The sequence below is a fragment of the Pseudoalteromonas sp. SM9913 genome (assembly GCF_000184065.1).
In the GTDB taxonomy this organism is placed as follows: Bacteria; Pseudomonadota; Gammaproteobacteria; order Enterobacterales; family Alteromonadaceae; genus Pseudoalteromonas; species Pseudoalteromonas tetraodonis.
Genome location: NC_014803.1, coordinates 1268873 through 1326543, shown reverse-complemented (window position 1 = coordinate 1326543; position 57671 = coordinate 1268873). Strand labels below are relative to the sequence as shown.

Sequence of the window (57671 nt, the reverse complement as noted above, 5' to 3'; positions counted from 1 at the left end):
TTTTGATATTTTAGGCTAACAACATGCTCGCCTAAACGTTCATGTTCAATCGAAAAATTATTTTGTAAGCTCTCTAACAGCCCTGCCACATCACCCGCTTTAAAAACACCGGCCACTTTTATACGGGCTAACTCATCAGATGATAGTTCAAACCGCGTAGCGGTATAACGGCTAACTTCGTTTAAGGCATCAACCAGTTGCTCACCATTAAATATCAACATGCCATTTTGCCAAGCTAAGTCACGCTGCACATCATCAACCGATAACTGTGTGATTGGTTTGGTAACGCTTTGTTCAATAATTGCTTTTTCACCGGAAATCACGATATTGGCATTAATTTGACGAATTTCATGATTGTTATTATCAGCTTGTTGATACGCTTTAAAATCATCAGCATTAACAGCAACGCTAGGATCGGTGATCATCACTTTACCCTCAGTAACAACCAGCTCGAGATCTGACGAAGTATTGCGCTGCACATTAAATACAGTACCGAGAGCGGTAAAGCTTTTATCACCGGCCATCACGCTGAATGGGCGTGATGCATCTTTAGCAACATTAAAACGGCCCTCGCCACGACTTAGTAACAATTGCCTACGGCCTTGGCTATAAGCGACTTCCAATGAGCTATTGGTATTAAGTTGTACAATTGTGCCATCTGGTAAAACATAGGTTGCTTGCTCACCAACTTTTGTTTTATAAATTTTTGTATAATTTACCTTGGCTAAATTTTTGTTGAAATTGCTATCTATATTTAGCAATAAATAGCTGCACATCATTAATGCAGCAACAATACTTGCTGCCATGCCAAATACATACGCAGGCTTTGTTTTGCTATTAGCCGATTGTTTATTTGGAAATAATACGCTGAGTTCGTTAAGTACACTCAGGTCATCCCAAAGCTGAGCTAATTCATACACCGCATTTTGATGAGCAGTACTTTGTAGCATCCACAGTTTAAATTGTTCCTGCTCTTCTTTTGTAAGGCCACGGTCAATAGCACTGATCCATTGCGATGCTTTTTCTAATATTAATTCTTTTGAGGTAAATTGATGGATGTTATTCATTTTGCTGCCCTCATTATGTCCGCACTTTGTTGGCAATGGTCGCTCTCATCGTGTGACTGTTCGCGCATATATAGCATGGTATTTAATAACCCTTTGGCAATGTGTTTTTCTACCGTACTTTGACTTAGCTGCATTTGCTGTGCGATCTCTTTTTGGCTCATTCCATAGACTTTTTTTAAAATAAAGCACTTTCTTACAACAGGACTTAATTGCTCAGTCGCCCGACAAAATAATAAAAAACGTTCTTTAGAGGTGTATTCGTCTTCTAATTGCATTGATTTAAGCAATTTGGGAAGTTCAGTTTCGTGGTTTAAAGGGGTACTAAATTTATTATCCCATTTAGCTATATGATTAAGTGCTAGGTGTTTAGCTGTTTTTAACATGTAGCTACGGGTGTATTGAATATCTTGCTTTAATTCAGCTTCATAACTTTTAACAAAGGTTTCTTGAACAATATCATCAACATCGTCAGGCAACACAATTTTAGACACGAAGCGCCGCAGTTGCGTGGATATGTCTGAGAATGTACTGGCTAATTTAAGTCCTCGAGCCACGTGGGTAGTCCCTTGTTATTATTATTACCGTAAGATTACGAGTTTTAGGGCTAATTACAAGGAGTTTTGTTAATTATTGGTTATTTATTAGTTGCTAACATACATAGTGCAATGTAAACGTATTACCTTTTAAAACTTTTTTAATCATTATGCCTGTTTGGTAAATATTGAAAGTTAGCGCAATTTTAGTTGATTTGGCTTTTTATAATGAGGGCAAACAGATATTTAGCTTAATTTTATTGGCGTGTTGTGTAGTAATTTAGTAGTCGCAACGCTACTATTAACGGATAGGAGTTACATATGAATAATCAAAAATTATCAGATTTTGAGCTTTATTTTCAAATTGAGGAAAGTAATCGCGTCAATCTGTTTGCCGTGGATGATTCGGCTGTGCCAAAAAGCTTAGCTGAACTTGACGCTGATATTCCGCCTTTATTTAAACTTGCTAACGAAGTAAGCAGTTTAGAGCAAAGCGCCTTAGGCCCTTTGCGTAATTTAGGTGATATTGCCCAAGAACTAACTACTTTTTTACAAGCTCAGTCGCGCAAAATAGATTTGATCATGAGTCATATTTTAGCCTCTGAACAACCAGAAGATAACTCTATCTATTGCGACAGTTACGGCGGTGGCGGCATTAAGTTTACCAGTGAACATTTGTATACATTAGGGCAAAAGTTTCGTACTAAACTTTTTTTACAACACGAGGCCTCTGCGGTGTATTGTTATAGCGAAGTGGTTGCCATTGAAAAACAAGATAATGAGCACTACCAATATACTCTGTTATTTGTATCAATAAGAGACAGCGACCAAGAGCTGGTTGTAAGAGCCAGCTTACATGCGCAAACTCGCCAGCTTAAAAAGCGCCAGCAACTTGAAAAAGCCAAAGAGAGTACAAACGATAAAAGCTAGCGTTTATTTACTTCTCAAATCGCTTTAAAATTGTGAGCCAAACGCTCATTTAGAAGTGACTTAGCAGTAATTGAACTGCTAAACTAGCCCCATCTTTATTTGTATTAAAAATCCATGAACTTTAGACTTTTACCTGAATGGGCCGAGCAAGACGCTGTTATGCTTACATGGCCGCATAAAGACACAGATTGGGCTGATAATTTAGCCCGTGTAGAACCTGTATATATTGAGCTTGCTAAGCATATAACAACGCAGCAAAAGCTTGTGATTGTGGCGCATAATAGCGCCTTAAAAATGCATATTACAGCATTGCTAAATAGCGCTAACATCCCTTTGAATCGTGTTCATTTTGTAGTAACCCCTACCAATGATACGTGGGCTCGCGATCATGGCCCGCTTACTTGTAGCGCTATTGACTCACCCGAGCAACTAAAAGTATATGATTGTACTTTCAATGGTTGGGGCAATAAATTTGAAAGCGCATTAGATAATCAAATTAATCGTACTTTGGTAAAAGAGTTAAGTAGCAAAAACAACCACTATCAAGCGCTCGATATGGTACTTGAAGGAGGCGGTATTGAAATAAACGAGCATGGTGTGTTGCTAACAACCAGCGAATGTTTGCTTAATAAAAACCGTAACCCAAATTTAAACCCAAGTGACATAGAAGCGCTTTTAAAAGCGCACTTGGGCGCAACAGACTTTTTATGGGTTGATCATGGCTATTTAGCAGGTGACGACACCGACAGCCACATTGATACCTTAGTGCGTTTTGCACCAAATAATACCCTTGTGTATGTGCAATGTGACGATAAAAGCGATGAGCACTTCAGCGCGCTTAATGCCATGCAAAAGCAACTACAAAGCTTTAAAACTGCCGATCGCACCCCATATAAGCTAATTGAGTTGCCATGGCCAAAAGCCGTGTACGATGATGAAAACACGCGTTTACCCGCCACCTATGCAAATTACTTAATTATTAACAATGCGGTATTAGTGCCTACTTATAACGATGTAAACGACCAACGCGCGTTAGCACAGGTTCAAAAAGCATACCCAGATCACACAATTATTGGGGTAAATTGTTTACCTATTATTGAGCAATTTGGCAGTCTTCACTGCATTACAATGCAATTACCTCGTGGATTTTTAGCTGGAGCAGCACAATGACAAGCCCTGCAAATTTATCAGTTGCCTTAGTGCAACAAAGCAACAGTGACAACGCTGAACACAATATTGAAAAATCAATTGCTGGCATTCGCGATGCAGCCAGTCAAGGTGCACAACTTGTTGTGCTACAAGAGTTACACCGTAGTTTATACTTTTGCCAAACCGAAGATGTCGACGTCTTTGATTTAGCCGAAACAATACCTGGGCCGAGTAGTAATACGTTAGGTGAACTTGCTAAAGAGCTTGGTATCGTGATTGTCGCGTCTTTATTTGAAAAGCGCGCTACAGGCCTTTATCACAATACCGCAGTGGTGCTCGAAAAAGACGGCAGTATTGCCGGTAAATACCGTAAAATGCATATACCGGATGACCCTGGCTTTTATGAAAAGTTTTACTTTACTCCAGGCGACTTAGGCTTTGAGCCTATTCAAACCTCAGTGGGCAAACTTGGCGTACTGGTGTGTTGGGATCAGTGGTTTCCTGAAGCGGCGCGTTTAATGGCGATGGCAGGTGCCGAGCTTTTAATTTATCCAACGGCCATAGGCTGGGATCCACGCGATGATAAAGACGAGCAAACCCGTCAAAAAGATGCTTGGGTTATTAGCCAACGAGCCCATGCGGTAGCCAATGGCGTTCCGGTGATTAGCTGTAATCGTGTTGGTCTTGAGCGCGACCCGAGTGGACAAAGTGACGGCATTCAATTTTGGGGTAACTCGTTTATTGCAGGTCCCCAAGGCGAAATATTGGCAGAGGCCGATAATCAAAGTGAACAAATATTAATGGTTGAACTTGATCAAAAACGCAGCGAGAACGTAAGACGTATCTGGCCGTATTTACGCGACCGCAGAATTGATCATTATCAAGATTTAACAAAAATCTATCGCGACTAAATAATAGTATGGCTCTTAGCAGCTAAGAGCCTAATTTAATGGAGTAATTAATGGCGTTTGAGCAATGGGCAGCCTTGCCTTGGGTAAAATCTCAAAAAGATAAAATTCAATGGGGCGAGCTTTTAGGCAGTGGCTTGAGCATTGCCATTGCACAAGGTGTAAAACAACAAGATAACTTAGTGTTAATAGTTACGCCAGATACACCAAGTGCTTTGCGCCTTGAAACCGAATTAGAGTATTTGCTTCCGGATAACCCGGTAATGATATTTCCGGATTGGGAGACATTGCCTTATGATCATTTCTCTCCCCATCAAGATATTATTTCAGCGCGCTTAGCAACGCTTAATACCCTGAAAAACGAGCAACAAAGCGTGCTCATTATGCCTGTATCAACGCTGATGCTGCGCACGGCCCCAGCTTCGTTTATATACGGTTCAACGCTTAATTTTAAAGTGGGCGATAGATTAGACACCCACGCTTTGCGTGAAAACTTAGAGCAAGCGGGTTACATGCACGTGCAACAAGTTATGGAGCATGGCGAATATGCAATACGTGGCTCTATTGTTGATTTATACCCGATGGGCAGTAAACACCCATTTAGGCTCGATTTTTTTGATGACGAGCTTGATACCATTCGCTTATTTGATGTGGAAACACAACGCTCAGATGAAAAAGTAGAAAAAATTGAGTTACTTCCTGCCCATGAATTCCCCACTAACGACACGGATATTGAACGCTTTAGAATAAACTATCGTGAAAAGTTTGGCGCAAGCGCAGAGCAAGACTCTGTCTATATGCAAGTTAGTAAAGGTAATTGGCCTGGAGGTATTGAATACTACATGCCATTATTTTTTGATGGCTTGGCGACTATTTTTGACTATTTGCCTGAATCAACGACCGTGATGCAATTAGGCGATTTAGAACATGCGGCGGATAACTTTTGGCACGATGTTAATGTACGCTATGAAAACCGCCGTGTGGACCCCTTGCGCCCACTTTTACCACCGGATGAATTGTACCAGCCAATCAATGAGCTATTTTCAAACTTAGGTAATTATGGCCGCATTCGTTTATCGCAAGCAAAATTGGGCACTAAAGCGGGCAATAAAAACCTTGCCGTTAATGAATTACCCAATGTCCGCATTGATCATAAACAACATGAACCTTACAACGCATTCATTAGCTATGTGGCAGAGCAAAAAAAGAAAAAAGGCCGAGTTGTCATTAGTGTTGAGTCGGATGGTCGACGTGAATCATTACTGAGTATATTAAAACCCAGCGGCTTAAAATTTAAAGAGTTTGATACTTTTGAGCAATTTACCAACAGCAGTAGTGACGTTGGTTTAATTGTAAGCCCACTTGAACAAAGTGTCGTGCTTAGCACAAAACCTAGCCTGAGCATTATTACTGAGCAAGAATTGCTTGGAATTAAAGTATCACAACGCAGACGCCGTAAGCACAAGTATGAAGCAAGCCAAGATGCGCTAATTCGTAACTTAGCAGAGTTAAAAGAAGGCCAACCGGTTGTGCACCTTGACCATGGTGTTGGCCGTTATCAAGGACTGCAAACAATTGATGCTGCCGGTGTGGTTACTGAATTTGTAACCATTATTTATGCCGGTGAAGCAAAGCTCTATGTGCCGGTATCAGCGCTTCATATGCTTAGCCGTTACTCTGGCGGTGAAGAAGCCAGTGCCCCACTGCATAAGCTCGGCTCTGATGCGTGGGATAAGGCAAAAAAACGCGCCGCTGAAAAAGTACGCGATGTCGCTGCTGAATTGCTCGATATCTACGCTCAGCGCCAAGCAAAGCCGGGTAATAAATTTACGCTGGATGGCCAAGCTTATCGTCAATTTAGTGATAGCTTCCCGTTTGAAGAAACGGATGATCAACGTAACGCTATTGAAGCTGTACTGGGTGATATGCAATCAAAACAAGCCATGGATCGCTTAGTCTGTGGTGATGTAGGCTTTGGTAAAACCGAAGTAGCCATGCGTGCAGCGTTTGTTGCGGTTAACGATAATAAGCAGGTGGCTATTTTAGTCCCTACCACCCTACTTGCTCAACAACACTACGATAACTTTAAAGACCGCTTTGCTGATTTTCCAATTGAAGTGGGTGTATTGTCTCGGTTTAACTCGACCAAAGAGCAAAAAGAAACCCTTGAAAAGATGAGTAATGGCAAGCTTGATGTTGTCATTGGCACGCATAAACTAATTCAACAAGACATCAATTTTAAAGACTTAGGCCTGTTAATTGTTGATGAAGAACACCGATTTGGGGTGCGCCAAAAAGAAAAAATTAAAGCCCTGAGAGCTGATGTTGACATACTCACCCTGACCGCAACCCCTATCCCCCGTACTTTAAATATGGCCATGAGTGGTATGCGCGATTTATCTATTATTGCTACCCCACCGGCTAAACGCTTAGCTGTTAAAACTTTTGTGCGCCAACGCGACGAAGAGCTTATTCGCGAAGCGGTACTGCGTGAGATTAAACGCGGCGGCCAGGTGTACTTTTTACACAACAATGTAGAAACCATTGAGCGTGTTGCTCAAGAAATTAGCGAATGGGTGCCTGAGGCAACAGTTACCTCAGCCCACGGGCAAATGCGAGAGCAAGAGCTTGAGCAGATCATGACCGATTTTTATCACCAAAAATACAATGTACTGGTATGTACTACGATTATTGAAACCGGCATTGATGTACCCACAGCAAATACTATTATTATGGACAGAGCCGATAAACTCGGTCTTGCTCAGCTGCATCAATTACGCGGACGTGTTGGTAGAAGTCATCACCAAGCCTATGCTTATTTACTCACAGGTAACCCTAAAGCGCTCTCTAAAGATGCGAAAAAGCGTTTAGATGCCATTGCCTCATTAGAAGATTTAGGCGCAGGCTTTGCCTTAGCAACCCACGATTTAGAAATTCGTGGTGCCGGTGAGCTATTAGGAGACGATCAATCTGGACAAATGCAAACCATTGGCTTTAATTTATACATGGAAATGCTTGAACAGGCTGTTAACGCGCTTAAAAATGGTCAAGAGCCAACCCTTGAAAATTTATTACAAAAACAAACCGAAGTTGATTTAAAGCTACCTGCCTTGTTACCTGATGATTATATTCATGATGTTAACGCGCGTTTAGGTATGTACAAGCGTGTAGCAAGTTGTGCTAACCTTGCTGATATTGATGAACTGCAAGTAGAATTGATAGATCGATTTGGTTTATTACCTGATGCAGCTAAAAACCTATTTAGTTTACAACAACTAAAAATGCAGGCGAGCAATTTGGGCATAACCAAAATAGAAGCTAACCCGAAAGGAGGCTACTTTGAGTTCAGTCAAAATACCAAGGTTAATCCTAGCTTCATTATTGGTTTGATACAAAGTGCGCCACACATTTATAAAATGGATGGCGCAAATAAATTACGCTTTGCCATTAGCGAGGCGAATGCCCGTGAACGCTTAAAAATGATCACTGCTATGATTGCAGATTTCGAAAAAAAGGTTAGCCATTAATGTTGCTGAAAAAATCGCTGGTTATTTTATGCTGCTTATTTAGCAGTACTGCATTTGCAGAGCGCTGGTTTGAAGTAGAGGTGTTAATATTTAAACAGCGCCCTGCTCCTTACTTACAAGAAGACTTTAGCTTAAAGCATGACGCCATTGAAGATAAAAACACCTTAGATTTATTGGCCTCTGCTTATAAAGACCAAGCAATGGACGCGTGTATAAACGGTGACCCACGCTTTCAAACACGTACATTTGCTGACACTTTGGTTAATTCAAACCCACAGTCTGCAGCGTGTAACGACAGCATTGATTATGTAAAAAGTTACGATGTGCTGCCAGTAACCCCTCAAGCACCAGTACAAGATACGATGGAGCAAACTTACCTGCTCGCTCCTGAACAACTGCAGTTTGAACAACAACGCCAAGCTTTAGACAGCAAAGGACTCACCCCTATATTACATACCGGCTGGCGGTTTGAAGGCGCAAGTAAATCACGCTCCCCTAGTATGCACTTATTTGCAGGCAACCAATTAAAAAACAATATGAACACCGGTTTTAGTTACGCCAATTCCAACTTTATTAGCTTACTTGATACTCCTGAGCCATTGTTTAATGAAGCACAGTCTCCGACCATGAAATGGGAGTTAGATGGCTTATTGAAAATACATTTACGCCATTATTTATACATTAATGCGGATTTCGATATTAGTGAAAAGCAAGATAATGGTGAGCTAGAATCAGCCCGTTTTTCACAATTTAGACGCGTTTTCAGCGAAGATATTCATTACTTTGATCATCCTCGTATGGGTATGATTGTACAAATTCGAAAATTTAACCATTAACAGTAGGAAAATAATAATGAAGAAGCTCCTAATAATTGCTGCAGCACTGAGTCTTGCTGCTTGTTCAAAAGTAAGCATGGAAAATTACGAAAAAATTAAAATTGGTATGGACAAAACAGAAGTTGAAGCACTTTTAGGCAGTGCTGATAACTGTGTAGAAAAAACATTACATACTAGCTGTACTTGGGGTGATGACGCTAAAAACATCGAAATTACCCTGGTATCAGACAAAGTAACGCTTTACAGCAAAAAAGGGCTAACGGATAAATAAGGACAAAAGGAATAACGTATGTTATTCCTCTTTTTTTGCATCGCTGGTGTAAATAAGCTCTATGTTGACTATTTTACTGCGGTTTAAAGTGATTTTGTAACGCTGATAGAGCGTTTTATCCGGTTCGGTTAGAACCAATACCATGTTTAACTGATAGCGCCTTTCTACTCCCTGTTTAGAAATTTTATTGTTTTCTAAATGATAGAGCTTCCCTTCCCCTTTTTTTAAATAACGTGCAAACGGCGCAAGATTAAATTGCAGCGTTTGCTGCAAGCTATCGTAGCCTGGCAAAAATTCTTTAGCACTTACCCGGGTTTCACTAGCAAAATGCAGCCATTGCGCCGCCTGTTTGTTTTGCTGACGACGCTTAGAAAAAATTTTCCTCACTTCTTTGGGGATTTTTTTAAACCGGGTGTACTCTAACCAAATAAACTGACTCGCCACTTTATCTTTTGTGATACTGTTTTTAAAAATAAAGCGCCATTTTGGCCGCCCTCGCACAATAGCACGCCAAATAATACGGGTAATATCTTCTTTAAATATTTCTCTCAGCCCGTAAATAACCCCTAAAATTAGAATTAATGAAGCGGTTATTTCAGTAAAGGTAGAACGCGCATTTAAAATAACCACCATCACAAAAGCCATTATAACAGCTGTTACAGAGCCTTTTACCAACCGCTTTAAATAGCTATTAAGATAGCGTGTTTGGCGCTGTAAAATCACTCCATGCTCTATTAAACGCTGGAGTAAACGCATCTTATTAGTAATTCTGTTGGCGTCTTTAAGTGTTGAGTCAGAATTATATTGCTGCTCTGCTCGATACTCACTCTCTGACTTACAAAAGTTTAATAAGTCGTTTCGTTCTTTAGCGTGATCGCTACTACGCGGGCCTTCATCAAGTAGCTTTAAAAAAGTTTGTTCAATTTGCCAGCTTAGGTAGTTATCAGCATTAGTATAAAACGGGATCAGCTTTTCGTTATCTGGGGTGTAACGTCTGAGTTTTCTAAGTAGGCTTTGGCTTTGTTCACAGAGCTCCATGGCTCGTTGATAAAACTCATCGCTTTCTTGAATTTTTAACGCATCTTTAATATCGGCATCAATTGCTAGACGCACTTGATAACAATATAAATTTAAATTTTGTCGGTAATCTTGCTGCTCACCTTTGTTTTTACTCACAAAGCGGCTTCGTACCAATGGAAGATGAATGTTATTCGCGTTATAGGCTACAAAAGATTTAAATTGGTTATTAAAGTAAGACTCTTCGCTGAGTGTTTGCGCGTTAATACCCATTTCGTTTGGGATAGAAAAATAAAGATCGAGACGCTGCTCTGCACGCGGTGATAGTTGCGGTTCAATAACAAACGATAAATTTTCGTCTTGCTTTAACAATGATGCCTCCTTTGGTTATCTACCTGAGTTTACGTGCCTCTTTAATTTTGTTCAACAAAAAAGGCCTAGTAAAAACTAGGCCTTTTAGTAGTTCTAATGAATTAAAATTAGAACTTAACGTTTACGCCAGCGAATAAACGACGACCTAACGTATCAAACGTGTACGGGTCAGTGTTTGAATCGTTATTACCTGAGTAATACGGTGGCTCTTTATCAAATAAGTTATTAACACCTGCAGACAATGTCACTGTATCATTAATTAAGTAAGATCCACTAATGTCATGGTACACAACTGAAGGCGTTGAAGGTGCATAACATGTCTCACCATCAATACATGCGAAGCTATCTAGGCCAGCAATGTAGCGTGCTTCATAAGTTGCATCCCAGTTATCTCCTTTAACTGTTAAGTTAAAGTTTGATTTGATATCTGCGTAACTACCAGCTCCACCCGTAATGTAACCAGCGTAATCTACAACAGCACCCGTATCAACAACGTATTCATCTAAATATGTTGTATCAAGGCCAGCTCTCCAGCTTAAGCCTAATGCATCAAATGAATACTTCAGATTTAAGTCAATGCCAGATGTTTTTTCAGAACCAATATTACGAAGCTGATTATTGAAAACAATGCGACCATCAGCTTGTAAAATTGCACCTGTGCTTGCACAAAGTTCGTTTGAACTGCTGTTTGAATTACCAATACATTGATCAACAACGAATTGGTTGTTGTATGTTGAAATAGCATTTTCGATTTCAATGTCGTAGTAATCTACGGTCATTGAGAAACCTTCAAACCATTGTGGTTCGTACACCACACCAAACGTTAAAGTATCAGCTTCTTCTGGTGTTAGATTTTGATTACCGCCCACAGTTACTTCTGCCTGGCTATCAGCACCTGGGTATTTTACTTGCTCATAAGATGGCGCATTACCTGAGTAAAGCTCATCTACCGTTGGAGCACGGAATGCGGTTGAACGTACGCCACGGAACATCAATTCATCATTTGCTTTCCAAGTAAAACCAAGTTTCCATGTTTCATCAGAACCAAAAGTGCTGTAATCAAACGCGCGGATTGCCGCACTTAATTCAACATATTCTGCAAATGGAAGCTCAGATAGTAAGGGTAATGCAAACTCAACATAAGCCTCATTCACATCAAACCCACCACTTGTTGGATCTACACGTGGATCGTTACCTAGACCTTGAGCAGCAATTGAATCAGGATTATACCATGCCTTTTCTTGGCGACGCTCTACACCCGCTGCAAATGCAGCATAACCTGCAGGTAGCTCAAACATTTCACCAGATAATGAAGCTGCCAAAATAAATAACTGGCTTCCACCTGAGTTTTGCTCTGTGTATATATAATCTTGAATGTTTTCTTGTGACCAAGATGCCTCATTTAAAGGCTTAAATGTACCTGCAGCTAAGTCTTCTGTGATTGCAGAAACGTTGTGCAGATTACTCATTTTATCAACAGAATCATTGCGACCAAAGTTTGCTGATGCATCCCATGAATAATCACCAATAATACCTTCAGCACCCACAACAACACGAACAGTATCAACTGTTTGCGATAAGTCACGAGTACCACTTTCAGCCATACGACGACGGTAGCTTATTTCATCACCATAGGCGTAATTAGTCGGTGTTGTAACGTAATTATCATTAGCATCTTTTACAAATGCACCGTTAACGACTTGTCGCTTATCATAAGTTTGTGACAGTAAGCTGTCACCCATATCTTCGGTATATTTAAAGCCAAAGTTGATAGGCTGTGGTGCTAACTTTTGCTCTGACCAGCGCTTAGTATAGGTAAACTCGCTGAAAAGCATTGTGTCATCATTTAGTTCATAATTACCTAAACCTGTGATGTTTAAGCGTTCCATAGGTGTGTATAGGTAGCTTTTAGACGCATAGTTGTATGCATCGTTTTCATCGGTATAGCGGTGTAAGTTACCGCCAAGGCCACTTAAACCAGCATCGTCAGCAACACCCTGCTTCTCGATTTCACCTTTATCGTTGATGATATTAGCTGTATTAACATTGTAAATATGGCCGCCTTCGCTGAATGAAGAACCGCCACAGAAAAGTCCATTTTCGCCTTCAAATAAAGGACATGATGAGAAACCACGATCACCTTGACTTGCTTCACCACGATCAGTGTATTGAATACCAAAAACCATATTACCTTTGTCAAATGTTGTACCTAAGGTAAAGTCGATTGATGTTTCTGACGCATCATGTTTTGAAGTCATGGCTGTGTTGACGTTTAAATCTAAACCTTCAAAGTCATTTTTAAGGATAATATTTACAACACCCGCTACAGCATCTGTGCCGTATACAGCAGAAGCACCGTCTTTAAGTACTTCAATTTGTTTGATCATTGATACTGGAATAGTATTTAAATCAACCGTTGAAGCCGCACCAGTACCTGAATTGATCATACGACGACCATTAACAAGTACTAAAGTACGCTGTGAACCTAAACCACGTAAATCTATAGATGCACCACCGCCAGAGCCATTATTAACGCCAGGGTTTGTCATTGCACCACCCGTAGCCGTCATTTGTTGTAATACGCTATCTACAGATGTTGCACCTGATGCTTTAATTTCATCGGCACCGATAAGTGTAACTGGGCTAGCAGTTTCCATATCTGAACGCTTAATACGAGAACCCGTTACTTGAATTTTTTCAATTGACTTTGCTGCTTCGTCTGCAGCTAAAACCTGAACACTTGAGAACATTGGGATCGCTGCAATTACAGCTAAACCAAGAGTTGATTTTTTCATGGATGAACCCTACTTGTTGAAAATTTACCTAAATTGGTAATGCTCACTTTTATGAGAATTTTGAGTGAGCGGGAGCAACTTAGGCGCCTTTAACTGAATGAAAACTTAACGAGCGATCACTATGCAATCAATGAAAATTAAGACGTCCCACGAAAGGAACAAAGGTTACAGTATGTTTCATTGTTAATTAATAAAAACAGTTAAAAATCATAAACTAAAGACCAAGCAATCACATAAAAAACACAGCTGAAATCAAATGAGTAGAGTTTGTAATCAAATGTAATTATTACAATAATGTGCCCTAAACAGGAAAATTAACATGTTAATCACAGCTCGTTATTAAAACGGTAAAACTAGGTGTTAATTCCTAACCATATTTATGCAAGTAGATTGTTTATTTAGTCTGAATTTTTTTGTTATAAGTTTTAATCATGCAAATTTTATGTGTATTGAAGGTTTAAGACGGGCTGCCAATTAAACTAAAAACGGCTATCAAAGTGGGTCCATTAGATAAATCTACATATAAATGATATAGGTGCTTTATTGCACGTATGAGCACAATTGAATAAGTAAGCCAAGCAGAGCTTAAGTTATAAACTTGGAAGGTAAATGGGTATATAAAAGCTTTATTAAGAATGGTTATTTTATCAGATGTACTTTAATTACAAATAACTATTAAATGTGAGGCATTTGGCTTTGCCGCTATAATTTTACGGGAATGGCGCAGTTAAAAACCACGCCTGAGTAGAAAGCCTTTAATAGGTAACGTTAAAAAAATATTCAACATTTTCACTTATGCCAGTGTTTGTATCGACAGTAGTAAGAATAAGCTTCCACACCATGTTTTTTTCTGAGCAAATCCCTACCATAGTATTAGCTACCCAAACGCTGCCCTGATTTTTAAATTGTACGGGAATGTAACCCATATACATGCTAACGCCTTCTAATTTAGCTGCAGTTATTGTTACACCAGTCGGTAACTGAGTGTAAATTGAAAACGGTGTCTCTGGTGATAGGGTTTCTTCGCTTAGCCAAACTTTAACTTGATTTGGAAAAATACACGGGTTGTTATTTTTACACTCTGTTTGTGATTGATTTACTTTTGGTGTTGATGTTGATCCAGAAAAGTCACAACCTAGTAAGAATAGTAGAAAAGAAAGTAAACATACTCTATATATATACATGCAGGTTCTCAAAGTATCTAATGTATTAGCCCAACATTTGGGCACGTTGGTTGATTATCGGCTTTAATGGGCAAGTAAGGTACAAATCACCTCAAAAAATAGACAGCAAGTTAATAAAGTTTGATTGATGTCATATTATTACGCAATTGACCTATCTTTTTAAGGCCAAAAAATTTATCATTTCAACCGCAAAAAAACAAGTATTTCTTGAGATTATTATCTTTAACAACCACATATTGTGGGTTTTAGATAGTATACTTTGGAATAATAGTAGGTCCTACTTTTACAAGTAGGTAATTCATTTCTAAACGCATTTATTGCAGCGGAAGCCAGAAAATGAGCCAAACAGTAGCATCACAAACTGAGTACAATTATAAAGTTGTACGCCAATTCGCTATTATGACAGTGATTTGGGGCATCGTTGGCATGGGTATTGGGGTTCTGATAGCTGCCCAATTAGCTTGGCCAGCTCTTAACTTTGACACACCATGGTTAACTTACTCTCGACTTCGTCCGTTACACACGAACGCAGTAATTTTCGCATTTGGTACAAGTGCACTTTTTGCGACGTCTTACTACGTCGTACAACGTACATGTCAAACGCGCCTTCTTTCAGACAAATTAGCCGCCTTTACCTTTTGGGGTTGGCAGTTAGTTATTGTTCTAGCAGCAATTACTCTACCTATGGGTATTTCAAGTTCTAAAGAGTATGCAGAACTTGAGTGGCCAATCGATATCTTAATTGCTGTTGTTTGGGTAACTTACGCTATTGTATTTATGGGCACTATTGCAAAACGCAAAGTAGCGCATATTTATGTAGCTAACTGGTTCTATGCTGGTTTCATTATTACCGTTGCTGTTCTACATATTGTTAACAGCATGGCAGTCCCAGTCTCATTGACTAAATCATATTCAATCTATGCAGGTGCCGTAGATGCAATGGTTCAGTGGTGGTATGGCCACAACGCAGTAGGCTTCCTTCTAACTGCGGGTTTCTTGGGTATGATGTATTACTTTGTACCAAAGCAAGCGGGTCGCCCTGTTTATTCATACCGTTTGTCGGTTGTTCACTTTTGGGCACTTATCTCTCTTTACATTTGGGCAGGTCCTCACCACCTTCACTACACTGCGCTTCCTGATTGGACGCAAAGCTTAGGTATGGTGATGTCTATTATCTTATTCGTACCGTCTTGGGGTGGTATGATCAACGGTATTATGACGCTCTCAGGTGCATGGCATAAGCTACGTACTGACCCTGTTTTACGTTTCTTAGTGGTTTCATTGTCTTTCTACGGTATGTCGACGTTTGAAGGCCCGATGATGGCAATTAAATCTGTTAATGCGTTATCGCACTACACAGATTGGACTGTAGGTCACGTTCACTCAGGTGCATTAGGTTGGGTTGCGATGATTTCTATCGGTGCTATTTACCACCTTATCCCTGCGTTATTCTCGCAAGGTCGTATGTACAGCATTAAATTAATCAATACACACTTCTGGTTACACACAGTGGGTGTTGTTTTATACATTGTTGCAATGTGGATTTCAGGTGTAATGCAAGGTCTAATGTGGCGTGCAGTTAACTCTGACGGTACATTAATGTACAGCTTTGTACAGTCGTTAGAAGCCTCTCATCCTTTCTATGTTATGCGTTTCTTAGGCGGTGTATTCATCGTTACAGGTATGCTGGTTATGGCTTATAACGTTTATCGTACAGTTTCAGCGAAAAATAACTCGTTAGAACTTGATGAACAAGCGCAGTTAGCATAACGGAGTTAGATAATGAGCAATAAAAATTCACAAAACAAACACGAAATTATCGAGAAAAACATTGGCCTCATGGCCATCTTGACTGTTTTCGCAATCAGCTTCGGTGCATTAGTAGAAATTACGCCGCTAATGTTCCAAGACGATACAACCAAGCCAGTGGATGGGTTACGCCCGTTAAACGCACTAGAGTTTGAAGGTCGCGACATTTATGTACGTGAAGGTTGTGCTAACTGTCACTCTCAAATGATCCGTCCATTTCGTGATGAAGTTGAGCGTTACGGTCACTACTCTGTAGCAGGCGAGTCAGTATGGGATCACCCTTTCCTTTGGGGTTCTAAACGTACTGGCCCTGACTTAGCACGAGTAGGTAAACGTTACTCAGATGATTGGCATTATGCGCACTTAATGGATCCACGTGCCGTGGTTCCTGAGTCTAATATGCCAGGTTTCCCTTGGTTAGCAGAGAACACGCTTGATACAAGTCTGACTCTGAAAAAACTACAAATTTTCCGTGACACGTTTGCTATTAATCCAGAAAACCCAAAACACCCGGGTCTAGGTTATGGCAGTGACGAGGAATTAATCGCTGACATTGCTAAGGTTGATGCAATGAATGACGGTAAAGGTGCAACAGAAATGCAAGCCCTTATCGCTTATTTGCAACAACTTGGCACACATTTGAAGTAGATTATTATGGACTACGGGACATACAGAGGCATTTTGACTCTGGTAATTTTAGTATTATTTATTGTGATTGTTGGATGGGCATATAGCAAGCGTAGTAAAAGTCGTTTTAAAGACGCTGCTAATGTCATATTTGAAGATGAAAAAAAACACAACAATACACTCTCTAACGAGGAAAAGGGGTCTGAGAAATGACTAGCTTTTGGAGTATATGGGTTATTGTATTAACCCTTGCATGCTTAATCATTATCTTTGGTCTACTAGTTTGGAACTTAAAAAACTATGTAGGTGTAAAAGAAGGTGAAAGCTGTGGACATGAGTTTGACGGCATTCAAGAATTAAACAATCCGCTACCGAAATGGTGGACTTACATGTTCTTCGCAACGTTTGTGTGGTCTGTTTATTACTTAGCAGCCTACCCAGGTTTAGGTAATTGGGAAGGTTTAGCAAAATGGACAAGCTCAAACCAAGGTATTACCTCTTTAACTGAATCGAAAGAAGCAGTCATTGAAGCGAAAGAAGATGGCCGTTTTGTAAAGCTAGATGCTGAATACCGCGCTGCTGAAGAACGTTTTGGTCCTATTTTTAATGAATTGGCTCAAATACCTGTTCTAGATTTAGTAGAGTCTAAATTTGCTGGTGATGCAGCACAGCAAGTTGCGCTAGAAAACGGCACTAAACATGAGCAAACTCAAGGTCAACTCGCAGTTGAAATTGGTCAACGTTTGTTCTCACAAAACTGTGCACAATGTCATGGCTCTGATGCTCGTGGTGGTACTGGCTTCCCTAACCTTACTGACAACGATTGGTTGTACGGTGGTTCTCCTGACAAGATCAGAGAAACATTACTTTTAGGTCGTGTTGCAGCAATGCCACCTTGGGGTGATGCATTAGGTGAGCAAGGCGTGAAAGAAATGACGGCTTACGTACTTAGCCTATCTGGTCGTACTGTTAACCAAAAAGATGCCGATGCAGGTAAAGCAAAATTTGCTATGTGTGCTGCGTGTCATGGTCCAGATGGTAAAGGTTCAGTTGCCCATAACCTACCGTTTGGTGCACCAAACTTAACTGATAACATTTGGTTATACGGTGGCTCTCAACGCGCTGTTGAAGAAACACTTAACCATGGCCGTGCTGGTGTAATGCCTGCATGGAAAGAGATTTTAGGCGAAGATAAAATTCACCTATTAACTGCTTACGTTTACAGCTTATCGCAAGATAAATAACGATAAAGTTAACAAAACGTTTCAGTTTTAATCTTTTTATTTCAGTAGATTAATTCAGATCAAAAAAGCCTCCACTCGGAGGCTTTTTTTTAGTCTTTTCATTCTATTTATTATAATATAGCCGCACATCAATTAATTTTAGAGCGACTATGCAACCGACTCCGTGGTATAAAAATTTTTGGCCTTGGTTTTTAATCTTCTTTCCTTTAGCTGCAATTATTGGCTGCATTAGTTTATTTATTACAGCCATTGGTAACGGCCCAGATATGGTTGTAGATGATTACTATAAAAAAGGCAAAGCAATCAACTTAGAACTCGTTAAGTTTGATAAAGCAAAAGCGCTGTATTTACATGGCGACCTAAATGTATCAGATGAGCGTGTAAGCTTTAAATTTACCAAAGGCGATACCAGTAATATACACGCATTAAGATTGTCGTTTTTTCACCGTACTATAAAAGCGCACGATTTTGAGGCCACCCTCACCCCAAATGCTAATCAAGAGTTCACTGCATTATTAGAAAGCTATACACCAGGCGCATATTCGGTGTTTATTGAACCCGTTGATAATAGTTGGAAAATGAAAGAAAACGTTAGTTTACCAACCACCGCCACCGTTTTAGTGACTCCTAACTATAAGTAGTATTTAGTATGTCTAAAAATTGCTTTCATTGTCTTGAAAGTGTGCCTGCTGGATTTAGCGCACATGTTGTTATAGACAATACCGCTGAGCCAATGTGTTGCATTGGCTGCCAAGCTGTTGCACAAAATATCATTGACCAAGGGATGACCGACTACTACAAATATCGCACTGTTAGTGCCGGTAAAGTAGAGCAACTCGTCCCTGAACAACTCGCTTTTATTAAAAGCTATGACAATGAAGATATTCAAGATGAGTTTATCAGTACGCATAACGACAACTCTGAGGTGCTTCTCAGTGTTGAGGGCATTACCTGCGCCGCCTGTGCCTGGCTTATTGAAAAGCAATTACTTAACCTTAAATCGGTAAAGCGCGTTGATGTAAACACCTCAACTAATCGCGCTATGATCCAATGGGATAAAAGCGCATCCCCTTTAAGTGAGCTAATCACCTCACTGGCTGAAATAGGTTACAAAGCCTATCCATTCCAATCAGATGTAGAAGCCCAGCAAAAACAACAAACAGCTAAAGCCTATATTCGCCGCCTCGGCGTGGCAGGCTTAATGACCATGCAAGTGATGATGTTTGCCTTTGCTATGTACTTTGGCATGTTCTCTGGGATGGACAGCAACTTTGAACAGTACTTTAGATGGATCAGCTTGATCCTTGCAACGCCCGTTATTTTGTACAGCGCCCTGCCCTTTTTAAGTAATGCAATTAACGGCTTAAAAGCAAAACAACTGAATATGGATTTACCGGTATCATTGGCGATTTTTGGTGCCTATGGTGCAAGCTGTTACGCCACGGTAATGGAAGTCGGTGAAGTTTACTTTGAATCTATTTGTATGTTTACCTTTTTACTCTTATTAGGTAAATACTTAGAATTTAGAGCGCGCTTAAAGGCCAGTGAATTTACAGCCAACTTACAAAAGCTACTGCCACTGACAGCCCGTACACTCGATGAAAACGGCAAAGAGCACATAATTGCCGCTAAAAAGCTCAAGCTTAACGATATCGTTTTAATAAAAGCAGGCGAAACTATCCCTGCCGATGGCATCTTAGTCAAAGGTAGCACCAGTGTTGATGAGTCTATGATGACTGGTGAACATCAGCCAGTACGAAAGTATATTGATCATAACGTGTATGCGGGCACGGTTAATCATGATGGTATTATTGAAATAAAAATCAATAAGCTGGGCCAAAATACCCTGCTTAATCAAATTATTCGCCTGCAACATAATGCCCTAACAAAACGCCCACGGTTAGTAGAAATTACCGACAAAGTCGCGCAGTGGTTTGTTGCCGTATTACTGGTATTTGCCTCTCTAACCGCCATTGGCTGGTATCAAATTGACCCTGATGTCGCTTTTTGGATCACTATATCGGTGTTAGTGGCCACTTGCCCGTGCGCATTGAGTTTAGCTATTCCAACCGCGTTAACGTGTGCTGTGGCTACCTTAACTCGTAAAGGAATATTAATTAAGCAAGCACATGTGCTCGAAACACTCTCAAAGCTTACTTTAGTTGCTTTTGATAAAACCGGTACGCTTACGCAAGGTAAATTTAGCCTCGATGTTGTTGACATACTTGATGATAACTACAGCAAAGAGCAAATTCTTGATATTGCAGCACAGCTTGAGAGCTATTCTGAGCACCCTATTGCTAGTGCCTTTAAAGAGTTTAAAGGTCAGCGTAAATTTGACGATGTACAGCTCCATCCAGGGGTTGGGATCAGCGCTAAATACGAAAACACGCACTACGCCATTGGTAAAAGTGCCTGGTTTGATACCAAAAAAACCAATGCGCAAGCTACCCTTTACATAAACAAGCAACCCGTTGCACGCTTTTACTTTGTTGATAAAGTAAAAACAGATGCCGATAAACTCATTAACTCGTTAAAGGCTGCCAATCTAAGTTGTCATATGCTAACAGGTGACGCCTCAGATGCCGGTGCCAAGGTGGCAAAAAAATTAAAGCTTGATTCAGTACAAGCCAGTTGTAGTCCAAAAGATAAACAAGACGCCGTTGATCATTGGTCAACTCAAGGTGAAGTTGTTGCTATGGTTGGCGATGGCGTAAACGACAGCCCAGTCTTTGCCAGCGCCCACTTATCAATCGCCATGGAAACAGGAGCTGATATCTCTAAAAACAGTGCCGATGTTGTGCTGCTTAACAGTGATTTAGCCTCTATTGATCATTTGTTGACGATTGCTAAGCAAACACGGCGTATAATTAAGCAAAACCTAGCGCTTTCTTTATTATATAATGGCTCTATATTACCGCTTGCTGCTATGGGTTTAGTTGCGCCTTGGATGGCGGTAATTGGTATGTCTGCCAGCTCTATTATTGTGATATGTAATTCACTAAGGCTATTAAAGTTATGAGCATAATTTATATTTTAGTTCCTATCGCTATCTTGTTTGTACTAATTGCCATTGGCGTGTTTTTTTGGGCAGTAAAAGGCGAGCAATTCTCTGATTTAAACAAGCAAGGCCACAGTATTTTGTTTGAAGACGATAAAGAGCAACATAATAAAAGTAATGATTGACCCGATTTTTGTTAGTGCTTTTTTAATGGGGTTGATTGGCAGTGGCCATTGCATTGCTATGTGCGGCGGCATTGCCAGCTCATTACAGTTAGCCAGTAACAAGCGCCAAACTTGGTTATATTCTCTAGCCTATAATATCGGCAGAGCGCTAAGTTATATGCTGGCTGGTGCCCTAGTCGCCGGTATTAGTAGTCAATTTGCCACACAAAACTCGGCCTTTGCGCTGTTTTTATCATTTTTAGCGGGCGTGTTTATGTTACTGGTCGGCGTTTATATCATGCGCTTAGCCGCGACATTACAATGGCTCGAAAAACTTGGCAAAACCCTCATTTGGCAGCACTTAATTAAACTTAATAAATATTTAATGCCCATTGATTCCCCATTAAAAGCGCTTGGTTATGGCGCACTATGGGGCTGGTTACCGTGCGGCTTAGTATATTCTGCGCTCACATGGGCGATGACCAGTGGCACTGCCATAAATGGTGCTCTGGTTATGCTGGCATTTGCCCTAGGGACGTTCCCTGCCATGATCACCTTAGGTGTGGCTGCACAAAAGCTCAATACGCTTTTTAATCACCCTTGGACGCGAATAATATTAGGCAGTGTTATCATTTGGTATGGTATCTACCTTCTGATCATTGCAACAGACAAGCTAGTGCATTAACATTGGTAAATGTTGTGCATAGAAATTTAACGGATTGAACTTATGGATTTTTCTCAAAGTCGTGCTAAAGGTAATTGTGCCATTAGCTGTAATAACTGCAGTATTAGCCAGTTATGTTTACCATTTTCTTTAAATGGCCAAGAAATGGATAAACTTGATGAGATCATTGAGCGAAAAAAACCATTACACAAGGGTGACTACTTATTTGAATCGGGCGCACCTTTAAATGCAATTTATGCAGTTCGTTCGGGGTCGTTTAAATCGTATACCTTGTCAGAGCAAGGCGATGAGCAAATTACAGGCTTTCATTTAGCGGGTGACCTTGTTGGCTTTGACGCCATCAATAAAATGCAACATCAAAGTTTTTCTCAAGCACTAGAAACCTCAATGGTATGTGAAATTCCCTTTGAAACTCTTGACGAACTAGCCGGTAAACTGCCTAAATTGCGCCAACAAATAATGCGTTTAATGAGCAGTGAAATAACCTACGATCAGGAAATGCTGTTATTACTGAATAAAAAATCAGCAGAAGAACGTCTTGCTAGCTTTATTTATAACTTATCAGAGCGTTTTGGTGAGCGTGGTTTTTCACGTAAAGAATTTAGATTTACCATGACCCGCGGCGAAATTGGTAACTACTTAGGTTTAACAGTAGAAACTATCAGCCGTTTATTAAGCCGTTTTCAAAAAGCCGACTTAATTAAAGTAGAAGGTAAATTTATTACTATTTTAGATAATGACGCTTTAGCCAAAACTGCTGCGATTGTTAAGCCTCGTTAATAATCATTTCTCATTTTAAAATTAATCCTACCCTGAATTGGAGCGTAATTATTGCAATTATGCTCTATCTCTACTAACACTTTGAGTAGAGGTATTAACCATTCACTTTTAAGAGTCGATGAATGAATTGTCTGGCTCATTTTTTAATATAAAAGCAACTACGTCCTATTAAACTCTTACATAGAAGGACAATCTTATGCCTAAATCTTTATTTCTATTTATCGCTCTTTCTTTAAGTATTTTATTTAGTAGCCAAGCATCGAGCTCAATGATCCCCGATGACGGCATTGATGACTCAGAAGCACTAAAAGACTTGATTTTAAACACTGCAGAAAATTCTGAGCTTAAAATAGACAAGCCAGGAGTTTATGACATCTGCTCAGCTATTATTGTTAGAAATCTTAACAATATTGTTATTACAGCTAATACTGGCGTTATACTAAAAAAGTGTGACCAATTTGAAGGAGAGTATATTTTATCCTTTTATAATTCACGCTTCATAGAAATTAATGGTTTTATTTTTAGAGGGTTAACCACAGACAAAATTAATTATGTTTGGGGTGAGCAAGGTATCCTTTTTGCCGGCTCCGAAGATATTTCAATTAAATATAATCAATTTTTTGATTTTGGCGATGCGGCTATAAGAGCAACATCTTCACACTTATCATCCCATGATACGAATATCAATTCTTTCAGAATTGATATTCGTAATAATTACTTTGAAAATGTCACACAAGTAACAACTACTCACCCGTGGAATAATAACTATGGAGGTACGCATGATATTACAGTTGAAGATAATATTTTTGAGGGATTGAAGGGATCATTGAAATTTGCCACGGTTAAACCTGTATCAAAGGCTCTAGTAAGATATAACACTTTCAAAAACACCAAAGGCACCGCTATAGAAATTACTTATTACTCTAACGTAAAAATTATTGCTAATACCTTCATAGACAGTGATAAGTTTATCCTCAATGCTTACCCTAACAAACCAAAAAGTGTGACCGAGCCTTTTAATTGGGGAAGTATTTATTTTACTCACAACACAGTTTTACGTTCTAAGGGAGGCATTAGAATACAGTCAGATGTAACCGGCGAGCTAATAGATGACAAATACGTAAGAGGCATTTATATCAATAACAATCACTTTATTGACGTTGATATGACTGTTTATCCTGAAAAGAAATATTGGTATCTTATTAACTTATTCAGTAGAGGTGGAAAGAGTTATCTGTTTTCTACCATTAAAGATAATGTTTATAACTTACTACCTGAAGTGGGCTTTGTGAAAAAAACGAGTGGATTCACTGTAGAAGACAACACTTTAATAAAACCTGAGAATAATTAAATTTTTATAAAGCCGTACATGCTTTTATCCAAGATAAAGAGTTTTAAAATTAGAGAAACTTTATTTCTTGATATAGAACAAGAATATTAGTGCTACCCCTTTAACTGTTGTGTATTTGCGTTACACTCAAGGTATAACTGTTAAGTGAATGGAGTAGCACAATGGAAACGATTAAACGTATTATCGCGGTTATTGACCCAACTAAAGACGATCAAAATGCCCTCGCGCGTTCAATAGATTTAGCCAAAAAATCAGGGGCTAGCATTACCGCCTTTATGACGGTGTACGATTTCTCTTACGAAATGACTACTATGCTCTCTGGTGATGAACGTGAAGCAATGCGTAAAGCGGTGTTAAAAGATCGCGAATTATGGTTAAAAGATCTTGTCTCTCCTTATCAAAACATTAATATTAATACCCAAGTCATTTGGCATAACCGCCCTTACGAAGCCATTATTAATACCGTTATTAATGATAAATATGACCTAGTGATCAAAGGTACTCATCAGCATGGTGCGCTTAAAGCAGTTATTTTCACGCCAACAGACTGGCACTTAGTCAGAAAATGCCCAACCCCTGTATTATTTGTAAAAGATATGGCGTGGCCAGCACATGGGAATATTTTAGCGGCTGTTAATGCAGTCAGTGAAAATGATCAGCACCTGTCACTGAATAAACGCATAATTAAAGATGCACAATTTTTAAGTGAACTGGCTAATGCTAAACTTAACTTAGTCAATGCATACCCTGCTACACCGGTTAATATAGCAATAGAGATCCCTGAGTTTAACCCAGGGTTATATAACGAATCAGTTAAAAAACATCATATTGAATCAACCAATGAACTCGCTAATGAGTTTAAACTAACCTCTGATCAATGCTTTATTGAAGAGGGATTGCCAGAAGATGTGATACCGGATGTTGCAAAACGCTTAAACAGCGAATTAGTGGTTATTGGCACGGTCGGACGGACTGGCTTAAGCGCTGCCTTAGTAGGCAACACTGCTGAACATGTTATTGACAGCCTTGATTGTGATGTACTTGCACTTAAACCTGATGGGTACGTAAGCCCGCTTGCAGAAAGTTAGCGTTTGCAGTAGCTCCCATATTACATATGGCATATAATACGCCCCTTTATTTTTAGCAATTAATTTTGCCGTACTATTTACAAGGGGGCGTAGTGTCTCATTCTGCTCAAGCCAAAGCTCAATACAACTTAAATAAGCTTCAAAAGCGTTTACGCCGCCTCACAGGTCAAGCTGTCATGGACTTTAACATGATTGAAGAAGGTGACCGTATTATGGTGTGCTTATCGGGTGGCAAAGACAGTTACACTATGCTCGACATGTTGCAACATTTACAACGTGTTGCACCTATCAAGTTTGATTTATTTGCAGTAAATCTCGACCAAAAACAACCTGGTTTTCCTGAGCATGTGCTTCCTGAGTATCTTGATAATTTAAATATTGAATACAAAATTGTAGAAGAAGATACCTACAGTATTGTTACTGATATTATTCCTGAGGGTAAAACAACCTGCTCGCTTTGCTCTCGCTTGCGCCGTGGTATTTTATATCGCACGGCTAAAGAGTTAGGTGCGACTAAAATTGCACTGGGTCATCACCGCGATGATATGATAGAAACCTTGTTTTTAAATATGTTTTATGGCGGAAAACTAAAAAGTATGCCGGCTAAACTAATGAGCGATAACGGTGAGCATATGGTTATTCGCCCACTGGCATATTGTAAAGAAGCCGATATAAGCAAATATGCGTTCAGCCAAGGCTACCCTATTATTCCGTGTAATTTATGTGGCTCACAAGAAAACTTACAGCGTAAACACACTAAAAATATGCTGGAGCAATGGAATAAAGAGCACCCGGGCCGTATAGAGAGTATTTTCACCGCCATGCAAAACGTTGTGCCTTCACACTTAGCTGATAATCAATTATTTGATTTTACCAACTTGCAAACGGGTGACGTTATTGATGGGGGCGATATCGCGCTCGATAAACCAGATATTCCAAAAGCGCCAGTTAATAATGAACAAGATGAAACAAACCAAGCCGACGTGGTTACCATTAATTTAAGCTAATTTTTAAGGGTTTGCAGTAATGCAAACCCTTCACTTTGTTCTATGCTGCTACTGACCAGCAGCTAATCCTTGTAAAAACTCTAAACTCTGCACTTCTTGTTTGTTTGCCTGATAAGGCAACTGCTGTAAGCTGTCGTAAGCAAAATCTTCAATAGTAAACTCGCTAATTTCACTTTCACCAAAACTGTTAAGCTCACCTGGGCTTGGCGACATACGTTCAATAACAAAGTCCCTCAACCGTAAGTCATTCGTTTGCTTGGGCAAAACAGACCAATGCGCTTTAAAGTCAATTTGCTGACTGCCCTCATTTAAACGTGCTTTAGCAACTAAATGTGCCAATGGCGAGGTGCCACTGTATAAGTTAGCTCTTAAACGGTATAAGCCACTTTTTATAACTGTTAAATTAGCAGGCACTATCATATTATCATTACGTGGATACGCGTTATCAAAGCTAGTTAGCGTTGCACTAGGCGGCATATAGTGTATTTGTGCCACCACAGGAACTATTTTACCCGCGATATCTGCTTCAACTAATAATTGTAAATTACGTGGATAGTCTTCTTCACCTTTAAATATCATTGCCAGCTCATTTTGACGAGCCACACCGCTTTGCGTTTTTAGCGACTTTTTGGTGTCTGTATTACTGAGTGTCACTACCGCCTTACCTAAATTTGGGGCGCTTACGGTTAGCTCTATAGCTTGTGGATACACATACCGATATTGAGACAAGCTCACTGTTAACTCCCCTCCTTGCTCACCCACTGGGCTGCTAACAGGAAAGAACTGATTTGGCTTAAGTCTGTCCTCATCATATACCGTTAATGGTTGTGAATAAGGCGGAAACGCCAAACTTTTCTGATACTGATCAGCAACCACAGAGGCGGCTTTGGCTAAGTCTTCATCAAATGCTGACTGAGTTACTGAGCTGGTTTTTGTTGTTACCTTTGTCACAGGTTGGCTTAGCGTGCGCTGCTGAGCAGGAGGTGTCGATATCGGCTTTTTATCATTAAGAGGGGCTTGTTTTAGGGGGTAACTTGCATGACCCTCATCAATTAAAAACCACATAATTAGGCCCAAGCTGATAGCAAAGCCAATCACGTAGGACTTTTTCATCGGTTAGTTATCCTATATAAAACGTGTAGTACGTATACTACACGATGTTTTAAGTATGCTTATATCACGGGATCACATTATATATAAGTGCCGATGCACTCAAATTATCTGAGTCTTTTACATAACGATATTGTTTCTTCCAAAACCAACTACCTGTGGTTTCATCTACGGTTTCAAACCCTAGCGTGTCGCCAGCTACCGTAATGTTATTCATCGCAATCGTTACATTTCCTTGGCGCTGCGCTTGTTGAATCTCGTTATGACTATAACTGTTAGTCATCATTAATGGATAATGATATGGCATAAAACTATTAACAGCATCACCTTGCGATTTTAAACGCCCATTAGTGTCAATATTGGTGCTACAGCTACCAAATGAGTTTACAGAGCTTGCACCACATGATGAGTGAGTAGCCACTACCGAGTCGTCATTACCGCGTAAAAATCCAGCCGTTAAACCTAAGTAAGCATTACCATCGGCTACAAAACGTAAACGAGGTGTGCGTGCATCAGGTAATGGCGCAATTCTGCGTGCATTATTTACTTTTAAATCGTGCAATACGCCTACCGCCTCATTAACTTCACTGCCTAACCACCACGTTAGCGCGGCATCTACAGCAAAATTCCACGATGCGCCTGTTAATGTACTCACCGCTAAGTCGGCCAATTCACTGCCGCCACCAGCACCCGCTAAATCAAAGGTGGCAATAATATTAAGCGGCTGTAATCCGGCATTTTCAAGCCAGTTTTCTTGGTTATCTATAATATATCGGGCAACTAAGTCACCGGTTGAATGAGTCACAAATACACAGCCTGGCTCGCATAGATTTGAGCGAGAAATTTGCTGTAGTTTAGGCCATACCCAATCGGTGGTGATTTTTCCTTCTATTCGTTCATATGCAGGCCAATCGATGCGCTCATCTGCGCGGTTCACCCAATAAGACTGCCAATAGCTTTGTCCATTGTTTACCACATCACTGGCTGCTCTATTGGTAAGTTGTGATACCTGCAAACCATGAATTAAAATTACCTTATACTCTTTACTGAGCGCAGAAAAACTCATCAGCAGGCTTAATGCTGCTGCAAATAAAGAGACGCGTTTAAATATGTGTGTGTTGTTCATATTAATCCTTAACTGATTCAATATTTTTATTATGCTTAGCTTGTTACACGCTGTTGTCGGTGCATGGTAAAAGCAACGCATTGACCAGTATTGGGAACAAAGTTAAAAAATGCAACATTTTGTTATCATTTTCACTGTTAAGGCTAAATATCTGCGTTAAAATACGACAAAAGCGCTAAACTATTGTGCTATTTGGAACAGTTTATAAGTTTTATAAGCCGCCATTGAAAACACCATGAACTTTTTTATTAACTATCGCATGGCACTACTTTTTATCAGCGTAATAGCGTAAGTTAGTTACATACGAACAACCAAGGAATCATAATGATAAAAAAAATAATGTGTGGTGGCTTTTTATTAACCGCCATTTCCGCGCCTAGTTTTGCCGCGAGTGTTAACACCCAACTTGAACAAGCAACACAAAGTGTGAGTGAAAAGGTCATTAAATGGCGTCGTCACTTACATCAATATCCAGAACTGAGTAATCGCGAATTTGAAACCGCCAAGTACATTACTGAACATTTGAAATCACTGGGTCTTGAAGTACAAACCGGTGTTGCTCATACCGGTGTTGTGGCAAAATTAAGCGGCGGTAAAAAAGGCCCTTTAATCGCATTGCGTGCTGATATGGATGCTTTACCGGTTACCGAACGAGTTGATTTACCCTTTGCCTCTAAACAAACATCAACCTATCGTGGCAATGAAGTAGGCGTTATGCATGCCTGCGGGCACGACACTCATGTTGCTATTTTAATGGCCGTGGCAGAGTCACTGGTAAAAATAAAAGATCAGTTAGCGGGCGAAGTACTGTTTGTATTTCAACCGGCTGAAGAAGGTGCCCCCGAGGGCGAAGAAGGTGGCGCTGAGCTGATGTTAAAAGAAGGCTTATTTAAGCAAAAGCCTGAGGCCGTGTTTGGTTTACATGTCACCAGCTCACTCAATACAGGGCAAATTGGCTTTCGTGAAGGGCCACTAATGGCCAGTGAAGATTCTTTCACAATTAACGTAACGGGGCGTCAAACACATGGTTCACGTCCATGGAATGGCGTAGACCCAATTGTTGCTTCATCACAAATTATTATGGCAACTCAAACAATCGCCTCTCGCCAAGTTGATGTAACTAAAGCACCTTCAGTCATTTCGTTTGGCGCAATTAATGGCGGCATACGCTCAAATATAATCCCTGATAATGTAGAGCTGATTGGTACCATTAGAACCTTTGATCAAACTATGCGCGCCGATATTAAAAAACGTTTAGCTAAAACCGCTGAGCTGGTTGCCGAATCCGCTGGTGCTAAAGCCGATGTGCATATAGATCACGGCTACCCTGTCACAGTAAACAATGTAGCACTCACCCAAAAAATGACCCCAACGCTTGCCCGTATTGCTGGTGCTGACAATATTATTACCACCGATTTAATTACCGGCGCAGAAGACTTTAGTTACTATGCGCTTGAAACCCCTGGGCTGTTTTACTTTTTAGGCGTCACTCCAAAAGATCAAAACGCTAAAACGGCAGCAAGTAATCATTCACCTCAGTTTTATGTTGACGAAAGCGCCTTACAACTCGGCGTAGAGTCATTATCTCAACTGGTTGTTGACTACTTACAATAACAACTCAACGTAACAAGCACAGGGGTAATAACCTTGTGCTTGTTTTATTAGAGAGTGTTATTCAGCTAATATAAATCCCCTTTCGCTTACCTTTAATTATATAAATTCTCAATCAGGTAAGGACACCTTAATGACAGCAGAATATTTTAATTTTTTAAGCCTAATTGGTGTGGCTTTTTTTGCAATTTCAGGTGCGTTATTAGGCCATGATAAAGATATTGGCGGATTTGGAGTGGTGGTTGTTGGCTCAGTCACTGCGCTTGGCGGTGGCACGCTCAGAGACATACTTCTTAACCAACCCGTTTTTTGGATAGCCAACCCCGATTTTTTATATGTCACCTATGGCGCTATTTTTGTCACTGTTATGTTTATTCGCCACTTACCCGATGTGTCTAACTATTACATGTTGTTGGTTGATGCAATTGGTATGGCTATCTTTAATGTGGTCGGTATCGAAAAAGCATTAATTGAAGGCACCACCATGATGGTTGCACTTACAATGGGCATGACTACGGGGATATTTGGTGGCTTAATACGCGACGTGATCTGTCGAGAAGTGCCGTTGGTGATGCGAGAAGAGCTCTACTCCACCGCCTGTTTTGCAGGAGGCTTGACCTATGCCGCGCTATTTTTATTAGAAGCCCCTTATTTATGGTGCATTCTTGGTTCGCTGTTGGTCAGTGTTTTTTTAAGATTGGGCGCGCTCCATTTTGGCTGGCAGCCCAATCTATTTAGAAAAAGAACACCAAAAATAAACGATTAGTATAAGCATTGCGTTACACTAATCGCTCATAGAGTCCTGATGCCCGTGACACACTTTTACCCATCGCCAGTTGCAGCACTTTTTTATCTGCTACCAGCTCAAAGGTCTGCTTTGCACGGGTAATACCGGTATACACTAATTGCCGGTTAATACCGACGCTCGCTTGTTTAAGTGGTGGCAATACCATAGCAGTGTAACTAAACTCTGAGCCTTGCGATTTATGAATGGTCATAACATACACTTTATCGTGCGCTGGGAGTCGTGCAGGTGAAAATGCACGTTCATTACCCTGCTCATCAATAAACAGTGCTTTGAGTTGGCCACTGTCATCAGGCATTAAAATACCTATATCGCCGTTAAAAAGTTTAAGTTGATAATCGTTTTGGCTAATCATAATAGGCATACCCGTGTAATGCCGCTGATTAGGGTTAACGCTAATTAACCCTTGCTGTTGCAATACACGCTCAATACGTTGATTTAAACTATTAACGCCGTAATCGCCTTCACGCACCGCGGCAAGTAATTGATAGCGGGCAAAAGCCTCATGCACTTTGGCAACACTAGCTCCTTGGGCAATCAGTGTTAAATAATCACCGTAGTGACTTGCCGCGCTGTTTATAAGCTTTTCAATCGGTGTAGAGACAAAATCGTAGTCTAAAATAACATCGCTAAAATGCCCTTGCGTACTGTGTTGTTCAACATAATTTAAAATACCCCGATCATTGGTATTAACAGCCAAAGCCAATTGGCCTATGCCACTTTGGGCATCAAAGCGATAACTATGTTGTAAAAAGGCAATGCAATCAGCCAGTTTAAACTCACTCTGAGTTTGCGCGCCAAGTTTAGCTGCGCCATTAAAACACACCTTATTTAATTGCTCACAGCGTGCTTTTGAATATTGCGGTGTTTGCCCAAGCACTAAACCTTGGCATAAATCACTCATTACACTGCCGGTATCAACCGAGGCGAGTTGGTCTTTATCGCCGAGTAAAATCAATCGGGCATGCGCTGGCAAGGCCTCAATTAATTTAGCCATGAGCGATAAATCGACCATACTGGCCTCATCAATAATCAATACATCAACATGCAACGGATTGCTTTTATCGTGCCTGAATTTATTAGTAAATGGCTTAACTCCCAACAAACGATGAATGGTTTGCGCACTTTGCGGGATCAACGCATTAATATCAGCCGGTATTTCTGTGAGCTTATTTTTAGCTCCTAAAATTGACTCTGTTAATCGCGCCGCTGCTTTACCTGTGGGTGCTACTAATTTTATGCTCAATGGTGCAGCCTGATATAACGACTGTAAAATGGCTAACAGCTTTGTCACCGTGGTAGTTTTACCGGTTCCGGGGCCACCGGTGATCACACTAAAGCCCTTTGTTGCAGCAATGGCACAAGCGACCTTTTGCCAATCAATATCAAGCGTTGGATTATCAGGAAAGTAGCGTGTTAATAACTCAGTAAGGACTTCATCATCAATATTGAGTTGTCGCTCACTCATTGCCAGTAATCGCTGCGCTAAAGTTTGCTCATACCCTGCTAAACGCGAAAAATACAACCGCTGATTAAACAATTGCAGCGGCTTGTGATCCCCCACACTGTGATGCGCGTGTAAGTAACTTATTGCTGCCTCAGTCGTAAAATCGTCACTAAATGGGGTGAGAGTGTCAGGTACGGTGCCTTCTAATTTAGTAAAGTCGCTTTGGCGTAAATTAAACGGATTAGCCCAATCAATTTCTGTTAGAGTTAAACAACTATGCTGGCTTTGCTGTGATAAACACAGCATTAAAATAATATAAAATAATTCGTCATAATCATGTTCAGTATTGTTACCACTGAGTAATTCAGCCAGCTTTACATCCACAACACGTACGCGGTGCTGCTCAGTTAAATAGCTAAGCAGCGGCACAACTTTAGGTGTTTGAGTTACAGAGTCCGCTAGTTGTTCATTGAGTAACGACGACTCATCAACAGGCGCGTCGTCAAAGTCATCAAACAAACCGGGTTGTTGGTTTAAATCACTCATAGCATCGCTCCTTGGCTAAACAAACCATCTAAAATAATAACTTGCTCTGTACTTAACTGTTTAAAGTACACCCCTTCACCCGCTGGCATACCGCGTAAAAAGGTATAATACACGCCGCCTAAATGCGTCTCTATGGCATAGTCAGGAATACGTTGTTTAAGTAATCGATGCAGCGCTACGGTATAAATTAAATACTGTAAATGATATTGGTGGCTGGTCATGGCTTGCTCAAGCTGCTCTGGCTCATAATCTGCAAGGGTACTGCCCAAATAATTCGATTTATAATCTAAAATATAATACTTGCCTTGGTAACAAAAAATTAAATCTATAAAGCCTTTTAGTAAGCCTTTTACATGGGCAAATTCAAGTTTGCTTTGGCTAAAATCAAAGTGTTTAATCAGCATTTCGTTGAGTTTAGGCGCACTTAGGCTAGCAAGCGGTAAGTTAAACTCCATTTCAACAAGACAATCACTCGGTGATAATTGACTCAAGCTTAAATTATTTTCACTATTTAACGGGCAATTAAGCGCATCGAGTATCCATTGCTCGGTAATTTGCTGCCATTGCTCATCAATATGGTATTTTTCAAAGGCACGTTTAATTACTGCCGATAAGTTTTGCTCTGGATTTGAGGGGTGAACAAGCGGGCTGGTAAAATCAAGTTGCTCGAATATTTCGTGTAAGCAACTTCCTGGTTTTGCACCTTTTGGAAAACTATACGGTGAGAGAAGTTCATCTTGTTGCACCGCAAACTCATCTCTTTGATGATCTTCATCGCTGCGCCCAGGTGCCAGTTGGTCAGTATGCTTTTTAAAGCTCAAGGCACTAAAACTGGTTGCCCGCCAATCGCGTTCAATCTGCGTGGTTACAGTATTAATACTCAGCGCCTGCTTTTCAACGTGTTCATTATTAAAGCGAAGTATGCCCTGCTCGAGTAATTCACCCGAGGTAATTTGCAGATATTCCATCGAATCATTGGCATCACAAAACTCACTTAAATGAGTGCGCCATGTTTGGCTGCTGGTTAACGCTAACCCTGAGAACAACACATGCCCAAGCGCACTACTTTGAATCGCTAAGCGGCTACTTTGCCCTTGCCCGATGTTATATACACCCAAGGCACAAAAATGCACTGCACGGGTCAATGCGACATACAATAGGCGTAAATCTTCGGCTAGGCGCTCTTGCTCTGCTTGTTGCAAGGCGTCTTCGTCTTTACTTAAATCAAAAATTAACTTGCCGTTATGGTGATAAAGCGCGTCTTTAGTTTCACGATAGCCACTAGCAAAGGGCATAAATACCAATGGATATTCAAGCCCCTTTGAGGCATGCATAGTGACAATTTTAACCAAATTTGCGTCGCTCTCTAAACGTACTTGCACAGTTTCGCCATCTTGTTGGCTCACCTTTTGCGCAAACCAACGCAACAAACGAAGTGTCCCTTCAAGCTCTATTTGTTTTTGCTGCAGTATTTCACCAAGGTGTCTAAAGTCGGTAAGCCAACGTTCTACGTTATAGCCCAAGCCTTGCCATTTGGCACTGAGTTGATTATGACTCAGTAAGCGTTCAAGCATGGCCATAGCCCCTTGCTTGTGCCAAATATGGCTAAGTTGAGCAAAAAAGTTTAAGTGTTCTTGCCATGCATTTTCATCATCGGCCAAAGCAAAAATATCGTTATAACTTAAACAGAATAATGGCCCTGCGAGTACACCTCGTAGTAGCGACTCGTCGTACTGGCCGTGCAATGCGGTTAAAAAGTTGAGTAAATGGTGACTTAGCTCTTGGCTAAATACACTATCACGAGACAAATACACGCTGGCAATATTGGCTTTGCTCAAGGCCTGCTTCATTATTTGCGCTTCAACGCGATCGCGCACCAAAATACAAATATCAGCAGCGCTTACCGGCTTACTGCCAATACAAGCTATTCCTTGGTTTGCTTGCTCGAGTAACGTAACAATTTTATTAGCAAAATGGGTGGCTAAATGAGCTTGCCCTAAGCCTTTACTGGTCGGTTTGCCTTTTTCATCGCCAGCTTCATCCACAAACACATTAAATTCAAAGGCGGTGGCCGGTTTGCCATCAATTAAAAATGTATCTTTGGCTTTTTTACCCTTGGCTTTCACTTTATTAAAGGGAATGGCATCGTTATAAATAAAGCTGTTATCGTATTTACTAAACAAGCTATTTACGCTGTTGACGATATCGCTGCTGGAGCGAAAATTAGTGCCTAGGGTAAATTGTTGCGACTGCTCTACGGCCTCTTTGGCACCAATGTAGGTAAATATATCTGCGCCCCTAAAGCCATAAATAGCTTGTTTGGGATCGCCTATCATGGCTAAAGTGGTATTGCTTTGAGCATAAATTTTACTAAAAATACCGTACTGAATAGGGTCGGTGTCTTGAAACTCATCAATCATTGCCACCGGAAATAACTGCGCAATTTTTTGCGACAATACGTCACCTTGCTCACTATTAAGAGCCGTATGTAAATTAGTGAGTAGGTCATCAGGGGTGATCACGCTTTGCTCTTGTTTGCGCTTAACTATGGCCGCTTTTACCCAACTTGCCGCATATTGCACTATCGCAATTTTTAGCCCTTGTTTAATGGTATTGTTAAGTGCAGCTAAGGTATCGAATTGGCTAATAAGTGGATGAGTCAGTAATGTGCCATTTTTTTTATAATTAGCGGTATTACTTAAATTCTCGCTGCTCCAAACCTCAAACGAATATTTGTTAGTACCAAATTCAAAAAAGTCATCATTGCCTAAACAAAACGCTTCAAGCGCCGCTAAGCTGCCTTTTCGTGCCGGTGTTTTTGAGCCGCTTAAATCGGATGCTTTCACAGCGCCAATAAATTCTTGCTCTAGGCACGCTTTTTTAAAGGCGGGTACAAGCTCCAAGTATTCATCTCGGGCTTGCCACACATCCTCTAAATTTACTTGCGGTGTTATTTCGGCGTTGGCTTTATTTAAAATACTGCTTACTTGGCTAAATAATGATTCAGGTGCGGCAAACACCTCTAAAATCGCATTTGTTTTTTGCTTATTAAGCGGGTAGACAAACGCGCGCCAAAAATCTTTTATGGTCTCAAGCAGTATCTCGCGCTCATCTAAAATAAACTCTAAGTTAAACGCGACCCCCGACTCAAACGCATGTTGTTTTAGCATCCGCTGACAAAAACCATGAATGGTAAAAATAGCCGCCTCATCCATTGATTTAGCTGCTGCATCGAGTAAGTCAAACGCACGATGTTTATCATCAACGCCCGCTATCACACCTTCAATGAGTTCATCATTGGGCACTTGCCCCAATAAAGCATCACGCGCGGCAATAATACGGCTACGAACACGGTCTTTAATTTCTTGGGTAGCGGCATCGGTAAAGGTTACCACCAAGATTTGCTCAACGCTCAAAGGCGTACTCAGCTCACCGGGTATTTGCATGCCCAATAAATAACGTAAATACAAACCCGTGATCGTGTAGGTTTTACCTGTGCCTGCACTGGCTTCAATTAAGCTTTGCCCTGATAATGGCATAGTGAGTGGGTTAAGCGCTTGCATAGTCACTCTCCTTGGCGTGCTCAAATAACGGGACAAATAATTTTTCGCTCCATTGTATAAACTCCTCTTGGCAATCATTGAGCGATTGCACCGTGAGACGAATATAAGGGTTTTCCCCTTCACCTCGGCCAATATACTGTGGGCTAAATTTACTGTTAGCTTTTGCCATATCGCCACCGCTTTTCACATATTCGTAACCACTCACCGGAAAAAACGCCACCGGCGCGTTTCGCAATGCTTTGTATAGTTCAAACCAATCTGCAAGCAGCAAGTCGGCATTGGCTTTACTCATAGGGGCAAAGCTAATTTGTTTATCTAAACCCAGTAATAAGGTTTCAACCTCTTGTTCCATGCTTTGAGCTGCCAGGTGATAAAGAAAGCCTTTTATTAAATCTTTGGCTTTAATACTGGCACTGCGGTAAAACACTTGTTTTTGCATATACACATGGTTAAGCCAGCCTTCAATGGTGGTATTTTCAAGCGCAAGTAACACTTCTATCGGTTCGCTTTTACCGGCTTTTATTTGCTCTTTTACTTGCCCTGCAAGCGCATCAACTCGGTGCTGCATACCCTCATAAATTAAGCTGCCAACATTGGCTTGGGGCAACTCACCGCGCTGCAGTATTTGCTCGGTACTGAGCGGCGTATTGTTAATGTTTGCTTCAAGTATTTCGTCAAGGTAAAAATAACGGCGCAGCGCATCTAGGCTAAACGGTTCTTCGTCTTTCGCTATATCGTTAAATTGCGGCAAGCGTAACCCTAAACTTTGTTGATAAAAGCTCTCTTGGGCATGGCATACACTACGAATAAACACATCAAGATCAAGTAGCTCAGGGGGTGTTACATCAAGCGCAGTGATTGCTTTTGGCTCAATAGCCTCGCTAGGCAGCCAAATTGGGTTATAGCTGTGATTATTTACTCCCGCCTGTTCATCGCTAGGAGCTGAGTAATACAGGCTATTAAAAGGCTGCAAATGCTGCTGCGTAATAAGGCATTCAGGCAAGGGTTTATCACTGGGTTCGCTAAGTTTAAAACTGCGTCCAATGTATTCTAAAAGCTCACTTACTAGAGTTGATGGCATGCGCGGCTGGTTGTCAAAACACGAGCGGCCAATGTAGCTCATATATAAATTATCTCGAGCACTTAAGAGCGCTTCTAAAAAGAGGTAACGGTCATCGAGTTTACGTGAACGGTCACCTTTTTGCTTTTTAGAATAAGGTACTAAGTCAAAACCGATAGGCTGCACGGTACGTGGGTAATCGGCATCGTTCAAGCCTAGCATACACACCACCTTAAACGGCACGGCGCGCATTGGCATTAACGTACAAAAGTTCACTTGTCCTACTAAAAAGCGCTGACCTACACCTTTTTCTTGTATACCTTGCTTGATTAGATAGCTCACTATGCGCTGCGAAACGGCTTTACTGTAGTCGCCGTTGTCGTGGTGCTTCGCAATATCTTCGAGCACCTTTTGCAGCACTAATAAATCCCAGCTATCATCGCTTTCGCTCTCATACACAGCATTGAGTAGCTCACTTAATATATGGGCTTTATTAGAAAGCGTATCATCAGGGGTGAGTTTCGCTTTAAAGTCTTGAAGCACATCAATAAAATGCACCAGCTTATTGAGAGTATCAAGCGCCATACCTTCTACTTCATCGGCGCTGTAAATACCATTAAATGGGCACTGTTCGTCGCGCATGGCAATCCCCAGTAATAAACGGTTCAAGCCATGTTGCCAGGTATTTAAATCAATGGCGGGTAAATCAAAGCTTTGTTTATGCTCAGCGTTTATGCCCCACTTTACCCCTACTCGCTCAAGCCAATAATGTATTTGCTCGTATTCATGGGCTTCTAGGCCAAATTTTTCGGCAATTTGCGTAACCTGTAATAAATCAAGAATATCCGACACGCCAAAGCGCGAAAACGGTAAATTAGCTAAACTGGCAAACGAGCTCAGTACTGGTTTTTCTTGCTCTATGGCTAAATCGGCAAGGGCGTATGGTATAAATCGGCTGCCCTGCGCACCACCAAAAACGGCCTCAATGTAAGGGCTATAAGTACCTACATCAGGCATCATGACGATGATGTCTTTGGGGGTAAGCGTTGGGTTTTGATTAAACAAATTGAGTAAGTAGTCGTGCAGGCGCTCGACTTCCCTTAATGGTGTGTGGCAGTCACTTAACGTAATGCTGGTATCGTTTGCACTTATGGGCAGTTTACCCTCATCGTTTATAAACCATTCTTTGTTATCGGTAAGCGATTCACCTTTAAAGGCAAGTTGGTATATTTCGCTTTGCACTTGCCCAAGTAAGGTATCGTCAAACGCATCAATAAAACCATCAATCCAACGGGCATCAAGCTGCACCAGTTGCTCAAAATAATCGCGGCCGAGTTTACCCCACGACGACAACAACGGATTACCAATAAAATAGTATTCTTCATCAGGATTCGTTTGCTTTTTTTGCTGCGCTTCCACCAGCGGCATTTTGGCGTATTTAGCGTTTATTTTAGCCGCTGTTTTTTCATCGATTATATCGCCCCAATAATGCTCGCTGGGGTTAAAAAAGAATAAAAACACCTCAGTTTTTTTACTCAAGGCTTCAAACACGTCAAGCTGTGAGCTGGCAATCGCAGATATACCAAATAGGCTAATACGCTTTGGCAATAAGCTGCTATCCATACTCTCAAGGGCGCTGAGTAATTGTCCTTGCATGTTGGCGCGGTGAAATTGGCTTTGCCCAAGTGTTTTACTTAATTTGACAAGGCGGCGCCACAAATCGGGTTGCCAAGGAGCAATGCTGATATCTACATCGTCAAGCGTATCAACACCGCTATCCCAAGTGGCTATCCAATGGGGGCGATACATTAAATATTGGTCGTACACATCGGCTATTTTTTCACATAGGGCAAAGGTTTTTTGGCCGTCAATATCCCCCTCTAAATAGGTTTTTAAGGGTAAATACAGTGGCTCGTCAATACAAGTAGGTAAAATTGCAAACAGTTTCCAAGCAAGGTTCGGTTTATTAAACGCCGACTCTTTAGGCACGTTTGGCAATAGTTGCTGGTACAACTGCCAAATAAAGCTCGACGGCAGCGGAAAGTCTACCTGCGCAGCCACGCCTAAATTTTCACTTAAACCAATTTTTAGCCACTGCGACATACCCGGCGATTGCACTAACACCACTTCTTTATCAAATGGGCTTTGCAATGGGTTTACTTTTAATAGCTGATGAAACTGCGCTTGCAGGGCTTCCATTCGGTTTGATTGAATAATATTGAGCATACGATACCAGCCTTACTTGAGATAAAGCCAGTGTAAGATATTTTCAATTTAAGCGGTAGCGCTAAGGGGACATTGGCGTTAATAAATCAGCATGTTAGCCAGTAGCTAGCTGATTTTTTAAACGCACAGGACTCACTTTAGTCACTGTGCGTTTTTATAACAACCCCTTTATTGGTATGGGCTTATGCTAGATAAGCTAAAATCACTTTGCATTATTACGTTACCATCAATGCCTTTGAGCTTAAGTGACAAGCCTGGATCTGCTTGCTGCCAATCAATGGTTAAATCGCCATAGTTAACATTGTGCGTGTAATCACCGACACGATGTTTATTTGGGCTAACGTCTTTCCATTTTTCAGTCAGGCCTGAGCTGGTCATTTCAAAGAGTGGGTAATCAAGATTGTGTTGATACCTTGAAATTTCCCCCCAATGGGTATCGCCGCTGATGATCACCACGCCATTTACGTGGTGTTTTTTAATTAACGAAAATAAACGGTTTCTATCCTCTGGAAAATTTGCCCACGATTCCCAGCCAGTAAAATCAGGCAATAACTGCAAGCTTGATGCGATTAGTTTAATCGCTGCTGGTTTTTTAAGTTCGGCTTCAAGCCATTGCCACTGCGCCTCCCCTAGCATAGACGCGCCTTTTACTTCAGTTGGACTGTACGGTCCTTGGTTATTTGCTTTACGCTTGGTGTAATACTCAAGTTCGCTCACTGAATTAAGCTTATCGCGATTAAAACGTAAGTCAGGCATGATCACCTGCACGGTTTGCTCGCCTTTGCCATACATGTACGAGGTATAAATACCATCAGCACGAGTACGGCGCGCTGAGTTTGCCGGTTCATCCCAAAAATCGAGCATAATTTGCCGTGATGCTTCTTTATGCGGGTACTCTTTACCCGCATCGTTTTGACCATAGTCGTGATCGTCCCACATGGCTATTAATGGTGTATTTGCTTTTAAGGTTTTAAAGCCAGGCTTTGCCCCTAATCGTTGGTATTTATTTTTAAGCACGGCCATGTCGTTAGTATCGCCATAAATGTTATCGCCTAAAAATATAAATAAATCACCCTGCTCTTTGTTAATCGCATTAAAGATGGGGATGTCTTTATCTTGATGCCCACACGAGCCAAACAATATTTTAGACGGCGCAGCCATTGCGGCACCACTAATAACAAAAGCAAGTAACAGCGCTGAATGCTTAAGGGTTTTTAGTAACTGTTTCATTTTAAAATCTCATTAATAGCCGGTGCCATATTAGGGTTAATCGTGTTTGGGTTTTGCCCAAGTGCTTTTAAAACGGTGGCGGCAATTTGCGCTTGTTTAAGCTCATTATCGGTTTTTATTAAGCCATTACCTTTAATTGTAGGGCCAATGGCAGCAAGCCAAATATGATCTGAGCCAATAATTCCCTCAGGAAATGCCTTTTTACCCTGCTCCGACTTTGCTAATGCCCGTTTAGAGCTGTGATGTTGCCAATCGTTTGCGTAGCTGCCACGGCCATGATCGGTAGTAACAATTAACGTAGTATTATTTTTATAACCTGCTGTGCTTTGAATGGTTTGCCATAAATCTTTTAAAAATGCATCGCTTTGTTTGGCCGACTTTAAGTAAGCATCGTAATGGCCATCGTGAGCAAAGTCGTCAGTTTCTCCTAAGCTAATAACCAGTAATTTAGGCTTTTTCGCCAGCATATAGGCTTTAGCAAATCGATAGGTAAAACTATCAAGCCGCACATTGTGCCATGGGCTGGGGATTTCTGTTTGTAATGCTTTTAACAGGGGCGCATCGGCAAATAAATCATCGGCGATAGGCATAAACCCCGCGTTTACATACACATTAGTACGCTTAGTATTTACAATGTAAGGAAACACATCCCAGCTACCAAATAAAGCCGTGCTGTTTTTAAATTCAGGCTGCGCATCTAATCGCTCTAAAATGGTTTTATTTGGATTAAATACTTTATCGTTACTGTTAATGTTTTCATCCACTTCGCCGGTAAGAATTTCGTTATAACCAGGGTATGAAAAATACCATGGATTACTCACCGACATCGCTGAGCCGTTTGCTCTGTCGCCAATAATTACGCCTTGAGTGGCAATCGTTTGTGTTAAAAACGGCATTAATAATTGCTGGCGCTGTTGCACCCTTTCATCCCAAAATTCATTGCTTAACTGTGCTGGTTGCTTAACAAATTCTTTATTATTGAGCAGGTTTTTATCGGCACCATTAAATACTTCCTGCCAGCGTACGCCGTCAAGGGTGACTAACACTACATTTTGTTGAGCAGCCAATGTCACATTATTAAACAATAAAATTAAACTTAACCCGATAATTTTTATCATGCTTTTCATGGTGTTCTCATCAACTTTATATAGTAAAAAGCCCATCGATGATGGGCTTATATAAGGTTACTTTAGGTTTAAAAAGTAGCCGTTAATGTAACCGCTGCTGTGCGTGGCGAGCCTATAAAGTAAGTACTCCCATTGCCCGTACCACCTGCCAAATAACTTTTATCGGTAATGTTATAAACCACAAAGGCAATATCAACCGCTTTAAACGGGCCTGCGTTAACTTCGGCTGCATAACCTGCGTTTAAATCAAGCACGGTGTAGCTATCTACATCGCCACGCTCACCGGTGTATTTAGCCGATAAACCAAAGCGGAAATCGCCACTGTAGTAATCGGTTGATAGCACAAATAAATCATCCACTGAGTCAATTACTTTGCCTCCTGCTTCAAAGCCTGGCGCATCGCCTTTGTATTCAGAGCTATTATTGGTGTATGAGCTATATACATTCCACTCATTATTAAGCATATAACTTGCTGACAGCTCTAGACCTTTGGATTCAATACCGCCCACATTGAGGTACGAGCCGTTAGTGCCTATGGTGTAGTCTATACCGCCGGTGTCGCTGCCTGGCGCTATAAAGGTGATGCGGTTATCAAACTCAATTGAATAGGCCGTTGCTGTTAATTTAAGTGCATTATTTTGATAGCGTACACCCAGGTCAATATTTTCTGCGGTTTCTGGCTCAATAGCTGACAAGTCAGAGCTATCGCGCTCAAGCACACCATCTTTAATGGCGGCAAAGTTTTCGCTGTAGCTGGTAAATAACTCAGTGTTACTGTTTAACTGATATAAAATACCGCCACTAAATAGAAGGTCTGAATCACTGTTTACTTTAGCTGTGGTGGCGTTTTGATAATGGTCATACTTTTCTATGTCTACTAAGTACTTTTTAACCCCTAGGTTAAGAGTTAAGTCGTCAAATGACATTGAGTCTTGGGCGTACCATTTGAGCGTATCGGTCTCAAAGGTGTTTTTATATTGCGTCCAATAAGGGGTGTTATCAAAGTGATGATAAATGCGCGCATCTATAACTTTATGCCAATCTCGTGACTCATCACGGTCGCTTTGCTCATACCAAAAACCGGCTTCAATATCGTGCATGCCAATGCTTGCTTGATAATTAGCAGTTACCCCAAAACGGTCTTTATTATAATGTGTATGACGATAAGACATAACTGGCGTTGCATCAGCATCGTAACATGCAGGATTAAGCTCAGGGCCTGACTCCCACGGCCAGTTTAAGCTAGCCGTACAACCTGCATTGGGAGCAAGTGGGTTACCATTACTATCTGTAAAGCCATAAGAGCCTGCGTTTGTGCCACCTTCTGTGGTTGGATTACTATTTTCATCTACAGGGGACGTTAAATAAGGAGGGATCCAATCACCTCGGCCTGAGTTTTTATGATAATAAGGGCTAATGGTTAACAATGAGGTGGGTGAAATCGCGTATTCAAACTTTAAATACCCTAGAGTGTTTTCACGCAGCGTGCCCCAACCTTCTGCAAACATTTGGTCAAAGTGCGGAACGCCTGTCCAGTTCCATGTTAGCTGATCCCAATCAGGGGTTTGTTCAAATTGCTCTAGGCTCACGCTATTGTAGTTGCTCTCGCTTACATCGTCATACGATAAGCGCCCTGTAATAGTTAGCTCATCAAGGGTGGTAACAAATTTCGCTTCAGCATGTTGGTTATCTTTCCCGCCATTGCTGCCTGAGCCAATCCAGCGGCTGGTATCAGTTTGTGAGTAACTCACGTACGCTTGGGTATTATCGAAAATGGTGCCAGTTTCGTGCTTAAGATAATAGCGCGAAGCATCGTGACTGCCTGAGGTATAAGCAAAGGTGGTGCTTTTATCTAAACTCGGTGCTTTACTTACAAAGTTAAAAGTACCACCTAGCGCCTCTAACGAGGCTGATTTAATATCTGAAGTGCCCTGACCTACTTCCACGGTGACAAGATTTTCGCTATCTAGGTAACGATTCGCTTTAGCACCACCGCCATAATTAGAACCGCCATTAGGAATGCCGTCTATCGTCATACCTAATTGTTGTTGGTTAGAGTCAATACTAAAACCACGCATGGTAATGGTTGTTGACCAATCGTCGCCGCCAAATGCGTCTCCTTCGTTTATGCTAATCCCTGGCAAGTTATCAATTACCGATAACACACTCGATACCGAGCTTTGTTGTTCTAGCATCGCAGGTTCAATAACGTTGTTTGCATAACTGGTTGGTTTTGCAGTAACAGTTACTTCTTCTATCACGTTATCGTTAGCATAAGCTGAAGTTGATACCGCCATGGCCACAGCCATGCTCAAAATCGATTTATTTTTTAAAGCGTACATTGTTGTCCCATTTGATTCTAATTATAAAAGGTAATTATGAAAGCGGGCACAGTCTATTTTTTAAGTATGACAACGAGGGGCAATTTTATTGACAAACAGGTTAAACAAATATGAGTTAATTATGACGTAAAGTAATCAAATCAAGCACATCGTAATTAAGAGCAATCAGACTAAAACAGCACCCAAAAGCCAAGGGACTCTCTAAAGTCATAAAATTTTCTCACTCTTTCTAACTGCAATTGATCAAAATCTTATTTAACTTAGATATAAAGAGTTAAGAGCCCATAAAGTGATAACTTTTAGCCCAAAAACACGGTTTTATACAAAGTTAAAAACCAATTTTGCAATCAGCTTTTTCTGGGCTATCTTTTTATTAACGCTTTAATTACAGGTAGCTGCACTATGTTTAATTTTTTCGCTAATAGCGCTGAGCAAGCATTAAAACAGTCTATTACGGCAATTGTTTCCATAGATGAAAAAAACAATATTGTCTTTTATAACAAAGCCGCGCAAAAATTATGGGGCTACACAGAAGATGAAGTACTCGGTCACAACATACGAAAACTAGTCCCTGACGAACATAAAACAAACCACGACGACTATGTAAATCATCATAGAGAAACCGGGCAAGACAAAATTGTTGGCAGCTACCGAGAAGTTGAGTTACAAACTAAATCGGGAAGTCGCATTTGGGTCGAATTAGCGCTTTCTCAGGTGAAAGTAAATAACAACAAACATTACACCGCTTTTATAAGAGATATATCAGCAGAGCGTGAAGCAAAAGAAATCAATGAGCAATCGTTAGAGCAAGCCCTTGATGCAGTTGTATGTATTGATGAAAATAATTGTATCACTTTGTATAACAAAGCCGCAGAAACACTGTGGGGTTACAGTAAACAAGAAGTAATGGGAAACAATGTAAAAATGCTAGTACCCCATGCAATACAACATAACCATGATGAGCTTGTAAATGCAAACCGAGACACAGGTGTCGATAAAATAGTTGGTACCAGTAGAGTAGTTGAAATTGAACGCAAAGATGGAACAACCGTGTGGGGGCGATTATCGCTATCGAAAATTAAATTAGCTAATCGCGTTATTTACACAGCTTTTATCAAAGATGTAACGCAAGAGGTAATAACTAGAGAAGAACAACGGATGTTGTCACTTGTTGCAAACGAAACAGACAACGCGGTAATAATCACCGATCCTAAGGGCTATATTCAATATGTAAACAATGGATTTGAACGTTTAACAGGATACGCTTTAAGTGAAGTAAAAGGTAAGAAACCAGGCAGTTTTTTACAAGGCAAAGATTCTGACAAAAACATGATAGAAACGATACGCACACATCTTAAAAATCGAACTCCTTTTTATGGAGAAATATTAAACTATAAAAAATCGGGGAGTGCTTACTGGACCTCGCTATCTATCAACCCAGTAATAAGAGAAGGGAAATTAGAAAATTACATTGCAATTCAAGCTGATATATCTGAAGTAAAGCAAATGGCGCTTGATTTCACAAACAAACTAGAAACTATCGGCGAGTCTATAGCTATGTTGCAAGTGTCTCTTCATGGTGAAGTACTTGATTGTAACGAATTACTAAAAACGGCATTAAAACCCAATTTTTCTGTAGAAGAGTTTGCTAAAAATCTGATTTCTGATCTCAGCGTTGAAGAAAGAGCATTTTTAGACAAAAACAAACATATCTCAAAAACTTTTGAACTTGAAAAAAATAATCAATACAGTGCCTTTGATGCGAGAATATGTGCTCTTCGTGATGTTAATGGTCAAACCACTAGTTATATGTTTATAGGTTTAAACATAACGGAAAGAAAAAAAGCAGTTAATCAAACTCAAATATCAATGAAAGAATTATTAGATATAAGCCAAACCATCAGCAAAATAGTAGAAACAATTAATGGAATATCAGAGCAAACAAATTTACTTGCACTCAATGCTGCTATTGAAGCCGCAAGAGCAGGTGAAATGGGACGCGGTTTTGCCGTTGTTGCTGACGAGGTAAGAACTCTTGCAGGCAATTCAAAGGCATCTTCTGAAGAAATAAACGGCTACATAAAAGAAACGGTTACTAAAATTCAAGAGCTTGCAGAATTATCTAAAAAGATAGATTCATAAATCCGCTTTTAAGTAATAAGCCCACATTTGTGGGCTTATTAGTGAGAACTCTTTAAAACTTAAACTAACTCAGCAAGCATCTCATCACTATAAGGTGTCACTTCTTCACCATTTTTAATTTTGCTAATGTAATCTGGGTTAGCAATAAGTGGGCGACCAATGGCAATTAAATCAAATTTATTATCGTTGATCGCTTGTTTGGCAGTTTCAAAACTATAACTACCTACACCCACTAAGGTACTTGCATAACCAGCTCGTAAAAATTCAGAGGTTGATTTACCTTCTAGTGAATCAAAACGCATGCTGTCGTCAAAAATACCGCCGTGTAGATAGGCTAGTTTGCGGTTTTCAAGCTCTGGTAATAAGTAGTCAAATACTGCTTTATCACGGTTATCTTCGCTCATATTAAAGTAGGCACCTGGTGTTAAACGCATAGCGGTACGCTCATTGCCTACAACATCAATAATGGCATCAGTTACTTCCAGTGCAAAACGAGACATATTTTCTGGTGTTTGCCCGTACTCGTCATCACGTTCATTTGCCGCATAATGTAAAAATTGGTCAATTAAATAACCATTAGCACCATGAATTTCCACGCCGTCAAAACCTGCTTCCATCGCGTTTTCTGCCGCTTTAGCGTAGTCAGCCACTAAGCCTTTAATATCATCTTTAGTGGCAGCTTTTGGCGTAATATAAGTTAGCTCACGCATACGCGGTACTGAACCTTCAACCCCTATCGCCGATGGCGCCAGAACATCACCACCAAAAAAGTGAGGGTGAGCAACACGGCCAACATGCCATAATTGCGCGAACATTTTACCGCCATTGGCATGCACGGCGTCAGTGACTTTTTTCCAACCTTGAACTTGTTCATTAGTGAAGATACCCGGTGTATTTGGGTAACCTTGTGCATCGGCACGAATAATAATTGCTTCACTAATAATTAATCCTACATCAGCACGGCGAGCGTAGTAATCAACCATCGCTTGTGTAGGCACTAAATTGTCATCTGCCATACAACGAGTTAGTGGTGCCATTAGTACGCGGTTTTGCAGTTCAATGCTGTTATTTAATTTAAAAGGTGAAAGTAAGTCTATCGACATAATGTTTATCCTTTGTTGAATGTACATTCAAGATAAGGTCACTTGAATGAATATTCAAGTATAATTTTGAAACTTTGTTCAAGATTGCGTAAACTGCTTTACCTAAACGCTGTTTAAGGTAGGATTATTGCTGAAAGTTCGCTTTACCTACTCTGCCAACGAGAAGAGTCATTATGAGAACTGCAGAATTTGATACAGAGTTTGTACTGCGCCAAGCAATGGCGATGTTTATGCTTCACGGTTATGCAAAAACCAGTATGCAAAAACTGACTCAAGCAACCCATTTACATCCGGGCTCGTTATACGCAGCATTTGGAAGTAAAAAAGGCATTTTTTTAGCCGCTACTGAGCAATACCAAACCGATCGCAATACTCAATTTACTGCTCTGTTTGAGCACAGCAGTTGTATTTTAGATACGCTGAAACAATACCTTAATATCATTGTGCAAGAATGCGTTGACGGTGAAGCAACCAAAGTGTGCCTGCTCACAAAAAGCATTAGCGAGGTAGAGGGTAACGATCCACAAATTTGCCACGTATTGCGTACTAATTTAACTGCATATGAGCATGCTTTTGCGCAGCAGTTACAAAAAGCAATTGATAATAAAGAAATTACCAATGGCCGAAGTGCCATAGAGCTGGCACGATTTTGTGTTATGGGTATATATGGATTACGCACCTACGCATTAACAAACCAAGACCCCGACGCACTAAACCAACTAGCCAATGAGCTACTAGCAGCCATCAGCTAAACTAAATTTTAAAGCGCAGCAGCTCGCTGCTCTTTGTATACTCCACAGTGAGAGAGAGCCAAAAATGACCACCGATAATTTATCAAAGCAAGACGACGTAATTTTAGGCCTTGGCGCAAAAAAACGACTCGCATACATGTACGAAACCGTGCAGCAATTTAAGCAAGTGTGGATTTTAAACGATGACGACGGCTGCGTAATGCTCACTAACGAGGACGACGATTGCGTGCCGGTATGGCCAACACGAGAGTTCGCACAAGCCTGGGCAACCGGCGAATGGCAAGGCTGTACACCTAAAGCAATTCCAACAAACGATTGGTTTAGCCGCTGGACACCTGGCCTTGAAGAAGACGACTTACTGGTGGCCGTGTTCCCTACCGAAGAAGACGACGGCACAATTTTATTCCCTGATGAGTTTCAAGCCCAGTTGAGTAAATCAATTAGGAAGTACTAACTTCTAAAGCAGTGTTCACCTTAAACAAGCTTATTATAAGCATTAAAAGAAAAGTTTATTTACCAAAAGGTTATAAAGCATCTATTATAGTGTTGTAACTTACTTTTATAAAAATCGACCTGGGTGGACGTCAATTCCACCCCTGTAAAAAATCGAATAAAGTAATCAATGTTCAGGTAAATTTAATAAAAAATATACGTTTATTTTCTGTGTTTAAATTGGGGTCTACATGCTGTTCAATTCAAAATATAAAAACAAAATTAATGAGTTAAATAACGAGTTAATTCAATTAAAAAAAACCAATGAAAAGCTTGAAGCGCAATTGTTAGCAGCAAACAGCGAGCAATCACAACAAAACGACAATGAAATAGCAAATGATACAGCCTTTGTAAAACAGCGTGAATTAAACACATTATCATTACAGTCATCTGATTTAATTAGTGACATCAGAGAAAGCTTAGCCTCAACTTCACATAAACTAATTAATGATATTACGTCATTTAAGTCATCCCAAGAATTACTTGATACAATTTTAGATATGTTAGCAACGACTTCATCGTCAACACATAATATCTCAAGAGATACAAAATCAGCCACTAAATCCGTTAAAGAATTGCAGTCAGTAACAATCGGAATTAATGATTTTGTAAACATAATTAAAGGGATTTCTGATCAAACAAATTTACTTGCACTTAATGCGGCCATCGAGGCCGCTAGAGCCGGAGAGCAAGGACGAGGCTTTGCTGTTGTGGCAGATGAAGTAAGAACGCTCGCTCAGCGCTCTTCTGATGCATCTAACGAGATCTCTAATTTAATAGCTAAGGTCAATGAGCAAATGCAAAGCGTTGTAACTAACATTACTAACGTTAGCGAAGAAAGTGATGGCATTGCAAATAGCTCATCAGAAATTGATGCTACCGCTAAAAAGGTGGTTGAACTATCACAAAATATGTATAGCGTTATTGTTAATTCAAGTGCCGATGCATTTATTCAAACAGTAAAAATGGATCACATTGTATGGAAATACGATATTTATAAAGTCATTTTAGGGCAATCAAATAAGACTGCAGAAGACTTTTCTGATCATACCATGTGTCGTTTAGGTAAATGGTATTACCAAGGTGAAGGTGCATTAAAATATTCAAGCATTAACGACTTTAAAGCATTAGAGCAACCACATGAAGATGTCCATAAGAATGGCTTTGCTGCTTTAGAAGCATTCCAATTAGGCGATATCAATACTGCTGTAGAAAAAGTATCTCTTATGGAGCAAGCAAGTTTTAAAGTAGTGGACATACTTAGCGCTTTATCACACAAAATTATGGATTATAACTGTAAATAAAATAGTCAAAAAACACCTCACTTTGCATAGCGTTATGGTTCATAATCATTTGGCTATGCATACCAAACTTATATAAATTAATCACAAACTAATAACACCTCCACCTAAGCACTGCTGTTCAATAATTAAACTAACTAAATTATTAACCCTTTAAGTAATCATTAACTATATTTTTATGATAGCGGGTCACGGTTTACTGATTCATCTTACCAATTCAGCGGTATTAAAAACACTTAGCCACATTGCAGCAATAATGAGCACTGTCGTTTAAATACTCTTTTTTATTTAGGTTTTAATTATGTTTAAAGTTCATTTTAGTGTTGTATTCGCGACGTTATTTACTTTGCCCGTATGCTCACAAGAAGCGCAAACACAATCACTCGTGCAAAAAGCGTTAAGTAATGCGCCCACAATTATAAACTTATCAGCAAATCACCCTAACACCCTAGTAACGCCCGCTATTAATGAGCTCGATGCCAGCCCTGAGTCGGATTTAATTCGTTATGGGCGCTTATTAATTATTGATACCTATAAACAACTTCCCAATAACGTAAATAATAAGCTCAATTGTAGCACTTGCCATCTTAATGAAGGGCGTGTAGCCAAAGCCGCGCCTTATGTGGGCATGAATGTGGTATACCCTAAATATCGCTCTCGCAATGCACAAATAAACACCATTGAAGACAGAATTAACGGCTGTTTTCAACGCTCAATGAACGGTCAGCCACTGCCTACTAATTCAGTGCCAATGCAGGCTATTGTCAGCTACATGAACTTTTTATCACAAAATATAAAAACCAAAGACGACCTGCAAGGAAACACGGGCTTTGTCGCTATTAATAAAGAGCTAATACCAAACGCCGATAACGGAAAAACTCTTTACGTTCAGCACTGTGCAAGTTGTCACCAACTAGACGGTCAAGGCTTATATCCTAATAATACTTACATGTTCCCAGCCATTGCCGGCAGTCAGTCGTTTAATGATGGTGCAGGTATGGCACGCACTTACACCGCAGCGGCATTTATTAAAGGAAATATGCCATTGGGCCAAGAAGGCATGTTAACCGAGCAACAAGCTATTGATATTGCTTATTACTTTTCACATTTAGAACGCCCTATTTTTGCCAATAAAGCGGATGACTGGCCAAAAGGTGGCGCACCAAAAGACGTGCGTCGATAACAACGTACTGTAGCGTAATAATTTGCCACTTACTTATTTATCTTCTTGGAGCGATATAAAGTTAACAGCCACATTTTAAGTAAAAATACGCTGAAACAGTCATAACGATAATTATTCTGCTAAAAATGCAGTATAATTTTTAAGGATCACTAACTTAGGTATTACATGCGGTACACTTTCAATTTAATATGTTGTTTGCTACTACAAACCATTGGTTTTAGTGCATCTGCTGTAACACTAAACGAAAATGACAGCTTACAATTAAAATCAGCTATTTGGCATCAAGTAGATTTAGCTAAACCAACCCAAGGTGAGCAACTCGTTAATGCCTATGACAATGTTAATACTCCCATCACTTCGCTGTACAGTGCGAATGGCAGTGCAATAGCAAAAATTAGTTTAACCACAACGAGCGCTGGACGCTGGTATATAATACCCCAAGTTAATTACTTAGATAGTGGCGTTGCTTTTTATCAAGATGCTAGTGGGATCAGAAAAGTCGCTGACTTTTCACAAGATAGTGCCATCCCATCAGCCATTGTAATGCACAGCCGAGCTTTTGAATTACAACTAGAAGCTAATTCACACGGTGTTTTATGGCTTTATGTTAATGCTAAGCACTTTGCCAAACCTGTCAGCATTAACGTTATTCCTCAATCTAGGTTTGTTAAACTTCAGTTTTATATCAATTCATTAAGCTTAGTGTCTATAACGATAATGCTGACCTTGGCTTGCATGGCCTTGATCATGTTTTTTAAAACACGACATCGCGTGGCATTATTTTGTGCAGGTTACATAGGGTTACATGGCATTGGTTGGGCATTCGCAGCGGGGATAGCTGCGCTACTTTTTAATTACCATGCGATTAACACCCATTACTTTGGCATGTATATTTTTGCCTTTGCTATTGCCTCTGCCAGCTCATTTGCCTATTACTTATTTAACTTTGACCAACATACCCGTTCTGGTATTAGCCGATTTTTAAAGTACTTTTCCATAACGGCACTTGCCTGTGGTTTTTTAAACCTATTTTTATCCTTCCATTGGGTGTTCTATTTAGCTCACTTCCTCGCTGCAATTTGGGTGTATTTAAGCTTAAAGCTTGGCTTTACAATGCTGGGGATGAAGGACTTTAGAGCGAAATACTTTTTAACTGGCAACCTTGTTTATAGCTTATCCTTGGTTATTTTTATTTTATCGCACCTAAATTTAATAGAAATAAGTTCACCTGAATTATGGGTGCTTATTGCTCTGGCCATTGATTGTATCTGTATTTTGCTTTCTTTATCTGAATGGCTAAAAATAAAGCAAAACAATTATATAAAAGCGCTAGAGTTATCACGCATAGATCCACTCACCAAAGTAGGAAACCGGCTGCAATTACAACAAGTGCTCGATAACTTAGATAATTTTTACCTCATAGTGTTTATAGATTGCGACAATATTAAAAGCGTTAACGATCACCTAGGTCATGCTCACGGTGACAAACTACTCATTGAAGTTACACGGTTAATTAAAAGCGCGTTAGCCGATAAAGGTGAGGTATGCAGAACTGGCGGTGATGAGTTTATTTGTGTGTGTAACGTTAAATCAGCACAACAGCTCGGCCAACTCACCCTGAGCATCAACGAATCGTTAAATTATATTCATCAACAAGTACAGAAAAACTGGCCCCTATCAGGCCTGAGCTATGGCATAGCAAGTAGTGAGGAATGTAATGACTACAAAGCCTGCTTAACCTTAGCCGACCAACGAATGTATACATTAAAGCACCAACGTAAAAACAAACGCCAACACGTTTAGTGTTATTACAGGCACAAAAAAGGACGCCTTGAGACGTCCTAATATAGAATAATGGTGGAGAGAGAGGGATTCGAACCCTCGTTAGGGATTAACCTAAACACACTTTCCAGGCGTGCGCCTTCAGCCACTCAGCCATCTCTCCACAATGTTGCATTGCAACAGCGCGCTATAGTATGAAATACACTTGCTTGGTGCAAGGCCTTTTTAACATCACGCTTTTAACTGCTCAATAATCAAACTAACCACCTATAAGCAAATAAAAAAGGCGATACCTGAGTATCGCCTTTATCTAATGCATTATATTGCCATCTATTATTTTGCCATATTGGCTGTAAAATCAAGCATGCGATTTAATGATTTAAGTGCGCCTTCGCGCAAATCCATGTCAACAAACACTTCTTTACCGCTGGCATCAATCAGTGCTTCCTCAATCGCTTGTAAGCCATTCATTGCCATCCATGGGCAGTGAGCGCAAGTTTTACACGTAGCGCCGCTACCGGCCGTTGGAGCTTCGAAAAACTCTTTCTCTGGGCATAGTTGCTGCATTTTATAAAAAATACCGCGATCGGTGGCTACAATAAACTTTTTATTAGGCATAGTTTGCGCTGCTTTAATTAGCTGGCTAGTAGAGCCAACTGCATCGGCTAATTCAACAATTTCAGCCGGTGATTCTGGATGCACAAGTACGCCCGCATCTGGGTGCAATGCCTTCATGTCTTTTAAGGCTTTGGTTTTAAATTCGTCATGTACGATACATGCGCCGTTCCACATGATCATATCGGCACCGGTATTCTTTTGAATATAGCTGCCTAAATGCTTATCTGGGCCCCAAATAATTTTTTCGCCTTGCTCATCTAAGTGCTCTACTATTTCAAGTGCACACGATGAGGTAACAATCCAATCAGCACGCGCTTTAACCGCGGTAGAGGTGTTAGCGTATACCACCACTTTACGATCTGGGTGTTGATCACAAAATGCTGAAAATTCATCAACAGGGCAACCAATATCTAATGAACAAGTCGCTTCAAGTGTTGGCATAACCACAGTTTTATTGGGGGTTAAAATTTTAGCGGTTTCACCCATAAAACGTACGCCCGCGACAATGATCATGTCGGCTTCGTGTCTAGCGCCAAAGCGTGCCATTTCTAGTGAATCGGCTACACAACCGCCTGTTTCTTCAGCGAGTGCCTGAATTTCAGGATCAGTGTAATAATGAGCAACAAGTACCGCGTTTTTTTCTTGCAGTAACTGCTTTATTCGCGCTTTATATTCGCCTTTTTCGTCTTGTGTTAACGGAGCTGGCTTAGGAGGAAAGATATAGCCTTCTGGCATAATAGTTTGAGCTAAACTCATTGTTCTCGACCACTTTATTTACAGTGTAATTAATAGTGCAAATTATACGAGAAACGAACACTAAATAATAGCAATCTAACAAGGCAGTTTATAAATAAAAATTAGGGAGATAGTCGGAAATATTTTATATCGAAGAAAGTGTAACAGAAGTGGTGGGTCATGATGGACTTGAACCATCGACCAATGGATTAAAAGTCCACTGCTCTACCAACTGAGCTAATGACCCGCTCTGATTTACTTATAAAAGTAAGTACGCGTAAATCCGCCGATTATAACCATTCAATAGAGAATGGTGGGTCATGATGGACTTGAACCATCGACCAATGGATTAAAAGTCCACTGCTCTACCAACTGAGCTAATGACCCGCTCTTTTTGTCGCATTTCGAGTGGGGTTACCATTCGTTTGCTGCGGGCGCTTATAATACTTATTTATAAAATGAGTGCAACCGAAATTGTCTCTTTTTTTAAGTTTTTATGTCTAGTTGAGCAATTTTAGACCGCTTATGACAAAAAGCAGTCTAATCAAGCATCAACATTTATTTTGATAAGCGTTCTGTGGCTAATTTAGCAGCAGTTGTACTTGGGTACTGATTGATAAGCTCATTCAGTATTTTTTGTGCTTCTGCCTTCAAACCTTGCTCTTGTAAAAGTGTACCAAGCTTTAACATCGCATCTGGGCGTTTATTTGAATTTGGAAATTCGTTAACAACTACTTTAAAGTGCTCGGCTGCTTTTACACCGTCATTTTTAATCGTTAATAGTTGTCCCAGCCAATAATGTGCGTTTGAGGTGTACACTGAATTTGGATACGTTGTTAAGAACGCTTGAAATTCTGGAATAGCTTGGTCGTAGCGTTTATCTTTCATTATAAGCGCAACAGCACGTTCGTACGCTTCGTTTTCAGATAAATCACTGCTGTAGCTCTGCTCATTACTAGGCTGTGTGTAGTCTGTTGTAGGCGCTGGAGCCGTCGGCTTTGCATAAGCTTGGCTAACACGGTTCTCAATTTCTTGATAAAGCTCGCGTTGACGCTGGAGTACTTTTTCAAGCTTATAGCTTTGCTCTTCAGTTACTCCGCGTATTTGACTAACTTCATCTTGCAGTAAATTGAGCTGTTGCTGTAACTCTACTTGTAAAAAATTACGCTGTTGCATCATACTTTCAAGTGTTGCTAAACGCTTTTCAATGCTTGACTGTGAACTTGCAGCTTCTGAAACAGGAGCGGGAGCAGCCATTAACTGGGTGCTCCCGCTCAATATCATGGCTGCCAAAATAATTTTCGGCTTCATAATATCTCTTATCTTAGTAAACTAGTACCGCACGGCGGTTTTTAGCGAAAGCTGCTTCTGTGCGAGTCTTAACCATTGGCTTTTCTTCGCCGTAGCTAACTACTGACATTTGGCTTGCAGAAACACCTAAGCTTTGTAGGTATTTTTCAACTGCTTGTCCACGGTGCTCACCAAGTGCAATGTTGTACTCTGGCGTACCGCGCTCATCTGCGTGGCCTTCAATTAATACTTTAACAGAAGGATTTTTAACTAAAAACTCAGCGTGTGCACGAAGTAAGTCTGCATATTTGCTTTCAACTGTCGCTTTATCAAAGTCAAAGTAGATAATTTGCTCTTGACGAAGCGCTTCGTACTTTTGACGAAGTTGCTCTTCTGCTTGTTGCTCTGGCGTCATTGTGGCTACTTCAACTGTATCCGTTGTTGTTTGCTCAACAGTTGCTTGGTTTGACTGGTTAGCTGCATTTTCGTCGATATCTGAAGATGAGCTACAAGCTGCTAGTGTCATTACTGGCACAGCAATTAGCAGGCCTTTAAGTATTTTGTTAAGTTGCATTGAGTAGATTCCTATTTTGAGTAAACCAGCAATTATTACTGTAAATATGGCGACCAAGCCGGTGCCTTTACTTGTCCATCAAGCACAGGTAAACGTGCTTTAAAACGGCCGTCCATCGATACTAGCGCAAGTACCTGTTTATTATTGTGGAGCGTGCTGTATATAATCATCGAGCCATTCGGCGCTATGCTCGGTGATTCGTCAAGGCGAGTTCGTGTTAAAACTTGAAACGCACCTGTAGCCAACTCTTTCTTAGCAAGATGATACTGTCCGTTAGTACGGTTTACCATCACTAATTCTTTTCCGTCTGGCGAAATAGAACCCGCTAGGTTCATGTCACCGTCAAAGGTTAATCTTTGCGTTCTGCCAGTTTTTAAATTTAACTTATAAATCTGAGCATTACCACCCCTTTCCGACGTAAATACTATATCTTCACCATTTGGGTACCACGAAGGTTCGGTATCTATACTACGATGGCGTGTTAATCGCGTCTCTTTACGTGTTAGTAAGTCTAATAAGTAAACCTCAGTTGCACCAGTTTTATCTTTTGACAGCACTAGCAGTAACTTTTTACCATCTGGCGAGAACTGCGGCGCGCCGTTAATTCCCTTGTAGCTGGTGATCAATTCGCGTTTACCAGTATAAATGTCTTGAATGTAAATTTGGCTCTGGCGATTTTCAAAGGTTACATACGCTAACTTAGTACCGTCAGGTGACCAAACCGGTGACATTAATGGCTCTTTTGAACGCAATAATACTTGTTCATTAAAACCATCGTAATCAGCAACCACTAACTGATAAGGCTTTTCTTCGGTATCACGTACAATAACATAGGCTATTTTTGTTAAAAACGCGCCTTTTTCGCCAGTTAGCTTTTCATAAATAACATCACTAATGCGGTGCGAGTATCGACGAAATCCAGTTTCACCAATTACGCTTTGACGTGCTTCTAAAATATGGTCTTGGCTTTGAACAAGCTTACCGTTGCTCATCATTTGTGTTTCACCGCCAGTAATTTGGCCGCGAATAACATCAACAAGCTCATAACGTACTAAGTAACGTCCGTTGGTTTGCTGTTCTACTTCACCCACTAAAACCGCTTCAACGCCTTTATTAACCCAAGCGCCGTAATCAATATCGCCGTCTTTATGTGGTTGTTGA

44 protein-coding genes and 3 tRNA genes (2 of these 47 running past the window's edge) are annotated in these 57671 nt (G+C 40.5%); 26 read left to right on the top strand and 21 right to left on the bottom strand.

Translation table 11 applies throughout. The annotated features are described in order from the left end of the window. On the bottom strand, positions 1-1067 hold the 5' portion of the coding sequence (locus PSM_RS06080; protein WP_013464681.1) for a FecR family protein. Its footprint begins 10 nt before the window's first position; the window shows 1067 of its 1077 coding nt (coding positions 1-1067); its start codon is at positions 1065-1067; its stop codon lies beyond the left edge, outside the window. Next, a complete protein-coding gene (locus PSM_RS06075; protein WP_013464680.1) occupies positions 1064-1621 on the bottom strand; it encodes an RNA polymerase sigma factor in 558 nt (185 codons plus the stop codon). Before PSM_RS06075 ends, PSM_RS06080 begins: the two co-directional genes overlap by 4 nt. 300 nt (positions 1622-1921) lie before the next feature. Here PSM_RS06075 and PSM_RS06070 point away from each other — a divergent pair, with 300 nt between their 5' ends. From PSM_RS06070 to PSM_RS06045, 6 genes are all read left to right on the top strand, one after another. Beyond that, a complete protein-coding gene (locus PSM_RS06070) occupies positions 1922-2530 on the top strand; it encodes a PilZ domain-containing protein (RefSeq protein ID WP_013464679.1) in 609 nt (202 codons plus the stop codon). Between the two features lie 114 nt (positions 2531-2644). Continuing rightward, positions 2645-3700, top strand: coding sequence for an agmatine deiminase family protein (locus PSM_RS06065; protein WP_013464678.1), 1056 nt, complete (start codon positions 2645-2647; stop codon positions 3698-3700). Further along, positions 3697-4590, top strand: a complete 894-nt coding sequence (locus PSM_RS06060) for a carbon-nitrogen hydrolase (RefSeq protein WP_013464677.1) — start codon at positions 3697-3699, stop codon at positions 4588-4590. The genes PSM_RS06065 and PSM_RS06060 overlap by 4 nt, the downstream gene beginning before the upstream one ends. A gap of 50 nt (positions 4591-4640) precedes the next feature. Then, entirely contained in the window at positions 4641-8114 is a 3474-nt protein-coding gene (gene mfd / locus PSM_RS06055) for a transcription-repair coupling factor (protein WP_013464676.1), read from the top strand. Continuing rightward, positions 8114-8950 carry a peptidoglycan binding protein CsiV gene (locus PSM_RS06050; RefSeq protein ID WP_013464675.1) on the top strand — a complete coding sequence of 279 codons (837 nt, stop codon included), beginning with the start codon at positions 8114-8116 and terminating at the stop codon, positions 8948-8950. Before mfd ends, PSM_RS06050 begins: the two co-directional genes overlap by 1 nt. A gap of 16 nt (positions 8951-8966) precedes the next feature. Next, on the top strand, positions 8967-9221 hold the full coding sequence (locus tag PSM_RS06045; RefSeq protein WP_013464674.1) for a hypothetical protein: 255 nt from the start codon (positions 8967-8969) through the stop codon (positions 9219-9221). Positions 9222-9242: 21 nt separating this feature from the next. Here PSM_RS06045 and PSM_RS06040 read toward each other — a convergent pair whose 3' ends face one another. The 3 genes from PSM_RS06040 to PSM_RS06030 form a co-directional block, all read right to left on the bottom strand. Then, entirely contained in the window at positions 9243-10610 is a 1368-nt protein-coding gene (locus PSM_RS06040; protein WP_013464673.1) for a hypothetical protein, read from the bottom strand. 107 nt (positions 10611-10717) lie between these two features. Beyond that, the gene (locus PSM_RS06035; protein ID WP_013464672.1) at positions 10718-13405 is read right to left on the bottom strand and encodes a TonB-dependent receptor; all 2688 of its coding nucleotides are present in this window, start codon (positions 13403-13405) and stop codon (positions 10718-10720) included. Between the two features lie 755 nt (positions 13406-14160). After that, a complete protein-coding gene (locus tag PSM_RS06030) occupies positions 14161-14589 on the bottom strand; it encodes a hypothetical protein (RefSeq protein WP_013464671.1) in 429 nt (142 codons plus the stop codon). Between the two features lie 336 nt (positions 14590-14925). Between PSM_RS06030 and ccoN the strand changes: the two genes are divergently transcribed. From ccoN to ttcA, 12 genes are all read left to right on the top strand, one after another. Further along, positions 14926-16359: a cytochrome-c oxidase, cbb3-type subunit I gene (ccoN, locus tag PSM_RS06025; protein WP_013464670.1), complete on the top strand. Its 1434-nt coding sequence runs from the start codon at positions 14926-14928 to the stop codon at positions 16357-16359. Between the two features lie 12 nt (positions 16360-16371). Beyond that, entirely contained in the window at positions 16372-17046 is a 675-nt protein-coding gene (gene ccoO / locus PSM_RS06020; protein WP_013464669.1) for a cytochrome-c oxidase, cbb3-type subunit II, read from the top strand. A 6-nt stretch (positions 17047-17052) separates the two neighbouring features. Next, positions 17053-17238, top strand: a complete 186-nt coding sequence (locus PSM_RS06015) for a cbb3-type cytochrome oxidase subunit 3 (protein ID WP_010389598.1) — start codon at positions 17053-17055, stop codon at positions 17236-17238. Beyond that, positions 17235-18269 (top strand): cytochrome-c oxidase, cbb3-type subunit III, encoded by a 1035-nt coding sequence (gene ccoP, locus PSM_RS06010; RefSeq protein ID WP_013464668.1) that lies wholly within the window; start codon positions 17235-17237, stop codon positions 18267-18269. The genes PSM_RS06015 and ccoP overlap by 4 nt, the downstream gene beginning before the upstream one ends. 149 nt (positions 18270-18418) lie before the next feature. Next, on the top strand, positions 18419-18910 hold the full coding sequence (locus PSM_RS06005; RefSeq protein WP_013464667.1) for a FixH family protein: 492 nt from the start codon (positions 18419-18421) through the stop codon (positions 18908-18910). A gap of 8 nt (positions 18911-18918) precedes the next feature. Further along, positions 18919-21291: a heavy metal translocating P-type ATPase gene (locus PSM_RS06000; protein WP_013464666.1), complete on the top strand. Its 2373-nt coding sequence runs from the start codon at positions 18919-18921 to the stop codon at positions 21289-21291. Continuing rightward, positions 21288-21455, top strand: a complete 168-nt coding sequence (gene ccoS, locus PSM_RS05995; protein WP_008109812.1) for a cbb3-type cytochrome oxidase assembly protein CcoS — start codon at positions 21288-21290, stop codon at positions 21453-21455. The genes PSM_RS06000 and ccoS overlap by 4 nt, the downstream gene beginning before the upstream one ends. Further along, entirely contained in the window at positions 21448-22119 is a 672-nt protein-coding gene (locus tag PSM_RS05990) for a sulfite exporter TauE/SafE family protein (RefSeq protein WP_013464665.1), read from the top strand. Before ccoS ends, PSM_RS05990 begins: the two co-directional genes overlap by 8 nt. A 42-nt stretch (positions 22120-22161) precedes the next feature. Then, on the top strand, positions 22162-22899 hold the full coding sequence (locus PSM_RS05985; RefSeq protein ID WP_013464664.1) for an FNR family transcription factor: 738 nt from the start codon (positions 22162-22164) through the stop codon (positions 22897-22899). Between the two features lie 196 nt (positions 22900-23095). Then, the gene (locus PSM_RS05980) at positions 23096-24250 is read left to right on the top strand and encodes a right-handed parallel beta-helix repeat-containing protein (RefSeq protein WP_013464663.1); all 1155 of its coding nucleotides are present in this window, start codon (positions 23096-23098) and stop codon (positions 24248-24250) included. 161 nt (positions 24251-24411) lie between these two features. Continuing rightward, a complete protein-coding gene (gene uspE, locus PSM_RS05975) occupies positions 24412-25338 on the top strand; it encodes a universal stress protein UspE (RefSeq protein WP_013464662.1) in 927 nt (308 codons plus the stop codon). Positions 25339-25430: 92 nt separating this feature from the next. Then, on the top strand, positions 25431-26345 hold the full coding sequence (gene ttcA / locus PSM_RS05970) for a tRNA 2-thiocytidine(32) synthetase TtcA (protein ID WP_013464661.1): 915 nt from the start codon (positions 25431-25433) through the stop codon (positions 26343-26345). Between the two features lie 48 nt (positions 26346-26393). Here the strand turns inward: ttcA and PSM_RS05965 are convergent, their stop codons facing one another. Next, complete coding sequence (locus tag PSM_RS05965; protein ID WP_013464660.1) at positions 26394-27458, bottom strand: hypothetical protein; 1065 nt, start codon at positions 27456-27458, stop codon at positions 26394-26396. A gap of 64 nt (positions 27459-27522) precedes the next feature. After that, positions 27523-28581, bottom strand: a complete 1059-nt coding sequence (locus PSM_RS05960) for a hypothetical protein (protein WP_013464659.1) — start codon at positions 28579-28581, stop codon at positions 27523-27525. A 324-nt stretch (positions 28582-28905) separates the two neighbouring features. Between PSM_RS05960 and PSM_RS05955 the strand changes: the two genes are divergently transcribed. Continuing rightward, the gene (locus PSM_RS05955; RefSeq protein ID WP_013464658.1) at positions 28906-30195 is read left to right on the top strand and encodes an amidohydrolase; all 1290 of its coding nucleotides are present in this window, start codon (positions 28906-28908) and stop codon (positions 30193-30195) included. 130 nt (positions 30196-30325) lie between these two features. Further along, positions 30326-30958, top strand: coding sequence for a trimeric intracellular cation channel family protein (locus PSM_RS05950; protein ID WP_013464657.1), 633 nt, complete (start codon positions 30326-30328; stop codon positions 30956-30958). A gap of 13 nt (positions 30959-30971) precedes the next feature. On the opposite strand, the gene recD is transcribed toward PSM_RS05950, so the two are convergent. The 6 genes from recD to PSM_RS05920 form a co-directional block, all read right to left on the bottom strand. Then, positions 30972-32990 carry an exodeoxyribonuclease V subunit alpha gene (gene recD, locus PSM_RS05945; protein WP_013464656.1) on the bottom strand — a complete coding sequence of 673 codons (2019 nt, stop codon included), beginning with the start codon at positions 32988-32990 and terminating at the stop codon, positions 30972-30974. Next, entirely contained in the window at positions 32987-36553 is a 3567-nt protein-coding gene (recB, locus tag PSM_RS05940) for an exodeoxyribonuclease V subunit beta (RefSeq protein ID WP_013464655.1), read from the bottom strand. The genes recD and recB overlap by 4 nt, the downstream gene beginning before the upstream one ends. Next, positions 36540-39839: an exodeoxyribonuclease V subunit gamma gene (recC, locus tag PSM_RS05935; protein ID WP_013464654.1), complete on the bottom strand. Its 3300-nt coding sequence runs from the start codon at positions 39837-39839 to the stop codon at positions 36540-36542. Before recC ends, recB begins: the two co-directional genes overlap by 14 nt. Before the next feature lie 168 nt (positions 39840-40007). After that, complete coding sequence (locus tag PSM_RS05930; protein ID WP_013464653.1) at positions 40008-41069, bottom strand: alkaline phosphatase D family protein; 1062 nt, start codon at positions 41067-41069, stop codon at positions 40008-40010. Then, positions 41066-42196: an alkaline phosphatase family protein gene (locus tag PSM_RS05925; RefSeq protein ID WP_174818646.1), complete on the bottom strand. Its 1131-nt coding sequence runs from the start codon at positions 42194-42196 to the stop codon at positions 41066-41068. Before PSM_RS05925 ends, PSM_RS05930 begins: the two co-directional genes overlap by 4 nt. Before the next feature lie 68 nt (positions 42197-42264). Next, the gene (locus tag PSM_RS05920) at positions 42265-44538 is read right to left on the bottom strand and encodes a TonB-dependent receptor domain-containing protein (protein WP_013464651.1); all 2274 of its coding nucleotides are present in this window, start codon (positions 44536-44538) and stop codon (positions 42265-42267) included. Positions 44539-44940: 402 nt separating this feature from the next. On the opposite strand from PSM_RS05920, the gene PSM_RS05915 reads away from it, so the two are divergent. Beyond that, positions 44941-46680 carry a PAS domain S-box protein gene (locus PSM_RS05915; RefSeq protein ID WP_013464650.1) on the top strand — a complete coding sequence of 580 codons (1740 nt, stop codon included), beginning with the start codon at positions 44941-44943 and terminating at the stop codon, positions 46678-46680. A 59-nt stretch (positions 46681-46739) separates the two neighbouring features. Here the strand turns inward: PSM_RS05915 and PSM_RS05910 are convergent, their stop codons facing one another. Beyond that, positions 46740-47783: an alkene reductase gene (locus PSM_RS05910; RefSeq protein WP_013464649.1), complete on the bottom strand. Its 1044-nt coding sequence runs from the start codon at positions 47781-47783 to the stop codon at positions 46740-46742. A gap of 173 nt (positions 47784-47956) precedes the next feature. On the opposite strand from PSM_RS05910, the gene PSM_RS05905 reads away from it, so the two are divergent. The 5 genes from PSM_RS05905 (at position 47957) to PSM_RS05885 (ending at position 53314) form a co-directional block, all read left to right on the top strand. After that, complete coding sequence (locus tag PSM_RS05905; protein ID WP_013464648.1) at positions 47957-48535, top strand: TetR/AcrR family transcriptional regulator; 579 nt, start codon at positions 47957-47959, stop codon at positions 48533-48535. A gap of 64 nt (positions 48536-48599) precedes the next feature. Continuing rightward, positions 48600-48989, top strand: coding sequence for a DUF2750 domain-containing protein (locus PSM_RS05900; protein WP_013464647.1), 390 nt, complete (start codon positions 48600-48602; stop codon positions 48987-48989). A gap of 229 nt (positions 48990-49218) precedes the next feature. After that, positions 49219-50331 (top strand): methyl-accepting chemotaxis protein, encoded by a 1113-nt coding sequence (locus tag PSM_RS05895; protein ID WP_013464646.1) that lies wholly within the window; start codon positions 49219-49221, stop codon positions 50329-50331. Between the two features lie 298 nt (positions 50332-50629). Beyond that, positions 50630-51511: a c-type cytochrome gene (locus PSM_RS05890; RefSeq protein ID WP_013464645.1), complete on the top strand. Its 882-nt coding sequence runs from the start codon at positions 50630-50632 to the stop codon at positions 51509-51511. A gap of 165 nt (positions 51512-51676) precedes the next feature. Continuing rightward, positions 51677-53314 carry a GGDEF domain-containing protein gene (locus tag PSM_RS05885; RefSeq protein ID WP_024601361.1) on the top strand — a complete coding sequence of 546 codons (1638 nt, stop codon included), beginning with the start codon at positions 51677-51679 and terminating at the stop codon, positions 53312-53314. Positions 53315-53366: 52 nt separating this feature from the next. On the opposite strand, the gene PSM_RS05880 is transcribed toward PSM_RS05885, so the two are convergent. The 7 genes from PSM_RS05880 to tolB all read right to left on the bottom strand — a co-directional run. Then, a tRNA-Ser gene (locus PSM_RS05880) sits at positions 53367-53456 on the bottom strand. A 170-nt stretch (positions 53457-53626) separates the two neighbouring features. Continuing rightward, the gene (nadA, locus tag PSM_RS05875; protein ID WP_013464643.1) at positions 53627-54667 is read right to left on the bottom strand and encodes a quinolinate synthase NadA; all 1041 of its coding nucleotides are present in this window, start codon (positions 54665-54667) and stop codon (positions 53627-53629) included. A 150-nt stretch (positions 54668-54817) separates the two neighbouring features. Beyond that, a tRNA-Lys gene (locus PSM_RS05870) sits at positions 54818-54893 on the bottom strand. A gap of 64 nt (positions 54894-54957) precedes the next feature. After that, positions 54958-55033 (bottom strand) — tRNA-Lys (locus tag PSM_RS05865). Positions 55034-55204: 171 nt separating this feature from the next. Beyond that, positions 55205-55957 (bottom strand): tol-pal system protein YbgF, encoded by a 753-nt coding sequence (gene ybgF, locus PSM_RS05860; protein ID WP_013464642.1) that lies wholly within the window; start codon positions 55955-55957, stop codon positions 55205-55207. A 13-nt stretch (positions 55958-55970) separates the two neighbouring features. Next, positions 55971-56510, bottom strand: coding sequence for a peptidoglycan-associated lipoprotein Pal (gene pal, locus PSM_RS05855; RefSeq protein ID WP_013464641.1), 540 nt, complete (start codon positions 56508-56510; stop codon positions 55971-55973). 35 nt (positions 56511-56545) lie between these two features. Continuing rightward, positions 56546-57671: the 3' portion of a Tol-Pal system beta propeller repeat protein TolB gene (gene tolB / locus PSM_RS05850; protein WP_013464640.1), read on the bottom strand. Its footprint extends 233 nt past the window's final position; 1126 of the gene's 1359 nt are visible here — the last part of the coding sequence; its start codon lies off the right edge, out of view; it ends in the stop codon at positions 56546-56548.

Coding starts and splice junctions, on each gene's coding strand:
- PSM_RS06060 (WP_013464677.1), top strand. CDS start 3,697: ATGACAAGCCCTGCAAATTTATCAGTTGCCTTAGTGCAACAAAGCAAC.
- mfd (WP_013464676.1), top strand. CDS start 4,641: ATGGCGTTTGAGCAATGGGCAGCCTTGCCTTGGGTAAAATCTCAAAAA.
- ccoS (WP_008109812.1), top strand. CDS start 21,288: ATGAGCATAATTTATATTTTAGTTCCTATCGCTATCTTGTTTGTACTA.
- PSM_RS05910 (WP_013464649.1), bottom strand. CDS start 47,783: ATGTCGATAGACTTACTTTCACCTTTTAAATTAAATAACAGCATTGAA.
- PSM_RS05930 (WP_013464653.1), bottom strand. CDS start 41,069: ATGAAACAGTTACTAAAAACCCTTAAGCATTCAGCGCTGTTACTTGCT.
- PSM_RS05900 (WP_013464647.1), top strand. CDS start 48,600: ATGACCACCGATAATTTATCAAAGCAAGACGACGTAATTTTAGGCCTT.
- PSM_RS05895 (WP_013464646.1), top strand. CDS start 49,219: ATGCTGTTCAATTCAAAATATAAAAACAAAATTAATGAGTTAAATAAC.
- PSM_RS06070 (WP_013464679.1), top strand. CDS start 1,922: ATGAATAATCAAAAATTATCAGATTTTGAGCTTTATTTTCAAATTGAG.
- nadA (WP_013464643.1), bottom strand. CDS start 54,667: ATGAGTTTAGCTCAAACTATTATGCCAGAAGGCTATATCTTTCCTCCT.
- ybgF (WP_013464642.1), bottom strand. CDS start 55,957: ATGAAGCCGAAAATTATTTTGGCAGCCATGATATTGAGCGGGAGCACC.
- PSM_RS05960 (WP_013464659.1), bottom strand. CDS start 28,581: ATGAACAACACACACATATTTAAACGCGTCTCTTTATTTGCAGCAGCA.
- PSM_RS06065 (WP_013464678.1), top strand. CDS start 2,645: ATGAACTTTAGACTTTTACCTGAATGGGCCGAGCAAGACGCTGTTATG.
- PSM_RS05915 (WP_013464650.1), top strand. CDS start 44,941: ATGTTTAATTTTTTCGCTAATAGCGCTGAGCAAGCATTAAAACAGTCT.
- PSM_RS06000 (WP_013464666.1), top strand. CDS start 18,919: ATGTCTAAAAATTGCTTTCATTGTCTTGAAAGTGTGCCTGCTGGATTT.
- PSM_RS05890 (WP_013464645.1), top strand. CDS start 50,630: ATGTTTAAAGTTCATTTTAGTGTTGTATTCGCGACGTTATTTACTTTG.
- PSM_RS05885 (WP_024601361.1), top strand. CDS start 51,677: ATGCGGTACACTTTCAATTTAATATGTTGTTTGCTACTACAAACCATT.
- PSM_RS05955 (WP_013464658.1), top strand. CDS start 28,906: ATGATAAAAAAAATAATGTGTGGTGGCTTTTTATTAACCGCCATTTCC.
- PSM_RS05965 (WP_013464660.1), bottom strand. CDS start 27,458: ATGAAAAAGTCCTACGTGATTGGCTTTGCTATCAGCTTGGGCCTAATT.
- PSM_RS05980 (WP_013464663.1), top strand. CDS start 23,096: ATGCCTAAATCTTTATTTCTATTTATCGCTCTTTCTTTAAGTATTTTA.
- PSM_RS05985 (WP_013464664.1), top strand. CDS start 22,162: ATGGATTTTTCTCAAAGTCGTGCTAAAGGTAATTGTGCCATTAGCTGT.
- uspE (WP_013464662.1), top strand. CDS start 24,412: ATGGAAACGATTAAACGTATTATCGCGGTTATTGACCCAACTAAAGAC.
- PSM_RS06045 (WP_013464674.1), top strand. CDS start 8,967: ATGAAGAAGCTCCTAATAATTGCTGCAGCACTGAGTCTTGCTGCTTGT.
- PSM_RS05905 (WP_013464648.1), top strand. CDS start 47,957: ATGAGAACTGCAGAATTTGATACAGAGTTTGTACTGCGCCAAGCAATG.
- ccoP (WP_013464668.1), top strand. CDS start 17,235: ATGACTAGCTTTTGGAGTATATGGGTTATTGTATTAACCCTTGCATGC.
- ccoN (WP_013464670.1), top strand. CDS start 14,926: ATGAGCCAAACAGTAGCATCACAAACTGAGTACAATTATAAAGTTGTA.
- PSM_RS06050 (WP_013464675.1), top strand. CDS start 8,114: ATGTTGCTGAAAAAATCGCTGGTTATTTTATGCTGCTTATTTAGCAGT.
- PSM_RS05920 (WP_013464651.1), bottom strand. CDS start 44,538: ATGTACGCTTTAAAAAATAAATCGATTTTGAGCATGGCTGTGGCCATG.
- PSM_RS06005 (WP_013464667.1), top strand. CDS start 18,419: ATGCAACCGACTCCGTGGTATAAAAATTTTTGGCCTTGGTTTTTAATC.
- recB (WP_013464655.1), bottom strand. CDS start 36,553: ATGCAAGCGCTTAACCCACTCACTATGCCATTATCAGGGCAAAGCTTA.
- PSM_RS06015 (WP_010389598.1), top strand. CDS start 17,053: ATGGACTACGGGACATACAGAGGCATTTTGACTCTGGTAATTTTAGTA.
- recC (WP_013464654.1), bottom strand. CDS start 39,839: ATGCTCAATATTATTCAATCAAACCGAATGGAAGCCCTGCAAGCGCAG.
- PSM_RS05950 (WP_013464657.1), top strand. CDS start 30,326: ATGACAGCAGAATATTTTAATTTTTTAAGCCTAATTGGTGTGGCTTTT.
- PSM_RS06035 (WP_013464672.1), bottom strand. CDS start 13,405: ATGAAAAAATCAACTCTTGGTTTAGCTGTAATTGCAGCGATCCCAATG.
- recD (WP_013464656.1), bottom strand. CDS start 32,990: ATGAGTGATTTAAACCAACAACCCGGTTTGTTTGATGACTTTGACGAC.
- PSM_RS05925 (WP_174818646.1), bottom strand. CDS start 42,196: ATGAAAAGCATGATAAAAATTATCGGGTTAAGTTTAATTTTATTGTTT.
- ccoO (WP_013464669.1), top strand. CDS start 16,372: ATGAGCAATAAAAATTCACAAAACAAACACGAAATTATCGAGAAAAAC.
- pal (WP_013464641.1), bottom strand. CDS start 56,510: ATGCAACTTAACAAAATACTTAAAGGCCTGCTAATTGCTGTGCCAGTA.
- PSM_RS05990 (WP_013464665.1), top strand. CDS start 21,448: ATGATTGACCCGATTTTTGTTAGTGCTTTTTTAATGGGGTTGATTGGC.
- PSM_RS06030 (WP_013464671.1), bottom strand. CDS start 14,589: ATGTATATATATAGAGTATGTTTACTTTCTTTTCTACTATTCTTACTA.